At 58.0% G+C, this 44,706-nt stretch carries 36 protein-coding genes (1 of these 36 cut by a window edge); 21 read left to right on the top strand and 15 right to left on the bottom strand.

What is annotated here, in order from left to right:
• The 4 genes from pcaF to paaY all read left to right on the top strand — a co-directional run.
• Nucleotides 1-589 carry the end of a 3-oxoadipyl-CoA thiolase gene (gene pcaF / locus E0L16_RS17765; RefSeq protein WP_131637607.1) on the top strand. 617 nt of this gene lie to the left of the window's left edge, so the window shows 589 of its 1,206 coding nt (coding positions 618-1,206); its start codon lies off the left edge, out of view; it ends in the stop codon at nucleotides 587-589.
• A gap of 26 nt (nucleotides 590-615) precedes the next feature.
• Complete coding sequence (gene paaK, locus E0L16_RS17770; RefSeq protein WP_131637609.1) at nucleotides 616-1,932, top strand: phenylacetate--CoA ligase PaaK; 1,317 nt, start codon at nucleotides 616-618, stop codon at nucleotides 1,930-1,932.
• Between the two features lie 110 nt (nucleotides 1,933-2,042).
• Entirely contained in the window at nucleotides 2,043-2,978 is a 936-nt protein-coding gene (gene paaX / locus E0L16_RS17775; protein WP_131637611.1) for a phenylacetic acid degradation operon negative regulatory protein PaaX, read from the top strand.
• A gap of 9 nt (nucleotides 2,979-2,987) precedes the next feature.
• Nucleotides 2,988-3,593, top strand: a complete 606-nt coding sequence (gene paaY, locus E0L16_RS17780; RefSeq protein WP_107535296.1) for a phenylacetic acid degradation protein PaaY — start codon at nucleotides 2,988-2,990, stop codon at nucleotides 3,591-3,593.
• Nucleotides 3,594-3,633: 40 nt separating this feature from the next.
• Here paaY and E0L16_RS17785 read toward each other — a convergent pair whose 3' ends face one another.
• Complete coding sequence (locus E0L16_RS17785; protein ID WP_131637613.1) at nucleotides 3,634-4,269, bottom strand: helix-turn-helix domain-containing protein; 636 nt, start codon at nucleotides 4,267-4,269, stop codon at nucleotides 3,634-3,636.
• 201 nt (nucleotides 4,270-4,470) lie between these two features.
• Here E0L16_RS17785 and E0L16_RS17790 point away from each other — a divergent pair, with 201 nt between their 5' ends.
• Nucleotides 4,471-6,447: an alkyl/aryl-sulfatase gene (locus E0L16_RS17790; RefSeq protein ID WP_131637615.1), complete on the top strand. Its 1,977-nt coding sequence runs from the start codon at nucleotides 4,471-4,473 to the stop codon at nucleotides 6,445-6,447.
• Nucleotides 6,448-6,500: 53 nt separating this feature from the next.
• Here the strand turns inward: E0L16_RS17790 and E0L16_RS17795 are convergent, their stop codons facing one another.
• Entirely contained in the window at nucleotides 6,501-7,253 is a 753-nt protein-coding gene (locus E0L16_RS17795) for a hypothetical protein (RefSeq protein WP_063866783.1), read from the bottom strand.
• A 1-nt stretch (nucleotide 7,254) separates the two neighbouring features.
• Nucleotides 7,255-7,452, bottom strand: a complete 198-nt coding sequence (locus E0L16_RS17800; protein WP_022648035.1) for a hypothetical protein — start codon at nucleotides 7,450-7,452, stop codon at nucleotides 7,255-7,257.
• Nucleotides 7,453-7,710: 258 nt separating this feature from the next.
• Between E0L16_RS17800 and E0L16_RS17805 the strand changes: the two genes are divergently transcribed.
• The 8 genes from E0L16_RS17805 to E0L16_RS17840 are packed head-to-tail and all read left to right on the top strand — an operon-like array spanning nucleotide 7,711 to nucleotide 13,591.
• On the top strand, nucleotides 7,711-8,145 hold the full coding sequence (locus E0L16_RS17805; protein ID WP_063451410.1) for a nuclear transport factor 2 family protein: 435 nt from the start codon (nucleotides 7,711-7,713) through the stop codon (nucleotides 8,143-8,145).
• The gene (locus E0L16_RS17810; protein WP_131637617.1) at nucleotides 8,142-8,861 is read left to right on the top strand and encodes an SDR family NAD(P)-dependent oxidoreductase; all 720 of its coding nucleotides are present in this window, start codon (nucleotides 8,142-8,144) and stop codon (nucleotides 8,859-8,861) included. Before E0L16_RS17805 ends, E0L16_RS17810 begins: the two co-directional genes overlap by 4 nt.
• Nucleotides 8,858-10,117: an NAD(P)/FAD-dependent oxidoreductase gene (locus tag E0L16_RS17815; protein WP_131637619.1), complete on the top strand. Its 1,260-nt coding sequence runs from the start codon at nucleotides 8,858-8,860 to the stop codon at nucleotides 10,115-10,117. Before E0L16_RS17810 ends, E0L16_RS17815 begins: the two co-directional genes overlap by 4 nt.
• Nucleotide 10,118: 1 nt before the next feature.
• Nucleotides 10,119-10,841, top strand: coding sequence for a DUF1365 domain-containing protein (locus tag E0L16_RS17820; protein WP_131637621.1), 723 nt, complete (start codon nucleotides 10,119-10,121; stop codon nucleotides 10,839-10,841).
• Nucleotides 10,838-12,058 (top strand): SAM-dependent methyltransferase, encoded by a 1,221-nt coding sequence (locus E0L16_RS17825; protein ID WP_131637623.1) that lies wholly within the window; start codon nucleotides 10,838-10,840, stop codon nucleotides 12,056-12,058. Before E0L16_RS17820 ends, E0L16_RS17825 begins: the two co-directional genes overlap by 4 nt.
• On the top strand, nucleotides 12,055-12,540 hold the full coding sequence (locus E0L16_RS17830) for a DUF2878 domain-containing protein (protein ID WP_063866778.1): 486 nt from the start codon (nucleotides 12,055-12,057) through the stop codon (nucleotides 12,538-12,540). Before E0L16_RS17825 ends, E0L16_RS17830 begins: the two co-directional genes overlap by 4 nt.
• Complete coding sequence (locus E0L16_RS17835) at nucleotides 12,537-13,061, top strand: chalcone isomerase family protein (RefSeq protein WP_131637625.1); 525 nt, start codon at nucleotides 12,537-12,539, stop codon at nucleotides 13,059-13,061. Before E0L16_RS17830 ends, E0L16_RS17835 begins: the two co-directional genes overlap by 4 nt.
• A complete protein-coding gene (locus tag E0L16_RS17840; RefSeq protein WP_131637627.1) occupies nucleotides 13,058-13,591 on the top strand; it encodes a DUF3833 domain-containing protein in 534 nt (177 codons plus the stop codon). Before E0L16_RS17835 ends, E0L16_RS17840 begins: the two co-directional genes overlap by 4 nt.
• Here E0L16_RS17840 and E0L16_RS17845 read toward each other — a convergent pair.
• Together E0L16_RS17845 and E0L16_RS17850 are read right to left on the bottom strand one after the other, a co-directional pair.
• A complete protein-coding gene (locus E0L16_RS17845; protein WP_131637629.1) occupies nucleotides 13,588-14,046 on the bottom strand; it encodes a DMT family transporter in 459 nt (152 codons plus the stop codon). The two genes, E0L16_RS17840 and E0L16_RS17845, sit on opposite strands and share 4 nt — an antisense overlap.
• 4 nt (nucleotides 14,047-14,050) lie before the next feature.
• Nucleotides 14,051-14,485, bottom strand: a complete 435-nt coding sequence (locus E0L16_RS17850; protein ID WP_003857304.1) for a DMT family transporter — start codon at nucleotides 14,483-14,485, stop codon at nucleotides 14,051-14,053.
• Nucleotides 14,486-14,583: 98 nt separating this feature from the next.
• Between E0L16_RS17850 and E0L16_RS17855 the strand changes: the two genes are divergently transcribed.
• Complete coding sequence (locus E0L16_RS17855) at nucleotides 14,584-15,516, top strand: LysR family transcriptional regulator (protein ID WP_131637631.1); 933 nt, start codon at nucleotides 14,584-14,586, stop codon at nucleotides 15,514-15,516.
• Between the two features lie 3 nt (nucleotides 15,517-15,519).
• Here the strand turns inward: E0L16_RS17855 and E0L16_RS17860 are convergent, their stop codons facing one another.
• Complete coding sequence (locus E0L16_RS17860; RefSeq protein ID WP_063866773.1) at nucleotides 15,520-16,548, bottom strand: methionine synthase; 1,029 nt, start codon at nucleotides 16,546-16,548, stop codon at nucleotides 15,520-15,522.
• Between the two features lie 27 nt (nucleotides 16,549-16,575).
• Nucleotides 16,576-17,550 (bottom strand): DUF1852 domain-containing protein, encoded by a 975-nt coding sequence (locus E0L16_RS17865; RefSeq protein WP_131637633.1) that lies wholly within the window; start codon nucleotides 17,548-17,550, stop codon nucleotides 16,576-16,578.
• Between the two features lie 169 nt (nucleotides 17,551-17,719).
• On the opposite strand from E0L16_RS17865, the gene E0L16_RS17870 reads away from it, so the two are divergent.
• Nucleotides 17,720-18,259 carry a DUF2058 domain-containing protein gene (locus tag E0L16_RS17870; RefSeq protein ID WP_063451397.1) on the top strand — a complete coding sequence of 180 codons (540 nt, stop codon included), beginning with the start codon at nucleotides 17,720-17,722 and terminating at the stop codon, nucleotides 18,257-18,259.
• 7 nt (nucleotides 18,260-18,266) lie between these two features.
• Here E0L16_RS17870 and E0L16_RS17875 read toward each other — a convergent pair whose 3' ends face one another.
• Together E0L16_RS17875 and azoR are read right to left on the bottom strand one after the other, a co-directional pair.
• Nucleotides 18,267-18,953 (bottom strand): RluA family pseudouridine synthase, encoded by a 687-nt coding sequence (locus tag E0L16_RS17875; RefSeq protein WP_131637635.1) that lies wholly within the window; start codon nucleotides 18,951-18,953, stop codon nucleotides 18,267-18,269.
• A 90-nt stretch (nucleotides 18,954-19,043) separates the two neighbouring features.
• Complete coding sequence (azoR, locus tag E0L16_RS17880) at nucleotides 19,044-19,649, bottom strand: FMN-dependent NADH-azoreductase (protein ID WP_063451395.1); 606 nt, start codon at nucleotides 19,647-19,649, stop codon at nucleotides 19,044-19,046.
• A 204-nt stretch (nucleotides 19,650-19,853) separates the two neighbouring features.
• Here azoR and hrpA point away from each other — a divergent pair, with 204 nt between their 5' ends.
• Entirely contained in the window at nucleotides 19,854-23,756 is a 3,903-nt protein-coding gene (gene hrpA / locus E0L16_RS17885; protein ID WP_131637637.1) for an ATP-dependent RNA helicase HrpA, read from the top strand.
• Nucleotides 23,757-23,838: 82 nt separating this feature from the next.
• On the opposite strand, the gene E0L16_RS17890 is transcribed toward hrpA, so the two are convergent.
• The 4 genes from E0L16_RS17890 to E0L16_RS17905 form a co-directional block, all read right to left on the bottom strand.
• The gene (locus E0L16_RS17890; RefSeq protein ID WP_131637639.1) at nucleotides 23,839-24,498 is read right to left on the bottom strand and encodes an O-methyltransferase; all 660 of its coding nucleotides are present in this window, start codon (nucleotides 24,496-24,498) and stop codon (nucleotides 23,839-23,841) included.
• A gap of 73 nt (nucleotides 24,499-24,571) precedes the next feature.
• Entirely contained in the window at nucleotides 24,572-25,951 is a 1,380-nt protein-coding gene (locus tag E0L16_RS17895; protein WP_131637641.1) for an efflux transporter outer membrane subunit, read from the bottom strand.
• The gene (locus tag E0L16_RS17900) at nucleotides 25,948-27,030 is read right to left on the bottom strand and encodes an HlyD family secretion protein (protein ID WP_107535312.1); all 1,083 of its coding nucleotides are present in this window, start codon (nucleotides 27,028-27,030) and stop codon (nucleotides 25,948-25,950) included. The genes E0L16_RS17895 and E0L16_RS17900 overlap by 4 nt, the downstream gene beginning before the upstream one ends.
• A 19-nt stretch (nucleotides 27,031-27,049) precedes the next feature.
• Nucleotides 27,050-28,705, bottom strand: coding sequence for an MFS transporter (locus tag E0L16_RS17905; protein ID WP_165498421.1), 1,656 nt, complete (start codon nucleotides 28,703-28,705; stop codon nucleotides 27,050-27,052).
• A gap of 213 nt (nucleotides 28,706-28,918) precedes the next feature.
• Between E0L16_RS17905 and E0L16_RS17910 the strand changes: the two genes are divergently transcribed.
• The 3 genes from E0L16_RS17910 to cybB all read left to right on the top strand — a co-directional run bounded on the left by E0L16_RS17910 (nucleotide 28,919) and on the right by cybB (nucleotide 31,969).
• Nucleotides 28,919-29,713 (top strand): YdcF family protein, encoded by a 795-nt coding sequence (locus tag E0L16_RS17910; RefSeq protein ID WP_131637643.1) that lies wholly within the window; start codon nucleotides 28,919-28,921, stop codon nucleotides 29,711-29,713.
• A 198-nt stretch (nucleotides 29,714-29,911) separates the two neighbouring features.
• Nucleotides 29,912-31,351 (top strand): aldehyde dehydrogenase, encoded by a 1,440-nt coding sequence (gene aldA, locus E0L16_RS17915; protein ID WP_063866765.1) that lies wholly within the window; start codon nucleotides 29,912-29,914, stop codon nucleotides 31,349-31,351.
• 87 nt (nucleotides 31,352-31,438) lie between these two features.
• Entirely contained in the window at nucleotides 31,439-31,969 is a 531-nt protein-coding gene (gene cybB, locus E0L16_RS17920; RefSeq protein WP_131637645.1) for a cytochrome b561, read from the top strand.
• 45 nt (nucleotides 31,970-32,014) lie between these two features.
• On the opposite strand, the gene E0L16_RS17925 is transcribed toward cybB, so the two are convergent.
• Together E0L16_RS17925 and E0L16_RS17930 are read right to left on the bottom strand one after the other, a co-directional pair.
• Nucleotides 32,015-33,079: an oxidoreductase gene (locus tag E0L16_RS17925; protein ID WP_131637647.1), complete on the bottom strand. Its 1,065-nt coding sequence runs from the start codon at nucleotides 33,077-33,079 to the stop codon at nucleotides 32,015-32,017.
• 13 nt (nucleotides 33,080-33,092) lie between these two features.
• Complete coding sequence (locus E0L16_RS17930) at nucleotides 33,093-33,836, bottom strand: DeoR/GlpR family DNA-binding transcription regulator (protein ID WP_107535317.1); 744 nt, start codon at nucleotides 33,834-33,836, stop codon at nucleotides 33,093-33,095.
• 732 nt (nucleotides 33,837-34,568) lie between these two features.
• Between E0L16_RS17930 and E0L16_RS17935 the strand changes: the two genes are divergently transcribed.
• Together E0L16_RS17935 and E0L16_RS17940 are read left to right on the top strand one after the other, a co-directional pair.
• On the top strand, nucleotides 34,569-35,906 hold the full coding sequence (locus E0L16_RS17935) for a TolC family outer membrane protein (RefSeq protein WP_112792287.1): 1,338 nt from the start codon (nucleotides 34,569-34,571) through the stop codon (nucleotides 35,904-35,906).
• A gap of 121 nt (nucleotides 35,907-36,027) precedes the next feature.
• Nucleotides 36,028-44,706, top strand: an 8,679-nt coding sequence (locus tag E0L16_RS17940) for an Ig-like domain-containing protein (protein ID WP_131637649.1), incomplete at its 3' end; no start/stop codon positions are given.

A 44,706-nucleotide genomic window follows, 5' to 3' on the forward strand; every position in this document is an offset into this window, starting at 1 on the left:
TCCGGTACAGGTGGCGGGGAAAAAAGGAGCGGTGACGGAAGTGAGCGTGGATGAGCATCCGCGCGCCGAAACCACCCTTGAACAGCTTGCCGCGCTGAATACCCCGTTCCGTAAGAACGGGGTGGTGACGGCGGGGAACGCCTCCGGCGTGAACGACGGCGCGGCGGCGCTGATTATCGCCAGCGAGCCGATGGCGCTTGCCCAGGGGTTAACGCCGCGCACGCGCATTGTGGCAATGGCGACCGCGGGCGTCGAGCCGCGTCTGATGGGGTTAGGTCCGGTGCCCGCCACCCGCAAGGTGCTGGAGCGTGCCGGGCTGAGCATCACCGATATGGACGTCATTGAGCTGAACGAAGCCTTCGCCGCCCAGGCGCTGGGCGTGCTGCGCCAGCTGGGTTTGCCGGATGACGCCGGGCACGTTAACCCGAACGGCGGGGCGATCGCGCTAGGTCATCCGCTGGGCATGAGCGGTGCCAGACTGGCGCTGGCGGCAAGCAATGAATTGCACCGACGCGGCGGGCGCTACGCGCTGTGTACGATGTGCATCGGTGTGGGTCAGGGCATTGCCATGATCCTTGAGCGTGTTTGAGCGAACAATAATGTGAGTACCCTGCGATGATAAATACAACAAAGCTTGATCCGATCGAAACCGCGTCCGTTGATGAATTACAGGCGTTGCAGACCGCGCGCCTGAAGTGGACGCTGAACCACGCCTACCACAACGTTCCGATGTACAAACGCAAGTTTGACGCCGCGGGCGTTCACCCTGACGATTTTAACGAGCTTGCGGACCTGCAAAAATTCCCGTGCACCACCAAGCAGGATCTGCGCGACAACTACCCGTTCGATACCTTTGCGGTGCCGATGGAGCAGGTGGTGCGTATCCACGCCTCGTCGGGCACCACCGGGAAGCCGACCGTGGTGGGATATACCCAAAATGATATCGACAACTGGGCCAATATCGTCGCCCGTTCCCTGCGCGCCGCCGGAGGCAGCGCGAAGGATAAAATTCACGTGGCTTATGGCTACGGGCTGTTCACCGGCGGGCTGGGCGCGCACTACGGTGCCGAGCGTCTGGGGGCGACGGTGATCCCGATGTCCGGCGGCCAGACGGAGAAGCAGGCGCAGCTGATCCGCGATTTTCAGCCGGATATGATCATGGTGACGCCCTCCTACTGCCTGAACCTTATCGAAGAGCTGGAGCGTCAGATGGGCGGTGACGCCAGCGCCTGTTCCCTGCGCGTGGGCGTCTTCGGCGCCGAGCCGTGGACGCAGGCGATGCGCGGCGAAATCGAAAAACGGCTGGGCATTACTGCGCTGGATATCTATGGTCTTTCGGAAGTGATGGGGCCGGGCGTGGCGATGGAGTGTCTGGAAACCGCGGACGGCCCGACCATCTGGGAAGATCATTTCTTCCCGGAAATCGTTAACCCCAATGACGGCACGCCGCTGGCCGACGGGGAGCAGGGCGAACTGCTGTTCACCACCCTGACCAAAGAGGCGCTGCCGGTGATCCGCTACCGCACCCGCGACCTGACGCGCCTGCTGCCGGGCACCGCGCGCACCATGCGCCGGATGGATCGCATCAGCGGGCGCAGTGACGACATGCTGATCATTCGCGGCGTGAACGTCTTCCCGTCACAGCTGGAAGAGGAGATCGTCAAGTTCGAACACCTTTCGCCGCACTATCAGCTGGAGGTCAACCGTCGTGGACATCTTGATTCACTTTCGGTGAAGGTTGAACTAAAACAGAGCAGCTTAACGCTGACGCATGAACAGCGCTGTCAGGTCTGCCACCAGCTGCGGCACCGTATTAAATCGATGGTGGGGATCTCAACGGACGTGACGATCGTGAACTGCGGCAGCATTCCGCGTTCCGAAGGCAAAGCCTGTCGGGTGTTTGATCTCCGTAAGGTCGCGGCTAACGGGTGAAGGAACCTCACAACATGACGGCCCCCTCTCCCTTGAGGGAGAGGGCTGGGGTGAGGGGGGAAACCCAAATTCCTGTGCTATGATTCATCCAGAAAAAAAATAACAGCAGAATGAATCACATGAATAAACTTGACGCTTTTATCCAGCACGCGGTCAGCTCGGTTCCGGTGAGCGGAACGTCGCTTATCTCCTCGCTGTATGGCGACGCGCTTTCCCATCGCGGCGGAGAGATCTGGCTCGGCAGCCTGGCGGCCCTGCTGGAAGGGATGGGATTTGGCGAGCGCTTTGTGCGCACCGCGCTGTTTCGCCTCAACAAAGAGGGCTGGCTGGATGTGTCCCGAATTGGTCGCCGCAGCTTTTACCGTCTCAGCGACAAGGGGCTGCGTTTGACCCGTCGTGCGGAAAATAAAATCTACCGTGCGGAATTGCCGGCCTGGGACGGTAAATGGCTGCTGCTGCTCTCCGAGGGGCTGGATAAAACCACGCTCGCGGATGTAAAAAAACAGCTTATCTGGCAAGGGTTTGGCACGCTGGCGCCGAGCCTGATGGCCTCGCCGTCGCAGAACCTGGCGGATGTGCAGTCTCTGCTGCATGACGCGGGTGTAGCGGAAAACGTCATCTTCTTTGAGGCCCATTCACCGCTGGCCTTATCACGCGCGGCGTTACGAGCCCGCGTGGAAGAGTGCTGGCAGCTGACTGAACAAAATACGATGTACGAAACGTTTATCCATTCGTTTCGTCCGCTGCTGCCGCTTCTGAAGGAGGCGTCGCCGGAGGAGTTAACCCCGGAGCGCTGCTTCCAGATCCAGCTGTTACTCATTCATTTTTATCGTCGCGTGGTGCTGAAAGATCCGCTGTTGCCGGAGGAGTTACTCCCTGCGCACTGGGCGGGACAGAGCGCGCGGCAGCTGTGCATTAACATCTACCAGCGCGTGGCGTCGGGCGCCCTGGCGTTTGTCAGCGAGAAGGGCGAGACCTCCGTGGGCGAACTGCCCGCACCCGGCACCCTTTATCATCAGCGCTTTGGTGGTCTGAATATCACATAAGGAGAGGGTATGCCTGTTTATCAAATTGATGGTCTGACGCCGGTCGTGCCTGAAGAGAGCTATGTTCACCCGACGGCGGTGCTGATTGGTGACGTGATCCTCGGGAAAGGCGTTTACGTGGGTCCCAACGCCAGCCTGCGCGGTGATTTTGGCCGAATCGTAGTGAAAGACGGCGCGAACATTCAGGATAACTGCGTGATGCACGGTTTTCCGGAGCAGGACACCGTGGTGGAAGAGGACGGGCATATCGGCCATAGCGCAATCCTTCATGGCTGCGTCATCCGCCGTAACGCGCTGGTGGGGATGAATGCGGTGGTGATGGACGGGGCGACGATCGGCGAAAACAGCATCGTCGGGGCGGCGGCGTTTGTGAAGGCGAAAGCGGAGATGCCGGCGAATCATTTGATCCTTGGCAGTCCGGCAAAAGCGATTCGTGAGCTGAGCGCGCAGGAAATCGAGTGGAAAAAGCAGGGCACGCGGGAGTATCAGGTGCTGGTGGACCGCTGTAAGCAGACGCTGCATCAGGTGGAGCCGCTGCGCGAAGAAGAGCCCGGACGCAAGCGGCTGGTTTTCGATGAGAATTTGCGGCCAAAATCGGCTGGCCGGGATAATTAATCGCCGATTGTGCGCGTCTTTTAAATCCGTGAGGCTGAGCTTAATACGCTTCCGGCAACGGCCGGTCAATCGACACCAGCTTTCCGCGCTTCACGGTGATATACCCCCCGGCTTTCAGATCTGCCAGCACGCGAAAAACATGCGTTCGCGACAGGTTGGTGCGTTTGATGATAAACAGCGCCAGGCCTTCATTTTCGCCCGTGTGGGTTTCCTGCCGATAGAGATAGCGGTACAGCATGTGTTTGATGGTCTGGTAGCTCGTGACCTGTCCGCGCTCGTTGTGCAGATCGATAGTAAAAATCGACATGAAGGTCAGAATAGTGGTCAGCGCCTGCACGCGTTCTGGCCCGCCGTGCAAAAATAGCTGGTCGAAATCGGCGTAGGGAATTTTTACCAGTTTAACCTTCGCACTGCTGCGATATTCAAATTTCGCTAGCGGGCAATAGCGTTCCATTAGACCGATGGGCATATATTCAATGGTATTGCCAATATTCAACCCATCTTCAGGCATTAATATCGTCAGAGAACCTTCGGTGCAGAAATAAATATAGCCTGGCTCGACGGCTAACTTTTTATTTGCGGCAACGGTTAGCGCTTCTCCTGAAGACAGGATTTGTGGAAAAAAGCGCCCAATATTGAGCTGCTGATAATAGGTATGGATGTCCTGAAAATTCACGCTAGGCCTCGTCCCGCAACGTCTGTCGTCGCATCGAGTATAGCAGGAGTCTCGTCCTGATGACGAGACAACCTCATAGCAGTCCCATATGGGACTATGATGGGAAAGTATTCTGTTTAGAATGGTCCTCAATGAGTTCGCATTAAATTATCCGCCAGCAGTAAATATCCAGGCGGCGCAATTAATCTATGAGGCCATTTAATGAAATTAACGATAATCGCTAAGCAACTGGCGCTGGCCGGTGTGTTAACATCGCTTTCGCTTTCTGCATGGGCTGAAGTGCCGCCGCAGGATGCCACACCCACAACCCAGCAGGCTAATAACGCCCTGTATAATAAACTGCCCTTTGCCGATAAAACCGATTTTGAGAACGCCCATAAGGGCTTTATCGCTCCGTTGCCGCAGAACATGATCAAAGGCGAGCAAGGAAACGTTATCTGGAACCCGGCGAAGTATGACTTCGTGAAAGAGGGTGAAAAAGCCCCGGATACGGTGAACCCGAGCCTGTGGCGCCAGTCACAGCTGATCAACATTGGCGGACTGTTTAAGGTCACCGAGGGCGTGTATCAGATCCGTAATCTCGATCTCTCCAACATGACCATCATTGAGGGCGAGAAGGGCATTACCGTTATCGACCCGCTACTAAGCGCTGAACCGGCGAAAGAAGCGCTGGATCTCTACTATGCAAACCGCGGCAAGAAGCCGGTGGTGGCGGTGGTGATCACCCATAGCCACGTTGACCACTACGGCGGCCTGCGCGGCGTGGTTGACGAAGCCGACGTGAAGTCAGGCAAAGTGAAAATCTACGCGCCCGATGGCTTTATGAAAGAGGCGGTTTCGGAAAATATTATGGCCGGAAACGCGATGAGCCGCCGTGCCAGCTATATGTACGGCAACCTGCTGAAGCCGGACGCAAAAGGCCAGGTGGGTGCGGGCCTTGGCACCACCACCTCTGCGGGTACCGTCACCCTCATCCCGCCGACCAACTACATCACCCATACCGGTCAGGAAGAAATGATCGACGGTTTGACCTACGACTTTATGATGGCGCCGGGTTCAGAAGCCCCGTCGGAGATGCTGTGGTACGTCAAAGAGAAGAAAATGATCGAGGCCGCAGAGGACGTAACCCACACTCTGCACAACACCTACTCCCTGCGCGGCGCAAAAATTCGCGATCCGCTGGCCTGGTCTAAGTACATCAACGCCGCCATTGAACGCTGGGGCGCGGACGCGGAAGTGATTATTGCGCAGCACCACTGGCCGACCTGGGGTAACGAGAATATCGTCAAGCTGATGAAAGGTCAGCGCGATATGTACCGCTACATCAACGACCAGACCCTGCGTATGGCCAACAAGGGCCTGACCCGCGATGAAATTGCCGCAGAATTTAAGCTGCCGGAATCGCTGGAGAAGCAGTGGGCGAGCCGCGGCTACTACGGCTCCGTTAGCCACGACGTCAAAGCCACCTACGTGTTTTATCTCGGCTGGTTCGACGGCAACCCGGCAACCCTCGACGAGCTGCCGCCTGAACAGGCAGCGAAGAAGTTCGTGCAGTACATGGGCGGCGCTGATGCCATTATGCAGAAAGCCAAAGCGGATTATCAGCAGGGCAATTACCGCTGGGTTGCCCAGGTGGTGAGCAAAGTGGTCTTTGCCGATCCTAACAACCAGGCGGCACGTAATCTGGAAGCCGATGCGCTGGAGCAGTTAGGTTATCAGGCGGAAGCGGGCACCTGGCGTAACTTCTACCTGACCGGCGCGCAGGAGCTGCGAAATGGCGTGAAAAAGCTGCCGACGCCGAACACCGCCAGCCCGGATACCGTGCGTGCGATGACGCCAGAAATGTTCTTCGATTACCTGGGCGTGCACATCAACGGGGTGCGAGCCGGTAACGCCAAAGCGGTGTTTAACGTCGACCTCGGTAAGGATGGCGGTAAATACAAGCTGGAGCTGGAAAACGGCGTGCTGAACCATACCGCCAACGCGCAGGCGAAGGATGCCGATGCGACCATCGTGCTTGACCGTACCACACTTAACGACATCATCCTGAAGAAAGAGACGCTGAAGCAGGCAGTGGACAAGGGTGACGTGAAGGTGAGCGGAGACGGGGCGAAGCTGGAAGAGATGCTGAGCTACATGGATACGTTTGACTTCTGGTTCAATATCGTAACGCCGTAAGTTTAGGTTTCATCCTCATAATCCTGGCGCCTTAGAAATAAGGCGCCATTTTTTTATTCACGCATCGCCAGCGCGCTCGCGCTTGCGGGGTCGAATAGCGAAATACTCTCAATCTGGTCCAGCATGATCACCTTACGGAAATCCATGGCGCTTTTTGGCTCTGAGTCGAGCGTAACCTCATGCTCGGCGTACCATTTGCTGTAGTTGTGTTCAATGCACAGCTGCATGTTTTTCCCGTCACGATAGCCGCTCAGCATCGGAATAAGCACAATATTGGCGGTTTTTTCATACTCCAGCGTGGCGGTATGGATCATGCCAATATAAATCCGCCGCGATTTCAGCGTGACGTGCGCCAGCTCGCCTTCTTCCATGCACTGATAGAGCAGCTGTTCGATACCGCTCGACTGCGCCAGCCGCTTGTACAATTTTTTCCGGCCTTCGCCGTCGAGCCGCGCGCTGCCGGCCCAGTTCGAGCGGTAGAGACAGAACAGGATCGCAAAGGCCAGCATTACCACTACCGGGGCCTGAATACCCAGGAAGCTCCAGTTCATAAAATCAATTTGCCAGTCGGCATATTTCGCAGACGTGAAATGGAAAGTGTTATCGGCGGCGGAAAGGGCGAACAACAGCAGCCACAGCAGGCCGGTGGCGATCACCCCCTGAAGGACGAAAATACAGCCATACAGCGCCACGAGAAAATAGACGTCCCAGCCAAATGAACGCTTAATTTTGAATCGCGTTGACAGGTCGCGGCTGGTGTACCAGTACCCGCATACCATCAATACCATAAATATTGCCGTTCCCATCTCAGGCCCTCTTTAGCGCGTTGACATGGCGCAGAAAGTCCTGCCGTACCTCGTTGCTTTTGTAGTTAACCGAGGCGTTTCCATCCTGGTCGATAATGATGCGGTCGCCATCCTCTACGGCTTCGATAATTTCCTGGTGACTCATGACCTGCAACAAAGATTCCGGGCTGGAAAAGAGCGCCATCAGTAAATTTTTCATCGCGTGACATCCTTATGAATTAAAAGGATAAGTCTGGAAGATAAATGGCACTTTTGCCTTAAGGTTATCCCTAAAAAAGCGGGCTGCGGTGATTGAGTCTAACTTTTATCAAAAAATGGCGCTGCGCGGGCTGCATTTAACCTGTTGAAAATAAGTAATAATAAAAAATATATTCTCCTGAACTTGGACAAATAACGCTAATTGTGTAAGTTTTAATTATGCGATTTCGCTACGTTGTTTACAGCCAGGATGTGACCCATGAGCACGTTGCCGTCCGTCATCAGTCGGTTCGTTGATTACTACACCACGCTGGATACCCAGCCACCCTCGGCGCTGGCGGAGATTTATCGCGCCGATGCCACGCTTATCGATCCCTTTGGCGAACACAGCGGGCTGTTCGCGCTTCAGCGCTATTTCACCCATCTGCTGGCTAACGTTCAGCACTGTCGCTTTACCGTCGATGCACCGTTGCAGCAGGGCGAGCGCTTTGTTGTCACCTGGATTATGCATTGGTCGCACCCGCGTATTGCCCGGGGGGCAATGCGGCAACTACCGGGCTGCTCCGTGGTAGACATGTGCGACGATCGCATTGTTCGCCAGCGCGATTACTACGATGCCGGAGAGATGATTTATGAACACCTTCCGGTGCTCGGCTGGGCCGTACGCGGCGTTAAGCGGAGAGTGAAATCATGAAAACGGTTCTGATTACCGGCGCAAGCTCGGGGATAGGGGCAGGGCTGGCGACATCTTTCGCTGACGACGGCTACCGGGTGATTGCCTGCGGGCGCGATGCGCAACGCCTGGCGGACCTGCATCAGCACAGCCCCACTATTACGGTGCGCCTGTTCGATATGACGGACAGGGACGCCTGTCGCCAGGCGCTGGCGGACTGTGCTGCCGATACGGTGATCCTCTGCGCCGGAACCTGCGAGTATCTCGATCGCGGCGAGGTGGATGCCGCGCTGGTAGAGCGGGTGATGACCACAAACTTCATGGGCCCGGTAAACTGCCTTGCCGCGTTGCAGCCGCAGCTGGTATCCGGCAACCGCGTGGTGCTGGTCAGCTCGATGGCGCACTGGCTTCACTTCCCCCGGGCCGAAGCGTATGGCGCCTCCAAGGCGGCGTTAACCTGGTTTGCCGACACGCTACGCCTCGACTGGGAGCCGAAAGGGATTGCTGTCACGGTCGTTTCACCCGGTTTTGTCGACACGCCGCTGACCCGCAAAAACGATTTTCCGATGCCGGGCCGGGTTAGCGTGGAGCAGGCCGTCAGCGCTATTCGTCGCGGTCTGGCAAAAGGGAAAGATACTATCGCGTTTCCCGCCGGGTTCAGCCTGGCGCTGCGCCTGCTTTCCGGCCTGCCCAACGTACTTCAGCGCGCACTGCTGCGCAGGATGGTGCGGCCATGAAGATTGCAATTATCGGCAGCGGCATCGCCGGATTAACCTGTGGCTGGCGGCTCGCCGGACATCATCAGGTCACGCTGTTTGAAGCGCAGGCTACGCCGGGCGGCCATACCGCAACGGTAGATGTTGACACCCCGCAGGGAACGTATGCCATCGACACCGGTTTTATCGTCTATAACGACCGCACCTATCCGCGCTTTATGGGGCTGCTCAGCGAGCTGGGCATCAGCGGGCAAAAAACGCAGATGAGCTTTTCGGTGCACAACCCGCAGAGCGGGCTGGAGTACAACGGGCATACCCTGACGTCGCTGTTCGCCCAGCGTCGTAACCTGCTGAACCCCGGCTTCTGGACGCTGCTGAAGGAGATCGTGCGCTTTAACCGGCTGGCGAAACAGACGCTTGAGGGCGAGGTTAGCGAGTCCGCCACGCTGGAGACGTTCCTGCGCCAGCACCGCTTCACGCCTTTTTTTGCCCGTCACTACATCCTGCCGATGGGGGCGGCGATCTGGTCATCGTCGCTACAGGAGATGAAACGGTTCCCGCTGCCGCTCTTTTTACGCTTTTTCGACAACCACGGTTTGCTGGACATCACCCATCGTCCGCAGTGGTACGTGGTGCCGGGCGGCTCCCGGGAGTACATCCGCGCGCTGATGGACAAGCTTGGCGATCGCCTGACGCTGCACCTCAACGCGCCGGTTCAGAAGGTTGTTCGCCACGATCGCGGCGTCGACATTGAGCGGGAAGGCGTTACGCATACCTTCGATCAGGTGATCTTTGCCTGCCACTCGGCACAGGCGCTGGCGATGCTCGCCAGCCCGACGCAGGCCGAACGCGAGGTGCTGGGGGATATCGGCTGGCAGCGTAACGAGGTAGTACTTCACAGCGATCCGCGCTGGCTGCCGGTGCGCAAGCGCGCCTGGGCCAGCTGGAACTATCGCCTCAGCGAGCAGGATGATGCCAGCGCCTGCGTTACCTACAACATGAATATTTTGCAGGGGCTGCCCGCCGGCAGTCCGCTGTTTTGCGTCACCCTTAACCCGGCAACGCCGGTGGATGAGCGCTTTGTGCTGCGCCGCTTTGTCTATGAGCATCCGCTTTTTAACCCGAAGAGCTGGCATGCCCAGGCCCGGCGCGGCGAGATAAACGGTCGCCAGCGGAGCTGGTTCTGCGGCGCGTACTGGTACAACGGCTTTCACGAAGATGGTGTGCGCAGCGCGCTGGACGTGGTGAATGCTCTCGCGGCCGGGGAGGGCAACTGAGATGAACAGTTGCCTTTACCACGGCGCATTGCGCCATCGCCGTCTTACGCCGAAAGCACACCATTTTACCTATAGCGTGTTTATGGCGTGGCTCGATCTCGATGAGCTGGACAGGCTGCCCTCCGTCGGTGTGCGGCGAAACCGCTTTGCGCCCGCGGCCTTTTATGATGCGGATTACCCGCTGGGCACGCCGCTCAAAGAGCGCGTCCTTGAGCGTCTGGAAAAGCTGACCGGAGAGCGTCCGGCGGGGCGGATCATGCTCCTGACGCAGCTGCGATATTTCGGCTTTCATTTTAACCCGGTCAATTTTTACTACTGCTATGACGGCGAAGACACTCTGCGCTGGGTTCTTGCCGAAGTGCGTAACACGCCGTGGAATGAACGGCATTACTACGCCGTGGCGGGGCAGGACGCTCCGCCGACGGAGAAAGCATTTCATGTTTCGCCCTTCAATCCGATGGACATGGTCTACCACTGGCGCTTCAACAGCCCGGACAGCACGCTGCGCATGCATATTGAAAACCATCAGGAAACGAAGGTGTTTGATGCCACGCTGACGCTACGCCGGGCGCCGCTAACGCGTGGGGCGCTGCGGGCGATGCTGGTGCGGATCCCATTGATGACCCTTAAAACCGTTTTTGCCATTTACTGGCAGGCGCTCAGGCTGTGGCTCAAGCGCATGCCGCTGCATAACCATCCCCTCAGCAGGAGTGAACGATCATGACCGATCCCGTCTTTGCGCTTGAACCCGATATCCCGCGCAACGCTCGCGTCGCGCGCTGGTTGCTTTTTCGCCTGCTGAACGGCCTGCGCGGGGGCTCGCTGACGCTCCGTGAAGGGCCCCAGACGTTCCATTTCGGCGACGCGTCCGCCGCGCTTCACGCCGAAGTGCAGGTGCGATCTCCGGGCGTCTACTGGCGCATTTTAACGGGAGGCAGCCTTGCCGCGGCACAAGCGTGGATGGATGGCGACTGGGAGACGGCCCACCTGACGCCGCTGCTGGAGCTGATTGCGCGCAATAGCCAGATCCTCGGGCAGCTGGAAAAAGGGTTTCGCCTGCTCGCGAAGCCGGTGGAGCGGCTACGGCACTGGACGCGGCGCAACTCCCGCGCTCAGGCGCGTGAAAATATTGCCGCCCATTACGATCTCGGCAACACCTTTTACGCCCATTTCCTTGATGAGCAACTCCTGTACTCCAGCGCGCTTTTTACCGGGGAAGAGCAGGATCTGGCGGCGGCTCAGCAGGCAAAAATGGCGAGGCTGTGCGACCAGCTGGCGCTCACCGCAAACGACCATCTGCTGGAAATTGGCACCGGCTGGGGGGCGATGGCGGAGTACGCCGCCCGTCACTACGGCTGTCGGGTGACCACCACCACGCTGTCGCAGGAGCAGTACCACTGGGCCACCGCGCGGATCGCGCGGGCAGGCTTGCAGGATCGCGTTGAGGTGCTGCTCTGCGACTACCGCGATCTGACCGGGGTGTACGATAAGCTGGTGTCGGTTGAGATGATCGAAGCCGTCGGCCAACGCTACCTGCCAACGTTTTTCCGCACCTGTCAGGCGCGTCTGCGTCCAGGCGGGCGGATGGCGATTCAGGCCATCACCATTCAGGATCAGCGCTACCGCGACTACAGCAAAAGCGTTGATTTTATACAGCGCTACATCTTCCCCGGCGGCTTTTTGCCCAGCATCACCGCCATGAATGACCTGATGACACGCCACACGGATTTTGTGGTGCGTAACCTCTTTGACATGGGGCCGGATTACGCCCGCACGCTCGCCCACTGGCGGCAGCGCTTCATTCACGCCTGGCAGGAGATAGAAAAGCTCGGGTTTGATGAACGTTTCCGCCGGATGTGGCTGTACTACTTCGGCTATTGTGAAGCCGGGTTTAACGCCCGCACCATCAGCGTGGTGCAGCTCACTGCGGAACGCGTATGAAGCGCTACGGGCAGGTCTTTCTGTTGGCCATCGGGTTCGATCTCTACTGGACGCTGGTGGTGCTGTTTCGCGAGCAGGGTCTGGTCATCTGGATCGCGCTGGCGGTGCTTGCCTGGCTGCTGTTACCGCCTTCGCACCGGCTATACGCCATTGTGCTGGCTGCGTCGGGCGCGCTGCTTGACGCCCTCTGGGCGCTGACCGGGCTGATTGCCTTTACCGGTGCGTCGCTAATGCCGCTATGGATGGTCGCGCTGTGGCTGATGTTTGCCTGCGTCTGGACGCAGCTAACCCGCACGACAACGCTGCCGGGCTGGCTGCTGACGGCGCTGGCGACCGTGGGCGGGCCGGTGGCCTACCTGATCGGCGAGCGTCTGGGGGCCATAACGTTCCTGGAACCGACCTTTATCGTCGTCAGCTGGATGATCCCGGGCTGGCTGGTACTGATGCTGTTTTTCCACCTGCTGATGGGGAGACAACAATGAGAAATCTGTTATTCATGCTCGCGCTGACCCTATTCACCTGTAGCGCGCAGGCGGCTGACTGGCTGATCTGGCGCAAGGTGGGCGACGCCACGCTCACCTGGGGGCCGCTTACCGTCTATACCTCTCAGCTTCTCACGCCCGACGGGCGCTACGCGGGGATAGACAGCGATAACGCGCTGATTATTACCTACGCCCGCGACATTGCTGCCGAGGACCTGGTCGAGGCGACCCGCGAGCAGTGGCAGGCGCAGGGCATTTTGCAGCAGGAGCCGCAGAGTGAAGCCTGGCTACGCATGCTGTCCACGCTCTGGCCCGACGTCACGCCCGGCGCGCAGCTCGCGTTTGTGCTGAAGGACGGACAGGGGCAATTCTGGTATCGCCCTACAGCGTCGCAGAAAAACTTTACGCCACTCGGGCCACGCCAGTCGGCAGCGTTTAGCTCGCGCTTTCTGGCGATCTGGCTCGATCCCCGCACCGAGTATCCTGAACTGCGTCAGCAGTTAATCGGAGGACCAAAATGAAACGTTTCCTGTTAATGGCGCTTGCCCTGACGATGCTGGTGGCCGGATGCAGCACCGAGGTGACAGAGTATCGTCAGCAGCAGCCGACGCTGGATATTTTCACCTATTTCCAGGGGAAAACCGAGGCGTGGGGGATGGTTCAGGATCGCAGCGGTAAGCAGATCCGCCGTTTCCACGTCGAGATCGCCGGTGATGTTATCGGCGACACGCTGACCCTGAATGAGCATTTTGTCTACGACGACGGCGAGAAGCAGCAGCGCGTGTGGCACATCCGCCGCGTTGGTCAGAATCGCTACGAGGGCACGGCGGGTGATATTGAGGGTGTGGCGTCAGGCCAGGCGGCGGGCAACGCCCTTAACTGGCGCTACAGCATGAACGTGAAGGCGGACGGCAAAACCTGGCTGTTGCACTTCGATGACTGGATGTATTTGCAGGACGGCACCCATCTGTTCAATAAGACCGAGATGAAGAAATTTGGCGTCACCGTCGCCACGGTGACGCTGTTCTTTACCCGCAAAGAGGGCGGTTAACCCTCTTCGGGCTGAGGTTTACTGCTTGAGTAGATGAAGAAGAGCGCAATACTCAGGCAGACCACGGCCCCCAGACGGCTCATTGAAAACGGAATGGCTTCATTGTTCAGCCAGCCAAAGTTATCAATCAGCATGCTCATGGCCAGCTGGCCAAGGATCACCGCTACCGTGGCAACGGCGGTGCCGATGCGCTGCACCGCGAGCACCATAATCACGATATAAGGCACGCCGCACAGGGCGCCCAGAAGCTGCCATTTGGGCACATCCATCAGGCTGACCGCCTGTTTCGGCTCAAAGAAGAAGATGAGCAGGGCGGTCACCAGCGCGCCGACGGAAAACGTCAGAAACGCGCTTTTGAAAACCCCCACGCTGCTGCCTAACTGCCCGTTAATCGCAGCCTGAATGCTCAGCGTCGCGCCGCCAATCACGGCCAGAATAATCATAATTACTGTCATAACGTTACCCCTGTGCCACGAGAATGAGCGCCGCAATGATAAACCCCAGCGCAATAATGCGTTTTGTATCAATCCTGCGGTGCGGCGTACCCAGCAGGCCATAGTGGTCAATAATCAGGCTTTTAAATACCTGACCGGCCAGAATGCCAATCATCGTCATCGCGATGCCGATCGCCGGGGTGGCAATGGTGAGAATGATGACGTAAACCGGACCGAGCACGCCGCCCAGCAGGTGCCATGACGGTTGCGCAAAAAATGAGGGGCTGTTACGCGGGCTGAAAAACAGCATCAGCAGAAACGTCAGCCCCGTCCCCACGCTGAATATGCTGAACGCAGCCCACAGATCGCCTACCTCCGCGCCCAGCGGCCCCAGCAGCCCGGCTTCCACGGACAGCCCCATGCCGCCGGCAATCACCAGTAAAATTAAAATAATGTGCATAACGCTTTTTCTCCTTTTTCCAGGCGGAGAAGATTACGTCTGAACATCATTGAGAAAAATGCCATAATGCAGGAAACACCTGTGCAGGAAATGCATTAATGATGGATGCCGGACATATCAGCATTCGCGCGCTGCTGATCTTCATCGACGTATACGAAACGCAAAATTTTTCCGTGGTCGCGCGGCGGGAAGGGATCTCCGCGTCGCAGGTTTCACGCGTGATCCACCAGCTTGAGGACGCCATCGGGCAACAGCTGTTCTACCGCAACACGCGGGCGATTATGCCCACAGAGAGCGGACATCTTTTTGTTCGCTATGCGCGGGCGATGGCCGGGAACCTGGAGGATGCGCGACGCGAGCTGGATGAACGCGCCCGCGAGCCGTCGGGCACGCTGCGCATCAATGGCCCGGTCTTTTTCGGACAACGGCACATCGCGCCGGGCCTGCCTGGGCTTCTGGCGCGTTATCCCCGTCTCTCCGTTGAACTTACCCTCACCGACGATTTTATCGATCCTCACCGCGACGCCGCGGACGTTATCTTTCGCATCGGCGCGCTGACGGACTCCTCGTTTCACGCCCGGGTGTTTGGGCAGCAGTTCTACCATCTGGCGGCCTCGCCGGACTATCTGCGCAAACATGGCGCGCCTGAGGGGCCGGACGATCTTAGCCGTCACCGCTGTCTGGTGTACCGCGGATCGTCCGGGCCTAACCGCTGGCTGATCCGGTTGCCGGGCGAGGCGTGGGTTCACTATCCCGTCGTACCGTTGATGACCTCCAATAACGCGGAAACGCTCCTGATTTCGGCGCTGGGCGGCATGGGCATTGTGCTTTTCCCCGACTGGATGGTGAGCGAACGGCTGAAAAGCGGAGAGCTGGTGGCATTGCTGCCGGAGAGGGAGTGTTCAATCAATACGGAGCCGCTGACGATTGCGGCGATTTACCCGAACGCGCGTCATCCGCCCCTGAACGTCAGGGCGGTGATTGATTACTATATTGAACGGTTCGGTACGCCGCTGTACTGGCAAACCTGAGGTTTAACGGGCAAGCTCGCGGCGGAGGATCTCTGCCCCGGCGCTTAATGCCTTGAGCTTACCGTTGGCAACCTGGCGGGAAAGGGGAGCCATGCCGCAGTTGGTCGACGGATAAAGCTTGTCTGCATCCACAAACTGCAACGCCTTGCGCAGCGTATCGGCGACCTCTTCCGGCGTTTCGATGGTTTGAGTGGCGACGTCAATCGCCCCGACCATCACTTTTTTGCCGCGGATCAGCTCCAGCAGATCCATCGGCACGCGCGAGTTGTGGCACTCCAGCGAAATGATATCGATCTTCGAGGTCTGCAATTTAGGAAACGCCTCTTCATACTGGCGCCACTCGGAGCCGAGCGTCTTTTTCCAGTCCGTATTGGCTTTGATGCCGTAACCGTAGCAGATATGTACTGCGGTTTCGCACTTCAGCCCTTCAATGGCGCGCTCCAGCGCGGCGATACCCCAGTCGTTCACCTCGTCGAAAAAGACGTTAAAGGCCGGTTCATCGAACTGAATGATGTCAACGCCTGCCGCTTCCAGCTCGCGCGCTTCCTGATTGAGGATTTTAGCGAACTCCCAGGCCAGCTTTTCGCGGCTTTTATAGTGGGCATCGTAGAGCGTGTCGATCATGGTCATGGGGCCGGGCAGCGCCCACTTGATCGGCTTGTCCGTAAGCTGGCGCAGGTACTTCGCGTCGTCGACGAACACCGGTTTCTGGCGCGCTACTGCATCCACCACGGTCGGCACGCTCGCATCATAGCGATTACGGATGCGCACCGTCTGGCGGTTCTCAAAATCCACTCCGCTCAGGTGTTCAATAAAGGTGGTAACGAAATGCTGGCGGGTTTGTTCGCCATCGCTGACGATATCAATCCCGGCGCGGAGTTGCTCGTCCAGAGACAAACGCAGCGCATCCTGTTTCCCTGCCAGTAATTCGTCGTCCTGTAATTTCCACGGCGACCAGAGTGTTTCCGGCTGCGCAAGCCAGGTGGGTTTCGGCAGGCTGCCAGCCGTCGATGTCGGGAGCAATGTTTTCATAAGTAGAAACCTTTTATCCGTATTAAATTAAAGCGTGAAGTGCTGAGACCACTGCTCAAGAAGGGTTATATAGGGTTTGATGAACCGCTCTTCGGTATATTTCCCCTGCTCAATGGCCAGACGGCTGCGCTCTTCACGGTCATAAACGATTTTGGTTAATGAGTGATCCTGCTGATTCAGGTCGGGCTGATAGCACTGCCCCGCGGCGGAATTAGCATTATAAATTTCCGGGCGATAAATTTTCTGGAACGTCTCCATCGTGCTGATGGTGCCGATCAGCTCCAGATTGGTGTAATCACGCAGTAAATCGCCGGTGAAGAAGAAGGCAAAAGGCGCGACGCTGTTCTCAGGCATGAAGTAGCGAACCTTAAGGCCCATTTTGGCGAAATACTGCTCCGTCAGCGACTCGCCGTCCGGCTGGTACTCCAGGCCCAGCACCGGATGGTGGTTACCGGTGCGGCGGTAGGTATCTTTGCTGGAAACGCTCAGGCAGATCACCGGCGCTTTTTTGAAGTTCTCCCGATATTCCGCAGAATGCACAAAACACTTAAAAATATTGCCGTGCAGCTCACCGAAATTCTCGGGGAGAGTAAAACGGGATTGATCTTTATTGTGCTCCAGCAGCAGGACGCTGAAATCATAGTCACGGACATAGGATGAGAAGTTATTCCCGACGATGCCCTCAATGCGCTCGCCGGTCTTTTTATCCACGATCGTCGTTTGCAGAATTTCGATGGCCGGGAAGGTAAATTCCCCGCCAATATTCATATCGACCGATACAATCTCCAGCTCAACGGCGTAGCGGTCCGCCTTGGGGTTATCCCAGCTCGCCAGCGCGTTAAAGCGATTGTTGATCATCACCAGCGTATTGCGCAGGTTTTCCTGACGTTTTTCCCCACGGGCGAGGTTGGCGAAGTTGGTGGTCGTGCGCGTGTTTTCTGACGGGTTATAGTTTTCATCAAAGCAACTGCGCTTAAGGGTAAATGTGAAAGCCTGACTCATTTTCGTTATGCATCCTAAGTTCATGTTGCCGGGACGTTATCAATGCATAATTTATGCCTGAGCCACTGGCGCAGGGGAAGTGACTTAATTTCACTGCGTCATGAGGGTTCTTCATGAACTGCGCAATTCAGGTATAATCCCCCGACATTTCCAACCGGTTTAAACGATCATGACAAAACTCACCCTACAAGAGCAGATGCTGAAAGCGGGCTTAGTCAGCAGCAAAAAGATGGCGAAGGTCCAGCGCACGGCAAAAAAATCCCGCGTCCAGGCTCGCGAGGCGAGAGAAGCCGTTGAAGAGAATAAGAAAGCGCAGCTTGAGCGTGACAAGCAGCTGAGCGAACAGCAAAAACAGGCGGTGCTGGCCAAAGAGTTTAAGGCGCAGGTGAAGCAGCTGATTGAGATGAACCGCATCACCGTGGCGAGGGGCAACATCACCTTTAACTTTACCGACGGCAACCTGATCAAAAAAATCGATGTTGATAAGCAGACCCAAACCCAGCTGATTAACGGTCGTCTGGCCATTGCCCGTCTGGTGATCAACGCGAATGGCGACTGTGAATATGCGATTATTCCGGCGGTGGTAGCGGATAAAATTGCCCAGCGCGATGCGGACAGCATTGTGCTAAACAGCGCGCTGAGTCAGGAAGAGCAGGACGAAGACGATCCGTACGCAGACTTCAAAATCCCTGACGATTTAATGTGGTAAACCTCGTTCAGAATGGCGCGGCGTGACGGGCATTCATGGTCTCGCCGCTCAGCGGATGCATAAAACTCAGTTCGCTTGCATGCAGCATCAGCCGGGGCGTTTCTTCAGCGCCCGGCCATTCCAGGCCCCCATACAGATCGCACCCCAAAATAGGGTGGCCTAACTGCTGGCAATGAATGCGCAGCTGGTGGGTGCGCCCGGTCTCCGGGATAAGTTCCACGCGCGTCAACGGCATTTTCGTATCCTGGTATAGACGTTCCACCACCCGGTAGCGGGAGCGGGCGGGTTTACCGGTGAGTGAACAGATCGTCATCAGCGGAAACAGCGCCGGATCTTTGGCAATCGGCGCATCCACGGTCCCTTCATCCTCTTCCACATGTCCGCACAGCAGGGCGGTGTAAACCTTGCTGACGGCGCGCTGGCTGAACTGGTGACAAAGCGCGGCGTTAATCGCCTTGTTACGCGCAATGACCATCAGGCCCGAGGTGCCAAAATCAAGGCGATGCACCAGCGTGCAGCCAGGAAAGGTTTGCACCAGACGATGGTGAACGGAATCGCGGTTTTGCGGATTTTTCCCAGAGAGGCTAAGCAGGCCGGAAGGTTTGTTGATCAGCAGCAGATGTTCGTCCTGCCATAAGATCTCAATGTCGTCGTGACAGGGTGGTGCAATAAAAGTATCGATAATGACAGACATCAGGCCGCCCGGCTGGAGAGTGGGTGCGGATGATAACGAAATATGCAGGAAAAGAAAAACCCTCCCACCGGGCGGTGAGAGGGGGAGATCTTAGGCAGCGACCAGGCTGTCGATAGCGGCTTTCGCGTCGGACTGCGCTTTGGTAGCCACTTCCGGGCCGTAAGCGATACCTTCAGCGAACACGAAGTTCACGTCGGTAATGCCGATGAAGCCGAGGAACAGCGTCATGTACGGTGCCACCAGGTCGGTTGGGGTATCTTTGTGAATACCGCCGCGGCTGGTCAGGACGATAGCGCGTTTACCTTTTACCAGACCTTCCGGGCCGTTCTCGGTGTAACGGAAGGTTACGCCAGCGCGCGCCACCAGGTCGAAGTAGTTCTTCAGCTGGGTAGGAATGTTGAAGTTGTACATTGGGGCGTTGATCACGATAACGTCGTGCGCCTGCAATTCAGCAATCAGCTCGTCGGAGAGCGCCAGGGCTTCCTGCTGACGTGGGGACAAAGGCGCATCGCTCGGACGCAGCGCGCCAACCAGCTCGCCGTCCAGCACAGGAATCGGGTTTGCCGCCAGGTCGCGAACGGTGATTTCATCCGCAGTATGCTGTTCGCGCCACTGCTCAACGAAATAGTCGGACAGCTGACCAGACTGTGAGTACCCTGCCAGAATACTGGATTTCAACACTAATACTTTGCTCATGGGAAATTCCTGTTTTGTATTTGATTGAAGGGGGTTGCCCCGTTGCTTGTTGACACTTTATTCACAATCCTGCCACAGGGATAGCGCAATATATCGAAGTCTATGTTCGAATTTTTTGAATAAGGCGCGAAAAGCGTTGATGTGGTACTCTATAGCAATCATTAAAAAGAGATTTTATCCGGCAGTGCACTGCCCGTTAACGCTATGACAGAACAACAAAAATTGACCTTCCCGATGCTGATGCAGCAGCTTAATTCGCTGATGCTGCGCGATAAACAGCGGTTTGCGCGCCGCCTGCACGGCGTTAAGAAGGTTAAAAATCCTGATGCACAACAGGCCATTTACCAGGAGATGGCCAAAGAGATTGAACAGGCGGCAGGGAAGGTTGTGCTGCGCGAAGCCGCACGCCCGGAGATCACCTACCCGGAAAACCTGCCCGTCAGCCAGAAAAAACAGGACATTCTTGAGGCCGTACGCGACCACCAGGTGGTGATTGTCGCGGGCGAAACCGGTTCAGGTAAAACAACCCAGTTGCCGAAAATCTGCATGGAGCTGGGCCGCGGGGTGAAGGGGCTGATTGGCCATACCCAGCCGCGTCGTCTGGCGGCGCGCACCGTGGCGAACCGTATTGCCGAAGAGCTGCAAACGGAGCCGGGCGGCTGCATCGGCTACAAGGTGCGATTCAGCGATCGCGTCAGCGACAACACTATGGTTAAGTTGATGACCGACGGTATTCTGCTGGCGGAAATCCAGCAGGATCGTCTGCTGATGCAATACGACACCATCATCATCGATGAAGCGCACGAGCGCAGCCTGAATATCGACTTCCTGCTCGGCTACCTGAAAGAGCTGCTGCCGCGCCGTCCGGATCTGAAAATCATCATCACTTCCGCGACCATCGACCCGGAGCGCTTCTCAAAACATTTTAACAATGCGCCGATTATTGAAGTGTCGGGCCGCACCTATCCGGTGGAAGTGCGCTATCGCCCGATTGTTGAAGAGGCGGACGATACCGAGCGCGACCAGCTTCAGGCCATCTTTGATGCCGTCGACGAGCTGGGCAACGAGAGTTCGGGCGACATTCTGATCTTTATGAGCGGCGAGCGCGAAATCCGCGACACCGCCGATGCGCTCAGCAAGCGCGACCTGCGCCATACTGAGATCCTGCCGCTGTACGCGCGCCTGTCGAACAGCGAGCAGAACCGCGTGTTCCAGCCGCACGGCGGGCGCCGCATCGTGCTGGCGACCAACGTGGCCGAAACTTCGCTCACCGTGCCGGGCATCAAATACGTGATCGACCCTGGCACGGCGCGCATCAGCCGCTACAGCTACCGTACCAAGGTCCAGCGCCTGCCGATCGAGCCGGTATCGCAGGCATCGGCGAATCAGCGTAAGGGGCGCTGTGGCCGCGTGTCGGAAGGGATCTGTATTCGTCTCTATTCGGAAGACGATTTCCTGTCGCGCCCGGCGTTTACCGACCCCGAGATCCTGCGCACCAACCTGGCGTCCGTTATTCTGCAAATGACCGCGCTGGGGCTGGGCGATATCGCCGCCTTCCCGTTTGTGGAAGCGCCGGACAAGCGCAATATTCAGGACGGGGTGCGCCTGCTGGAAGAGCTGGGCGCCATCACCACCGACGAGCAGGCGACGGCCTACAAGCTAACGCCATTAGGCCGTCAGCTTAGCCAGCTCCCGGTCGATCCGCGTCTGGCGCGCATGGTGCTGGAAGCGCAAAAGCATGGCTGCGTGCGCGAGGCGATGATCATCACCTCGGCGCTCTCCATTCAGGATCCGCGCGAGCGCCCGATGGACAAACAGCAGGCGTCGGATGAAAAACACCGTCGCTTCCACGATAAAGAGTCTGATTTCCTGGCCTTTGTGAACCTGTGGAACTATCTCGGCGAGCAGCAAAAAGCGCTCTCTTCGAATCAGTTCCGCCGTCAGTGCCGGGTGGATTTCCTCAACTACCTGCGCGTGCGCGAGTGGCAGGATATCTATACCCAGCTGCGCCAGGTGGTAAAAGAGCTGGGCATCCCGGTGAACAGTGAACCGGCGGAGTACCGCGAAATTCATATCGCCTTGCTGACCGGCCTGCTGTCCCATATCGGGATGAAGGATGCCGATAAGCAGGAGTATACCGGGGCACGTAACGCGCGATTCTCGATCTTCCCGGGCTCGGGCTTGTTCAAAAAGCCGCCGAAGTGGACCATGGTTGCCGAGCTGGTGGAAACCAGCCGTCTGTGGGGGCGAATTGCCGCACGCATCGATCCGGAGTGGGTTGAACCGGTGGCGCAGCACCTGCTGAAACGCTCGTACAGCGAGCCGCACTGGGAGCGCGGGCAGGGCGCGGTGATGGCAACCGAAAAAGTCACCGTCTATGGCCTGCCGGTGGTCGCTGCGCGGAAGGTTAACTACAGCCAGATCGATCCGGCGTTAAGTCGCGAGCTGTTTATCCGCCATGCGCTGGTGGAGGGCGACTGGCAGACGCGCCACGCGTTCTTCCGCGAAAACCTGAAGCTTCGCGCCGAGGTGGAAGAGCTTGAGCACAAGTCCCGCCGCCGCGACATTCTGGTGGACGACGAGACGCTGTTTGAGTTTTACGACCAGCGCATCAGCCACGATGTGATCTCAGCGCGCCATTTCGACAGCTGGTGGAAGAAAGCCAGCAAAGAGACCCCGGACCTGCTCAACTTCGAAAAGAGCATGCTGATCAAAGAGGGCGCGGAGTCGGTCAGCAAGCTCGACTACCCGAACTTCTGGCATCAGGGGAACCTCAAGCTGCGGCTGACCTATCAGTTTGAGCCGGGCGCGGATGCCGATGGCGTGACGGTGCACATTCCGCTGCCGCTGTTAAACCAGGTGGAAGAGAGCGGGTTCGAGTGGCAAATTCCCGGCCTGCGCCGCGAGCTGGTGATTGCGCTGATTAAGTCGCTGCCAAAGCCGGTACGGCGCAATTTTGTGCCAGCACCGAACTACGCCGAAGCCTTTTTAGGCCGCGTCACGCCGCTGGAGCTGCCGCTGCTGGACGCGCTTGAGCGCGAGTTCCGCCGTATGACCGGGACCACCATTGACCGCGAGGACTGGAACTGGGATCAGGTGCCCGATCACCTGAAAATCACCTTCCGCGTGGTGGACGATAAAAACAAAAAGCTGCTTGAAGGCCGCTCGCTTTCGGAACTGAAGGACGCCCTGAAGGGCAAAGTGCAGGAAACCCTGTCTGCCGTGGCGGACGACGGTATCGAGCAGAGCGGGCTGCATATCTGGAGCTTTGGTCACCTTCCGGAAAGCTACGAGCAGAAGCGCGGGAACTACAAGGTGAAAGCCTGGCCTGCGCTGGTGGATGAGCGCGACAGCGTGGCGATTAAGCTCTTTGACAATCCGCAGGAGCAGCAGCAGATGATGTGGCGCGGGCTGCGTCGACTGCTGCTGCTCAACATCCCATCGCCAATTAAGTATCTGCACGAGAAGCTGCCGAACAAAGCCAAGCTGGGGCTGTACTTTAACCCGTACGGCAAAGTGCTGGATCTGATTGACGACTGCATCTCCTGCGGCGTGGACAAGCTGATCCACGAGGCGGGCGGTCCGGTCTGGACGGAAGAGGGCTTTGCTCAGCTTCATGAAAAGGTGCGCGCGGAGCTGAACGATACCGTGGTAGAGATTGCGAAACAGGTCGAGCAGATCCTCACCGCCGTGTTCAATATCAACAAGCGCCTGAAAGGGCGGGTGGATATGACCATGGCGCTGGGGCTGTCGGACGTGAAGGCGCAGATGGCCGGGCTGGTCTATCGCGGTTTTGTGACCGGCAACGGCTTTAAGCGGCTGGTCGATACGCTGCGTTATTTGCAGGCGATTGAAAAACGTCTGGAGAAAATGGCGATCGATCCGCATCGCGACCGGGCGCAGATGCTGAAAGTCGAAAACGTGCAGCAGGCATGGCAGCAGTGGCTGAACAAACTGCCGCCGGCGCGTCGGGAGGATGATGACGTGCAGGAGATCCGCTGGATGATCGAGGAGCTGCGCGTCAGCTTCTTCGCTCAGCAGCTTGGCACGCCGTACCCGATTTCGGACAAGCGTATCTTGCAGGCGATGGAGCAGATCTCCGGCTAAAACCTTTGCCCGGTGGCGCTGCGCTTACCGGGCCTACGGAAGAACATGTAGGCCGGGTAAGGCGTGGCTGCCACCCGGCTTTTTATCGTTCCACCATCGCCAGCGTAAACCCATCCCATCCCTTAACGCCCACCGTTTGCAGCGCGGTGGCGGTTAAGCGTGGGTTATCTCCAGTCATCTCGATAAACTTCCGTACCCCCTGCACGCGTGCATCGTCGCTTTGCCCGTTAACTACCTCGCCGTCGCGCACCACGTTATCGCCGATAATGACCGTGCCGGGACGGGAGTAGTGCAGCGCCCACTCCAGGTAGCCGGGGTTGTTTGGCTTATCGGCATCAATAAAGATCAGGTCAAAGGGCGGGACATCACCGAAATTCTCGAGCGACTTTAGCGCCGGGCCTTCAATCAGTTCTATGCGATCGCCGAGTCCCGCAAGATGAATATTTTGGCGTGCAACTGCGGAATGTGTCGGGTCCGCTTCTAGCGTAATCAGCTTTCCGTCCGGCGGCAGGGCACGCGCCATCCAGATTGAGCTATATGCACCAAGCGTACCGATCTCCAGAATGCGGCGGGCCTGCGTCATGCGGACAAACAGCGCCAGCAGTTGCCCCTGATTTGCGGCAACGTCGTGCTCGGGTAAACCGGCGCGTTTGTTGTTTTCAAGAACGTTCTGGAGAACCTCATCTTCAGGAATAAGCGACGAAATCATGTAATTATCTACTGAACACCACTGCTGTTGCATAGATTGACTCCTTGGGGGATCGCCAGATGCGAAGTGTAGGCCGGGTAAGGCGTAGCCGCCACCCGGCATGTTTTCACGCACTGGCCCAACCGCCGCCCAGCGCTTTATACAAATCAATTTGCGCCAGCAGCAGGTTATTTTTCACCTGAACCACGCTGGTCTGCACCGAGAATAAGGTGCGCTGCGCGTCGAGCACATCCAGATAGGAAGAGTACCCGTTGCGGTAGCGGTTTTGCGCAATCCGCAGCGTCTCCTGCGCGACCTGCTGCTGTGCCAGCAGCTCGGTAAGCTGTTCCTGATAGCGGGTGATGGCATCAAGGCTGTCATTCACCTCGACAAACGCGTTACGTACGGTTTTTTCGTAGCTGTATAGCGCCTGATTGCGCTGGGACTGAGAGATATCCACCTGTGCATTCAGCGCCTGACGGTTCAGCAGCGGCGCAAGAATGCTGCCGCCCACGCTCCAGAGCTGTAGGGGGTTATCCAGCAATCCCGACAGCGTGCGATCCTGCACCGATCCCGTGGCCGTGAGGTTGATGGACGGCAGCAGGCTGGCGCGCGATGACGCCAGCGTCGCGTCCGCCGCAACGAGCTGACGTTCCGCCTGGACGATATCCGGACGTCGGTTAAGTAACGTCGACGGCAGTTGTGAAGGCAGTTTCAGCGGCGTCAGGGCGTCGAAGCTTTCACCGCGCGGAACGTCACCCGGATTGCCGCCAAGCAGCAGTCTAAGCGCATTCTCCTGTTGCGCAATCTGGTGCTGAAGAAGTGGAACCTGCGCGCGGGTAGCGCGCAGCTCAGAATCCGATTGCATCAGCTCAAGGCGAGAGCTGTATCCCGTCTCAAACTGCCGTTTAGCAAGGTTAAATGCCTCTTCACGCGACTTCAGCGTGGAACGGGTCACGCGAAGCTGTTCATCCAGCGACAGCAGGGTGACGTACCCGGAGGCCACCGACGACGCGACGGTAAGATCTGCCGCCGCAGCCGCCGCTTTTTGTGCCTCCAGCGATGCTTCAGCGGCACGGGCGGTGCCGCGGTTTACGCCCCAGATATCCACGTCGTAGCTGGCGGTCAGGCTACCTTTATACAGCGTACCGTATACCGGAAGCCCGGTGGCGGCGGACTGCGAACGCCCGCGCGTTCCCGTCACGCCCGCATCTAGCGACGGAAACAGGCTGCCGTCGGCGGCGTACACCCGGGCCTGATACTCATTAATCCGCTCGCGGGCAATCAGCACGTCGCTGTTGTTCTTCAGCGCCTGATCCACATAGCGGTTCAGATGGCTGTCGTGAAAATTGCGCCACCAGAGCTGCTCTGCCGGGCTGGACGGCCCCGACGTGGCGCGCCACTGGGCCGGAATGTGCAGTGACGACGTGGCGGGCTCAACGTCTACCGACTGGCAACCCGCCAGGATAGCCATCATCAGCAGGCCAGCTATCGGGCGAAGCGTCATTGTTTCGCCTCCCGCGTGTCGATGGTGACCTGCACCGACATGCCAGGGCGCAGCAGCCGGTAGTCCTCCGCCTCACCGAGAACCTCAATGCGCACCGGGATGCGCTGGGCGATTTTGACAAAGTTGCCTGTGGCGTTATCCGGGGTGATAGCGCTGAACTCCACGCCAGTGGCCGGGGAAATGCTCTCTACGCGCCCCTGATAGGCTTTATCGTTCAACGCATCGACGGTGAATTTCACCGGCTGGCCGACGCGTATATTCGCCAGCTGCGTCTCTTTGATGTTGGCGATCACCCAGTGCTGCGGCGGAACCAGCGTGGTCAAGTGCGTTCCGGCAGTGACGTACGCCCCCAGACGCACCGCAACCTGCCCGAGCTGGCCGTCGCGCGGGGCGACAATTCGGGTGTTTTGCAGATCGATCTGCGCCAGTTCCAGTGCGGCTTTGGCATTTTCAACGTCCGCTTCCAGCGAACCGCGATTAACGATGACCGTTTGTAAATCCTGGCGCGACATCTCAAGCGTCGCTTTTGCCTGATCGATATCGGCGCTACCCTGCGCGGCACTCGCCAGCGCTGCATCGCGCTCGCGGATGGACAGGGAGCCGTCTGCGGTCAGATCCTTCACGCGCCTCAGATCCGCCTGGGTTTTCAGGCTTTGGGCACGGGCGTTTTTCAACGCCGCCTCGTTTCTGGCAATCACCGCTTCCGCACTTTTGCGCTGTTGCAGGTTGTTGTTCAGGGCAGCGATTTTCATTGCCAGCTGCGCCTCGGCCTGATGGACGCGCTGGCGATAGATCCGGTCGTCAATCTGCAACAGCAGGTCGCCTTTTTTGACCTGCACGAAATCCTGAACGTGTACCTCGGTAATGTAGCCGTTTACCTGTGGACTGATGAACGTTGTCTGGCCGCGCACGTAGGCGTTATCGGTGAACTGCGCGTGACGCGTGAACGGAGGCAACTGCCAGGCATAAAGGATCACCAGCACCCCGACAATACCGATGGCCGCGGCGGTGAAAATGGACACGACGCGCACGTTTTTACGGGTGTTGGCCTGCTCTTTGGCGGCATCCTGCTGACTCATAACCTCTCCTGAAAAGTAATCATGACTTATTGCCGGTGGCGTTCTTAAGGGCCATACGGGCCGTGATGCGCAGGCGCAGCAAGCGCCATAAAATCCAGACCAGCGTGGCAGTGGCAATGCTTGCCGTCAGTAAATAAGTATCGTTGTAAGCCAGAATATTTGCCTCAAGCGCCGTCACCGTCTGGAGCTGGGTAATGGCCTGGGTGCCCAGCAGGGAACTGTCGCCAATCAGGCTTTTATACATCTGGGTGTAAAGCTGAATACGTTCGTTCACCAGCGGGTTCAGGGTGGTGAGCTGGTCGGCCAGCAGGCTGGAATGGTACTTCTCGCGCCAGGTCTGGAAGGTGCCGAGGATCGCGGAACCCAGCAGGCCACCAAGGTTCTGACTCATGCCAAACATCACGGAAAAGCTGACCAGGTTGCGCGGGTCGGCGATCACCCCGCCAATGGCGGCCAGCATCGCAGGCGCGAGGAAGAAAGCGCTGCCGAAGCCCAGCAGGAACTGGCTTAACATCAGCTGATCCGGTCGGGTCAGGTTGTTGGACTGGCTGTCCAGCAGCGAGGCGATAATCATCAGCGCCAGCGAGGTGATAATCGGCCAGGCCAGTTTAGTGGGTTTAATCGTCAGGCAACTGGTGACGATACCGCAGACAATCCCGGCGAAAATAGCCCATGCCAGATGGGTCATCTGTTCATTCTGTAGGCCTACATATTGCAGCCAGCCGATGACGCCGGTGTTCTGCTCCGCCAGCACGATGCGGATCAGCAGCATAATCAGCCCCAGGCGTACGATGCTGCCGCTGGAGAGCCAACGCGTATTGAGCAGCGGGTTGCTGCGGTTATGCTCAAACACAATCGCTGAGACAATCAGCACCAGCGAGAGGGCCAGCGCCCAGCCGATCCACGGCGCTTCAAACCACCAGTCCAGACGCCCTAACGACAGAACCGCGCACAGCAGCGCCATGCCGGGTGCCAGCAAAAAGAAGGTGATGAAATCTTTCTTCTCGAAAACTTTGCGCCGATCGCCCGGGGGCAGCTTTAGCACCATCACGCAGGCCAGCGATATCAGGGCCAGCCCCAGTTCGAAGAAGTACAGTCCGCGCCACTCGTCAAGCTGTAACAGCTCGGTGGAGAACAGCCGCGCCAGCGGGATCGCCAGCGACGATCCGGTAATGCCGATGGTCAGCGCCTTCAGTCGATGCTTCGCGGGCCAGGCCTGTATCTGGTAATAAATGCCGAGCGAGCTGAGCGCGGCGGCGACCATCCCGTGCGCCGCACGCACCATCAGCGCCGAGCTGAGATCGTTCACAAACAGGTGGAAAAAGGTGACCAGCACATACAGCACCAGGAAGCCTTCCGTAAACGCGCGTAAACCGTACTGCTGGCGAAACTTCACCAGCAGCAGGTTTATGGAGACGTTGGTCATAACATAGACCGCGGGCAGCCAGGCGATTTCGGTTGACCAGGCGCCGAAGGTGCCTTGCAGATTTTGCAGATTGGCGGTGACGACCGCGTTACCCAGCGCCCCGGTCAAACACACCAACAGGCCGACCACGCCATAGGCGATCCGTTTTGGAGTGGGATGTTCCGGGGTGGAAGGGGAACCCAGCAGGGCGGGTTTCTCGTGTTGCTGCCACTCGCGAGGAGCATAAGGGTCGCGTTGGGGCAGGCGCATAACGGGGTTTACCTTTCAAAAAGTTGAATTGTGAGCGGGCTAATGATTCTACGGTTGCCGCAAATCATAATTCAAGTGAATACGATTTTCTCTTGTTAATCAAATGTGAGGGGCATTGAAAATGTCGTAGCCCGTTTTTTCAGCCTTCATGCCATAGCATGACGCGCTGAAAGGGGGATAATCGAAGGCTCTGTATGCTGTAAGGAGGTAACGATGACAATGGCACTTTTCCCCTGTCTGCCTGGCACAACCCTCGACGCCGTGAATACCGTCGGGGCGTGGCTTGCTCAGGATGACTATCAGGACAACCAGCCCGTTGATCTGGTGATTCTGGCGGGTAACGCGGTTATTCCCGCGATTGATGCTGCCTGTAAAATCGCGGCTGAACAGAGTGTTCCTCTGATCATCAGCGGCGGGATCGGTCACTCGACGACTTTCCTTTACGCCGCGATTGCGAAACACCCCCGCTACAACAGGATACCCACCACCGGGCGGGCCGAGGCGGCTATCCTGGCCGACATCGCCCGCGAGTTCTGGAATATTCCGGCTGAGAAACTGCACGTTGAGGACCAGTCCACCAACTGCGGGGAAAACGCCCGCTTCAGCTGGGCGTTGATGAAACAATCCGGGCTGAACGCCGCACGTGTGCTGGTGGTGCAGGACCCGACGATGCAGCGTCGCACAATGGCTACGTTTGCCCGCGTATGCCGCGACGAGAGCGTATCGCCCGCCTGGGTGAGTCACCCCGGCCTGACCCCGGTGCTGCAAAACAGCGACGACGGTCTGGTCTTTAGCGGCCCGGTTGAGGGGTTATGGCCGGTAGAGCGCTACCTGTCGCTGGTGCTGGGTGAACTTCCGCGATTAAGGGACGACATTAACGGCTACGGTCCGGCGGGGCGTGACTTTATTGCCCACGTCGACATCCCCGCCGAGGTGGAGTTGGCGTGGCAGACCTTGCGAAACGACGTCATTCTCACCGACGCGCTGGTGAGCCGTTCTCTGCTGTAGCGATCTGCCCGTTTGCGCCATCTTTTACGCAAACGGGCATCTCATGTTGCCGATTTGTAATTCCTGAAGCGTGCTGACCCGTTTCTTTTATGAGATATCTCACAAAAACAGGCTCATACAGTAGGCATTTGCCCCGGTAATTATAATTTTTAACAATAAGTTTACTTGTTGAATACAGTGTAATTACAGGAGCAGGTTATGACAGTACCCGTACAACATCCTATGTATATCGATGGACAGTTTGTTGCCTGGCAGGGTGATGCATGGATTGATGTGATCAATCCGGCCACGGAAGAGGTCATTTCCCGTATTCCCGACGGCGGTGCCGAGGATGCCCGCAAAGCCATTGATGCGGCAGAGCGCGCGCAGGCTGGATGGGAGGCGCTGCCTGCCATTGAACGCGCAGGCTGGCTGCGCAAAATATCCGCCGGGATCCGCGAGCGCGTCAGTGAAATCAGCGCGCTGATTGTGGCCGAAGGCGGCAAGATCCAGCAGCTGGCGGAAGTGGAAGTGAACTTTACCGCTGACTATATCGACTATATGGCCGAGTGGGCGCGCCGTTATGAAGGGGAAATCATTCAGAGCGACCGTCCGGGCGAGAATATTCTGGTGTTTAAACGCGCCCTCGGCGTGACCACCGGCATCCTGCCGTGGAACTTTCCCTTCTTCCTGATCGCCCGTAAGCTCGCTCCCGCGCTGATTACCGGCAACACTATCGTTATCAAGCCGAGCGAATTTACCCCAAACAACGCCATTGCGTTCGCCAAAATCGTCGACGAGATTGGCCTGCCGAAAGGCGTCTTTAACCTGGTGCTGGGCCGCGGTGAAACCGTTGGACAGGAGCTGGCCGGGAACCCGAAAGTGGCGATGGTAAGCATGACCGGCAGCGTCGGGGCGGGCGAGAAGATCATGGCAGCGGCTGCGAAAAACATCACCAAAGTGGGGCTGGAGCTGGGCGGTAAAGCACCGGCTATCGTGATGGACGATGCCGACCTCGAGCTGGCCGTGAAGGCCATTGTCGATTCACGCGTCATCAACACCGGACAGGTCTGTAACTGCGCTGAACGTGTTTACGTCCAGAAAGGGATCTACGACCGCTTTGTCAATCGTCTGGGCGAGGCCATGAAAGCCGTCCAGTTCGGTAATCCGGCGGAACGAACCGACATTGCCATGGGGCCGCTGATCAATGCCGCCGCGCTGGAGCGCGTGGAGCAGAAGGTGGCGCGCGCGGTACAGGAAGGGGCAAAAGTTGTCCTTGGCGGTAAAGCGGCAGAAGGTAAAGGGTATTTCTATCCCCCAACGCTGCTGCTGGACGTGCGTCAGGATATGACCATCATGCACGAAGAGACCTTTGGTCCGGTGCTGCCCGTGGTGGTTTTCGACACGCTGGAAGAGGCGCTGAAAATGGCCAACGACAGTGATTACGGTTTAACCTCGTCTGTTTATACGCAGGATCTGAACGTCGCCATGAAAGCCATTAAAGGGCTTAAGTTCGGTGAGACCTACATTAACCGCGAAAACTTTGAAGCGATGCAGGGCTTCCATGCGGGCTGGCGGAAATCCGGTATCGGCGGGGCGGACGGTAAACACGGTCTGAATGAGTATTTGCAGACGCAGGTGGTCTATTTGCAGTCGTAATCAAGAGCCCCCTCCGTGCGAGGGGGTTCACATTTTCAGGAAAGGTGGTTATGTTGGCGCGTTGGTTGTTATTTATCGGGAAACGACATGCGCACAAAATATACGGGTCTGCAAATCAGCATTCACTGGCTGGTTTTTCTGTTAGTTATTATGGCCTATTGCGCCATGGAGTTCAGGGGATGGTTCCCGCGAAGCGATCGTCCGCTCATTAATATGATCCACGTTTCCTGCGGGATCAGCATCCTGGTGCTGATGGTGGCGCGCCTGCTTATTCGCCTTAAATTCCCGGCTCCGCCTATTCAACCGAAGCCAAAAGCAATGATCACCGGGCTGTCTCATCTGGGGCACCTGGTTATCTACCTGCTGTTCATTGCGCTGCCGCTGATCGGCATCGTGATGATGTATAACCGGGGAAATGACTGGTTTGCCTTTGGCCTGACGATGCCGCATGCGGCGGAGGGGAATTTCGACCTGGTTGACATGTTAAAAGAGTGGCACGTGACCCTGGCGAATCTGGGCTATTTCGTCATTGGTTTGCACGCCTTTGCCGCGCTAATGCATCACTACTTCTGGAAGGACAACACGCTGCTGCGCATGATGCCGAAAAAGCGTCAGTAAACGATAATGCCCTGCCAGTCCGCAGGGCATTTTTTTCGCTGTTTATTAGAGCTGCGCGCGCTCCTGCGCCGTTAACTTCAGCGTCTGGGTTGAACCCGTATCCGACGATTTTACCGCCGCTTCCAGCACCGCCATCACCGCCAGCGCTTCCACCGGATGAACCGGATTATCAATCTTGCCGTTCAGGGCATCGCGCACGTTGATATAGTATTGTCGCTGATCGCCTTTTGGCGCAGGGATAGCGCTGGCTTCACCCTGAGCATTAAACAGCACCATATCGTCGCTGTCTTCACCCCAGCTTTCGCTGCCCGGAATGACGCCCGCCAGCAGCTGGGCTTCCTGCTGATCGATGCGCGCTTTCACCACGCTGGCTTTGTCGCCGTGGACCGTAAAGCGTGAAACGCCGCCCGCCACCAGCATGCTGCAATGGAGGATCACTTTGTGTTCAGGATAATTCAGCACCACGTGCGCCCAGTCGTTAATCTCTGCGCCGTCACGCAGCGTGGCGATGTTGCCCTGCACCGACTGTGGCAGTCCAAAAAGCTGTAGCGTCTGGTCAATCATGTGCGGGCCTAAGTCGAACCACAGGCCGCTGCCGGGAACGTTTTGCTCTCTCCAGCGCACGCGAACTTCCGGGCGGAAACGATCGATATGTGACTCAAGGTGTTTTACCTTGCCGATGCTGCCTTGCGCAATCACCTGCTTAATGCCGAGAAAATCGCTGTCCCAGCGGCGGTTATGGAAGACAGAGAGCAGCAGCTGTTTTTCTTCAGCCAGCGCAATCAGATCCCGCGCTTCCTGCATATCCAGCGTGAACGGCTTATCGACCACCACGTGCTTGCCGGCGTTCAGGGCCAGCGTAGCCAGCGGCGCATGGGTCGCGTTGGGGGAGGCGATCACCACCAGGTCGATATCCGGATGCTGAATGGCCTCTTCTGGCGTGGCGACAACGAGGACGTCGGGCAGATCGCGTTTGACCTTCTCTTCATCCCGGGATGAGACCACCGCCAGCTTCAGGCCATCGACGGACCGGATCAGCGGGGCATGAAACGTCTTACCTACAAAACCATACCCGATCAGCGCAATATTGATTGTCTTCACTTTATTCATGATCTACTCCACGTTAATGCGCGCAAACGGTAACCTGCAAGGCGCCAGGGTCCCCGAGCTCTGCCCAGGGACGATCTAAAAACAGTTGATGAATCTGGGATAACCCCGAAACCAGATACGGTTCGCACTGGTTGAGCTTCAGGTGATCGGCGACTACCCAGCGCGCCTGGCTTGCGGCCAGCATGGCTCGCTTAACCTCGGCATCCGCCTCCTGACTGGCGCTTAACCCGAGCTCGGCATGAATGGCGCATGCGCCAAGAATGGCGATATCTGCCCGGTAGCGAGAGAGCAGGGAAAGGGTGGCACTTCCGGCAAACAGGCGCTGTTTCTGATCCCACTTTCCACCGAGCAGGATCAGGTCAATATCCTCCCGAGCGCTAACCAGCTGGGCGATATCGAGAGAAGGGGTAATGATGGTCAGCGGCCCCTGAAGGAAAGAGGCAACGGCCAGTATTGTGCTTCCCGCGTCCAGAAAAAGCGTCGAGCCCGCAGGCACATGTTGCGCCACCTGTTTACCCAATTGCTGCTTAATTTCAGGAAGCAAGGTATTCCTGCTGACACGGGTCATCGTCGAGAGATTGAGTGCGATGGCTCCGCCATGGTTTTTTTGCGCAAGGCCCTGCTTTTCCAGGTCGGTCAAATCGCGACGGATGGTGTCAGCCGATACCTGTAGCCTTTCTGCCAGCTCGGTGATGCTGGCCTGGCCTTGTTCACTAATAATATCAAGCACATATTTCTGTCTGGCGGTTTTATGCATGAGGGCACTATCCTGCAAAATGTCGCAATATCTCGCAGTTTACAGCATTTTGCAGGAAAAGAAATGAGGCAGGCGTGCAATGTTATCTAAAAACAGTTTAATGAGGTTATTATTGATATCGCATTAATCATTCTTCAAAAACATGTATTTAACTTTTATCCAGGTTGTTATTGCTATGTTTTACATAGGGATTTGGGTTAAGTTGCCAGTTTGCAGACGGTAATTGGATTTTTTATCTAATTTATAATTAAAAAATAGTGCTTGTATCTATATAGGTTCAAGTGAATAGCATAATAGTTCAATTTTATCCGCCGAATTACTTAAGTTGACACTTCTTTGAAAATCTTTGTGTCTGATTCGAGATGAAATTAACGCAAAAATGTACATCAGGCCATTTCGGAATTTTCCTTTAATTACAGGGGTTTTATAAGTTTCATTTAAAACGCGTCTTATAGCGTTTTGTCCAGAAACCCCATCTTTTTTCTTGTTTGCAACACCACGTTAACATTGCGGGTGTGGTTGCACATATCACATTTTGTTATGCTGCAAATCAATTAATTTTTAAGTAAATTCTTAAAATAAAATAGACGTAGTACGGCTCTCATCTCAAATGAAATGGGTATGGGGAACTATTACCTGAATTTATCAAACAGGAGTGGGGGAATATTTGAAAAAATATTTATACCTCTTCATGGGTAATTATTTAGCCATTACCTGGAGTCGGAGGAGATAATGAAGATGAAATGCAATAACAGGTTGCTTAAATTATCTGCTTCACTGACCTTCATTTCGCTGGTGGTGACTGCGGCGCATGCAAATAACGGCCCGGTGGGAATATCGCCCGTTGCGGCAATGACAATGAAAGAAAGTATTCTTTTCGCACTGGACCGCGATCCGTCGGTGAGCCAGCAGGCGGCACAGCTGGGGATCGGCCAGGCGCAAATAGATGAAGCGCGCAGTGCCTGGATGCCACAAATTGCCCTGAACGGGAGCACCGGTCACAGCCAGACCACCGATTCGAGCGGCTCGTTGCGAAATTCCGCTGCCTGGGGCCTGAGCCTGACGCAGCTGGTGTACGATTTTGGCAAGACCAACAACAGCATCAGCCAGTCTTCAGCGCAGCGTGACAGCTATCGCTATCAGCTGATGGGCACGATATCTGCCGTCGCGGAAAAAACGGCCCTCAGCTATGTGGAGGTCAAGCGCTACAGCGATCTGTTGCAGGCGGCAACAGAGAACGTGCAGGCGCTTAAAAACGTTGAGCAACTGGCAAAACTCCGCGCCGATGCTGGCGTAAGCTCCACCTCTGACGAGCTTCAGACCCGTACCCGTATCGCCGGTATGCAGGCCACGGTAGAGCAGTACAATGCGTCCCTGAACAGCGCCCGCGCGCGGCTGGCGGTATTAACCGGCATACAGGCTGAACGCTATTCACCGGTACCTGGAAGTCTGGCCGTGGAGCCGGGTTCTCTCAATCGTATTGATTATTCACTGATTCCTGCGGTGATGGCCGCACAGAACATGGAGCGTTCCGCTCAGTATGGGGTCGAAACCGCGAAGTCTCAGCACTGGCCGACCTTGAGCCTGAAAGGGGGCCGGACCCGGTATGAGTCGGATAATCGCGCCTACTGGGATGACCAGATCCAGCTCAATATTGACGCACCGCTTTATCAGGGCGGCGCGGTCTCGGCGCGCGTGCGTCAGGCTGAAGGGGCAAGGGCGATGGCATCGACTCAGGTCGATCAGGCCCGTTTTGATGTCCTGCAAAAAGCCTCCGTCGCGCAGGCCGACTGGACCGGAGCGCGAGGACGAATGGAGGCCGGGAAACGACAGCTGGAAAATGCGCTGCGCGCCCGCGACGTCTACAAAAATGAATATACCCTGAGCAAGCGCAGCATTAACGATCTGCTCAGCGTGGAACAGGATGTCTGGGCTGCTACCTCAGCAAAAATAATGGCTGAATACGATGGCTGGAGTGCGGCGATTAATTACGCATCCGCAGTGGATAATCTCATGCCGCTTATCGGAATCGAGAAAAACGCTGCCGCGAAGCTACCTGATTTGAGTTAAAAAAAGGCGCGCCTTTCTGCGCGAAATAAGTAAGACAATAATGGGTGATTTTTCCCAGGGATAGCTACATCCATCTGGTGGACATATCCACAGGAATACGCGCACCTGCAAGGAGAAGAATATGAGTAACGCAAAAGTTGTTGATGTCATCATTCGAAAAACGGCAGAAAAAACAAAATTAACCGGTGAAGGAAATCTGTCTGTCTCTATTTCATCGCCGAGCGTAATTGAAATTCAGGGCTCTGCTCAGGACGTGGTGCGGTATGTCCGCCAGGGGAATGACCTCCTCATTTATATGAAAGATGGCAGCGTGATTCGCTGCAATAATTATTTTGTGGAAGATCCTGAGACGCAAAACCACTCAGAGCTGGTCTTCAACGATAATCAGGAACTGACGCACATTTCTTTCGCCGATGCCGGTGAAGCATCGGGCGTTGCCGCCACGGAATTAACCGCGCAGGCGACACCTATCAGCAGCATTGAGCCTTTCCTGGAGCAGGGAGGCGTCTTAAGCGATGCGCCGTGGGGCTGGATTGCCGGGGCGGCGTTAGGGGGCGGGGCCATTGGTGCGCTGCTTTCTCACGGCGGTGACGGCGAAACCAAAATAAAAGTTATTGATAATACTAAAGAAGTAGAGAGCGCGACGCCAACGTTTTTGCTGACGGATAAAGCGGGTGACAAGCAGGGTGTGCTGAGTGCAAAAGAGGTCACGGACGATAACACCCCAACCTTCAGCGGTACCGGGCAGCCTGGCGCGACCATTCAGATTAAGGACGGTAGCGGCAGCACCATCGCCAGCACCATGGTCGCGAAAGACGGCACCTGGACCGTAAAACTCCCGACCCAGGCGGACGGCGAGCATACCTGGTCTGTCGTGCAGATCGACGGCAGTAAAACGACCTCTGCGGGCAGCATCACCGTTACCGTATCCACGGCAGATGCCACCGTTACGCTTGCCACGACGGCGGGCGATAACGTGATCAACGCCAGCGAACAGTCTGCGGGCTTTACGCTCTCGGGTGCCAGCAAAAATCTGGCGCAGGGCACCGAACTGACCGTTACGCTGAACGGCAAATCCTATACAGCTGAAGTGGGCGCAAACGGCGCATGGAGCGTGAAGGTGCCTGCCGCAGATGCGCAGGCGCTGGGCGATGGCACCTGGACAGTGAACGTCAGCGGTAAGGATGCGGCGGGGAATACCGTGAGCGGCAGCCAGACCATTGGCGTTGATACCGCTGCGCCAGCGATCACTGTCGACACGATCGCGCAGGATAACGTCATCAATGCGGCTGAACACCATCAGCCCCTGACGCTGACCGGTAAAACGGATGCCGAAGCGGGGCAGATTGTCACCGTGACCCTGAACGGCAAAAATCATACCGCGACGGTGGGCAGCGACGGCTCATGGTCCGTCACGCTGCCGGCCAGCGAGGTACAGGCGCTGGCAAATGGCGAGCATACCCTGACGGTTAACGTCAGCGACAAAGCCGGAAACGGTTCATCCGCGACTGCCGATTTCACCGTGGATACCGCCGCGCCGGTTGTGACTATCAACACCGTTGCGGGCGACGATATCCTGAACACCAGCGAACAAGGTCAGGCGCAGATTGTTTCCGGCCATGCGAACGGCGCGGCAGCGGGTGATGTCGTCACCGTGACCCTCGGCGGCAAGACCTTTACCGGTGTTGTCCAGGCGGACGGCAGCTGGAGCGTAGGGATACCGGCCTCTGTTATCGGCACGTTGGGTGAGGGGAGCCATACTGTTTCTGTCTCCGTCACCGATGCGGCGGGCAATACCGGCAGCGCGACGCACGGTATTACGCTCAGCGGCAACCCGCCAGAATTCACGATTGACGCCATCAGCCAGGATAACGTCCTGAATGCGCAGGAGGCTATGCAGCCCCTGAGCCTCAGCGGAACCAGTAATCTGCCGAACGGCAGCGCCGTCACCGTGACCCTGAATAACGTGAGCTATCAGGCCACCGTTGAGAACGGCACCTGGTCCGTTCAGGTGCCGGTTTCCGACGTGCTGGGCCTGGCAAATACCCTTTACACCGTCAGCGTCAGCGGCACCGACAGCGTGGGTAACAGCGGCTCCGCCGAGGCGAATCTGCTGGTCGATACCGTGTTGCCGAAGGTGATCATCAACACCTTTGCGGGGGATAACCTGGTCAATAACGTCGAAGCGGCGGTGGACCAGACCCTTAGCGGACGCGTGACCGGCGCGGCGGCGGGCGATACCGTCGCAATCAGCGTGGGTGGCAAAAGCTACACCGCGACGGTTGGCGGCGATCTGACCTGGAGCGTGACGATCCCATCCGCAGACATTCAGGCGTTTGGCGACGGCGGGCTTACCTTCAGTGCCTCCGTCACCAATGCGCACGGCAATACCGGCACCGGCGAGCGTGATATCAACATCAACACCGGACTTCCGGGCCTGCGCGTCAATACCATCTCTGGCGATGACGTGATCAACGCCATCGAACAGCAGCAGGATCTGACCGTGACCGGCTCCAGTACCCATCTGGCTGCCGGCACGCCGATCGTCGTCACCATCAATAATATTGAGTACGCCGCCGTGATTACCGCCAGCGGCAGCTGGCAGATTGGCGTGCCCGCGTCTGACCTTAAGGCATGGACCGCGGGCGGCATGACCGTTAGCGTCAGTGCTGAAGACGCCTGGGGCAACACCGTTGTGGCTGAACACCCGATTGAGCTTGATCTGAACGCCGTGGCCGTCACCATCAATACGGTAACCGCTGACGATATGCTCAACGCTGCGGAAAAAGGAGCGGATTTAACGCTTTCCGGCCAGACGCAGGGCGTAGAGGCGGGCCAGACCGTGGTGGTGAAATTCGCGGATCGGACCTTTACCGCGCAGGTGCAGCAGGACGGCTCATGGAGCCTGACCGTCCCGGCGAACGCCATGGAAACGCTGATCGACGGGCGGGCGCAGGTGAGCGTCAGCGTGACCAACGTCAGCGGCAACAGCGCGGACGCCTCACGCGTGGTGACCGTCGATACGCAGCCGCCGGCCATTACGCTCGATAACCTGACCGACGACAACATCATCAATGCGGCAGAAGCGCAGCAGGATTTGGTGCTCAGCGGCAGTACCACCGCTGAAGCGGGTCAGACGGTCACCGTGACGCTGAACGGCAAAAACTATCAAACCACTGTACAGGCTGACGGCACGTGGACGCTGAACGTGCCTGCCGCCGACGTTGGCGCGCTAACCGATGGCCCGATCACCGTTACGGCTACCGTCAGCGACGTGGCGGGTAACAGCAGCAGCGCGGATCGCGTTGGGCTGGTGGATGCCACCGTGCCGCAGGTGACCATTAATGACTTTGTCACCGACACCAACACCGTTAACCAGCTGGCCCATTCTCAGGCGCAGATCCTGAGCGGCTCCGTCACCGGCGCGGCGGCGGGCGATTTGGTCACCATTACCATTAATAACGTGGACTATACCACTGCGGTGGACGCGGCGGGCAACTGGAGCCTCGGCCTGCCTGCATCCGTCGTTCAGGGGCTGACGGACGGCACCTGGACCATTAACGTCTCCGTGACCGATCGGTCCGGCAACACCGGCAGCAATTCTCTGGATGTGGTGGTGAATACCGTGACGCCTGTTATCGGTATTAACACGCTGGCCGTAGATGACGTGATCAATGCGGCAGAGAAGGGCGAAGATCTGCGGCTTTCCGGTACCAGCAATCAGCCGGAAGGGACCACCATCACCGTAAACCTGAACGGTATCAACTACACCGCCACCACCAACGCCAGCGGCGGCTGGAGCGTCACCGTGCCCGCCTCTGCGGTGAGCGCGCTGGGCGAAGCCAGTTACACCGTGACGGCGAGCGTGACCGACAATGTGGGTAACAGCGCCTCAACCTCGCACGATGTGCTGGTAGACAGCTCGCTGCCGGTAGTCACTATCAACACTTTCGCAACCGACAATATCGTCAACGCGGCGGAAGTGGCCGCAGGGCAAACCCTGACCGGGAAGGTCTCAAACGCGGCATCGGGCGATACCGTCACGATTATCCTCGGCGGGCAAACATACACGGCAACCGTGCAGGACGATCTCACCTGGAGCCTGCCGCTAACCCAGAGCCAGTTAACCGCGCTTGGCAACGGCGATCTGACCGTATCGGCCAGCGTCACTAACGCGCACGGCAATACCGGTTCGTCTTCTCTGGACGTCACCATCGACGCCCAGCTGCCCGGCCTGCGCATTGATATCGTCGCCGGTGACGACGTGATTAACGTCATCGAACACGCGCAGAACCTGGTTATCTCCGGCACCAGCACCGACCTGGCGGCGGGCAGCACCGTAACCGTCACCATTAACGGCAAGAATTATTCTGCCTCGGTACTGGCGGACGGTACCTGGCAGGCAGCGGTTCCGGCGGCAGACGTCTCCCAATGGGCGGACGGTTCGCTCACCATTAGCGCCAGCGCGCAGGATGCCTCCGGTAACCCGGTGAACATTGGCACCGTTGTGGATGTCGATCTCGCCCCGGTAGCGATTAGCATCAACAGCGTGACGGACGACAACGTGCTTAACGCGGCGGAAAAAGGCCAGGATCTGGTGCTTTCCGGCTCTTCCTCAAACGTTGAAGCGGGCCAGATCGTTACCGTCAGCGTCGCGGGTAAAACGTATACCACGACGGTCGATGCCAACGGCGACTGGCGCTACACCGTTCCGGCTGCCGATCTGAACGGCCTGAAGGACGGCGATGCCAGCGTGCAGGTCAGCGTGACCAATGTGAACGGCAATGCGGCCTCCTCTTCGCAGGTCTTTAGCGTCGACACCGCCGCGCCAGTGGTGACCATCAGTACCATCAGCGGCGACAACATGCTGAATGCGGCTGAGGCAGCGCAGGATCTGACCCTGAGCGGGACGTCCACTGCCGAAGCAGGCCAGACGGTTACCGTAACCTTCAACGGCAACCAGTACACCGCGCAGGTGCAGGCTGACGGCAGCTGGACGCTCGACGTGCCGGCTGCGGATCTGGCGGGCATCTCCGACGGTAACGCCACGGTCACGGCTTCCGTATCCGACAAAGCGGGCAACCCGGCCAGCGCGGATGCTGCCGTGCTGGTGGATACCACCGTGCCGCAGATTAGCTTCAACCTCGTCGCGGGCGACGACATTGTGAATATTGCCGAGCACGGCCAGGCGCTGATTGTTTCCGGCAAGGTGACGGGCGCACAGGCGGGCGACGTCATTACCGTAACCCTGAACGGCAAAGACTACACCGCGATGCTGGACGGTGCCGGAAGCTGGAGCGTGGGCGTTCCGGCGGCAGACGTGGGCGCGCTGGCTGGCGGGCATCAGACAATCTCCGCCACCCTCACCGATAAGGCGGGTAACAGCACCACGGCCACGCATGATCTTGACGTCTCCCTGACGGCACCGACGATTGCCATTGATACCCTGGCGGTTGACGACGTCATCAATGCCACCGAGAAAGGCCAGGATCTGCTGCTTTCCGGAACCAGCAACCAGCCGGAAGGCACAGCGATTACCGTGAACCTCAACGGCATCAACTACGCCGCGACCACCAACGCCAGCGGCGGCTGGAGCGTGACCGTTCCGGCGGCGAACGTCTCTGCGCTGGGTGAAGCGACCTATACCGTCACGGCAAGCGTGACCGATAGCGCAGGCAACGGCGCGAACGCCAGCCACAGCGTGCTGGTCGACAGCGCGCTGCCGCAGATCACCATCAACGCAATCGCCACCGATGACGTGATTAACGCAGCGGAAGTCGCTTCCGGACAAACCCTGAGCGGGAAGGTGAGCGGTGCCGCGAGTGGTGACACTGTCACAATTTCGGTGGGTGGCAATACCTATACGACAACCGTGCAGGACGATTTGAGCTGGTCGGTTAACGTCGCGTCTGACGTGTTAACCGCCATCGGCAACGGCGACCTGACCGTATCCGCCAGCGTGACTAACGGCCACGGTAATACCGGATCCGGCGAGCGCGACATCACGATTGATGCCAACCTGCCTGGCCTGCGGGTCGATAAGGTGGCGGGCGACGACGTGATCAACAGCATCGAACACGCTCAAAACCTGATTATCACCGGCTCCAGCGACGGTCTGGCAGCGGGTTCAGCACTGACGGTGACCGTTAACGGTAAAACTTACGCGGCCTCCGTACTGGCAGACGGGACCTGGACGGCCGCCGTTCCGGCAGCAGACGTCGGCGCGCTGAGCGCAGGCACCGTCACCGTGACCGTTGAAGGCCAGAGCGCAGCGGGCAACCCGGTTTCTATCAGCCACGACGTGAAGGTCGACCTGGCGACGGTTGCTATCAGCATTGACGCTATCGCTACCGACGACGTGATTAATGCGGCAGAAAAAGGCGCAGATCTGGTGCTGTCGGGTGCCACCAGCAACGTGGAAGAGAACCAGACGGTTTACATCACGTTCGGCGGCAAGTCCTACACGGCGAAAGTGGATGCCAGCGGCAACTGGACGGCGACCGTGCCGTCGGCGGATCTGGCTGGTCTGAAGGATGGCGACGCCAGCGTGCAGGTGAGCGTAACCAACGTGAACGGCAACAGCGCCTCGGCGGGACGCGAGTACGGCGTGGACGCCACCGCGCCGACGGTATCTGTCGAGATCGTCAGCGACAACAACATCATCAATGCCGCCGAAGCGCAGCAGGATCTGGTCGTCAACGGTACCTCTAACGCCGAAGCGGGCCAGACCGTGACCGTGACGCTGAACGACGTGGATTACACCACCACCGTGCAGGCAAACGGCAGCTGGAGCGTGACCGTGCCTTCTGCGGATGTCGGCGCGATTAACGACGGCAACTACACGATCACGGCAGCGGTATCCGATAAGGCCGGCAACCCGGCTTCGGCGGGTCGCGACGTGCTGGTCGATACCACCGTGCCACAGCTGACCATTGACGTCGTTTCCAATGACGACGTGATCAACAGCGCCGAGCACGGGCAGGCTCTGATCGTCACCGGCTCAGTGACCGGCGCGGCGGCGGGCGACGTGGTGACCGTTACCATCAATAACAAAGATTACACGGCGACGCTGGATGCTTCCGGCAACTGGAGCGTGGGCGTGCCTGCGGCGGACGTCGGTGCCCTGACCGCCGGGGATTACACTATCACCGCGGCGCTTACCGACAAAGCCGGAAACAACAACAGCGCGACGCGCGAGGTGGAAGTCAACCTGAGCGCGCCGGTGCTGACCATCGACACCGTCTCCGATGACGATGTGATCAACAGCAGCGAGAAAACGCAGGATCTGACCATCACCGGTACGGCTTCCGGACTGGCGACGGGCGCGGTGGTGACCGTGATGCTCAACGGCAAAGCCTACAGCGCCACGGTTGAGGCCAACGGCCAATGGTCCACGACCGTTCCGGCGAGCGAGGTAGGTCAACTGGGTGAGGCGCTTTACACCGTCACTGCCTCGGCAACGGACAGCGTCGGCAACAGCACCAGCACCTCGCACACCGTGAACGTGGAGTCCGTACTGCCTGGCGTCACGATCAACACCGTGGCAGGCGACGACGTCATCAACGCGGCAGAAGTGGCCGCAGGCCAGACCATCAGCGGCACCGTGGTGAATGCCGAAGCGGGCAATACCGTGACCGTGAAGATTGGCGGCAACAGCTACACCGCAACGGTGCAGAGCGATTTGACCTGGTCCGTCTCTGTACCGGAATCGGTCCTGACGGCGCTGGGCAACGGCGATCTGACTGTAACCGCCAGCGTCACGAACGGCGTGGGCAACAGCGGCAGCGGCGAGCGTGAGATCACCATCGACGCCAGCCTGCCGGGCCTGCGCGTGGACATCGTGGCCGGCGATGACGTGATCAACAGCATCGAACACGGACAGAATCTGATTATTACCGGTTCCAGCAATGGCCTGAGCGCAGGCACGGCGCTGACCGTTACCGTCAACGGCAAAACTTATCCCGCGACGGTACTGGCGGACGGTACATGGAGCGCGGCTCTCCCTTCTGCGGACGTAAGTGCCCTGGCAGCGGGCACCGTCACCGTGACCGTTGAGGGCCAGAGCAGCGCGGGCAATCCGGTTTCCATCAGCCACAATGTGACGGTGGATCTGGCGAACGTCGCTATCAGCATCGACGCCATTGCCACCGACGACGTGATTAACGCGGCTGAGAAGGGCGTGGATCTGGTGCTTTCCGGCACCACCTCAAACGTGGAGGAAAATCAGACCGTCACCATCACCTTTGGCGGCAAGCACTACACCGCCACGGTGGACGCGGCGGGTAAGTGGACCGCCACGGTGCCGGCTGCGGATCTGGCGGGCCTCAAGGACGGCGCCGCCAGCGTGCAGGTGAGCGTCACCAACGTCAACGGCAACAGCGCTTCGGCTGGCCGCGAGTACAGCGTGGATGCCACCGCGCCGTCCGTCACCATCAACACGATTGCGACTGACGACATCCTGAACGCCACGGAAGCGCAGTCTGACCTGACAGTTTCCGGCACCAGCACCGCCGAGGCGGGCCAGACGGTCACCGTGTCGCTGAACGGCAAGGACTACACCACAACCGTCGGTACGAACGGCAACTGGACGCTGAACGTTCCGGCGGCGGATCTGGCGGCGCTCAGCGACGGCAGCGTGACCGTAACCGCGAGCGTGAGTGACAAGGCGGGCAACCCGGCGTCGGCAAACCATAACCTGACGGTGGATATGACCGTTCCGGCGGTCACCATCCACGCTATTGCAGATGACGACGTGATTAACGTCGCCGAGCACGGTCAGGCGCAGATTATCAGCGGCACA

The organism is Enterobacter quasihormaechei (assembly GCF_004331385.1).
Lineage (GTDB): Bacteria > Pseudomonadota > Gammaproteobacteria > Enterobacterales > Enterobacteriaceae > Enterobacter > Enterobacter quasihormaechei.

What these genes read in the sequence shown, in the direction of transcription:
- paaK (WP_131637609.1), top strand. Translation starts at nt 616, where the DNA reads ATGATAAATACAACAAAGCTTGATCCGATCGAAACCGCGTCCGTTGAT.
- paaX (WP_131637611.1), top strand. Translation starts at nt 2,043, where the DNA reads ATGAATCACATGAATAAACTTGACGCTTTTATCCAGCACGCGGTCAGC.
- paaY (WP_107535296.1), top strand. Translation starts at nt 2,988, where the DNA reads ATGCCTGTTTATCAAATTGATGGTCTGACGCCGGTCGTGCCTGAAGAG.
- E0L16_RS17790 (WP_131637615.1), top strand. Translation starts at nt 4,471, where the DNA reads ATGAAATTAACGATAATCGCTAAGCAACTGGCGCTGGCCGGTGTGTTA.
- E0L16_RS17795 (WP_063866783.1), bottom strand. Translation starts at nt 7,253, where the DNA reads ATGGGAACGGCAATATTTATGGTATTGATGGTATGCGGGTACTGGTAC.
- E0L16_RS17800 (WP_022648035.1), bottom strand. Translation starts at nt 7,452, where the DNA reads ATGAAAAATTTACTGATGGCGCTCTTTTCCAGCCCGGAATCTTTGTTG.
- E0L16_RS17805 (WP_063451410.1), top strand. Translation starts at nt 7,711, where the DNA reads ATGAGCACGTTGCCGTCCGTCATCAGTCGGTTCGTTGATTACTACACC.
- E0L16_RS17810 (WP_131637617.1), top strand. Translation starts at nt 8,142, where the DNA reads ATGAAAACGGTTCTGATTACCGGCGCAAGCTCGGGGATAGGGGCAGGG.
- E0L16_RS17815 (WP_131637619.1), top strand. Translation starts at nt 8,858, where the DNA reads ATGAAGATTGCAATTATCGGCAGCGGCATCGCCGGATTAACCTGTGGC.
- E0L16_RS17820 (WP_131637621.1), top strand. Translation starts at nt 10,119, where the DNA reads ATGAACAGTTGCCTTTACCACGGCGCATTGCGCCATCGCCGTCTTACG.
- E0L16_RS17825 (WP_131637623.1), top strand. Translation starts at nt 10,838, where the DNA reads ATGACCGATCCCGTCTTTGCGCTTGAACCCGATATCCCGCGCAACGCT.
- E0L16_RS17830 (WP_063866778.1), top strand. Translation starts at nt 12,055, where the DNA reads ATGAAGCGCTACGGGCAGGTCTTTCTGTTGGCCATCGGGTTCGATCTC.
- E0L16_RS17835 (WP_131637625.1), top strand. Translation starts at nt 12,537, where the DNA reads ATGAGAAATCTGTTATTCATGCTCGCGCTGACCCTATTCACCTGTAGC.
- E0L16_RS17840 (WP_131637627.1), top strand. Translation starts at nt 13,058, where the DNA reads ATGAAACGTTTCCTGTTAATGGCGCTTGCCCTGACGATGCTGGTGGCC.
- E0L16_RS17845 (WP_131637629.1), bottom strand. Translation starts at nt 14,046, where the DNA reads ATGACAGTAATTATGATTATTCTGGCCGTGATTGGCGGCGCGACGCTG.
- E0L16_RS17850 (WP_003857304.1), bottom strand. Translation starts at nt 14,485, where the DNA reads ATGCACATTATTTTAATTTTACTGGTGATTGCCGGCGGCATGGGGCTG.
- E0L16_RS17855 (WP_131637631.1), top strand. Translation starts at nt 14,584, where the DNA reads ATGATGGATGCCGGACATATCAGCATTCGCGCGCTGCTGATCTTCATC.
- E0L16_RS17860 (WP_063866773.1), bottom strand. Translation starts at nt 16,548, where the DNA reads ATGAAAACATTGCTCCCGACATCGACGGCTGGCAGCCTGCCGAAACCC.
- E0L16_RS17865 (WP_131637633.1), bottom strand. Translation starts at nt 17,550, where the DNA reads ATGAGTCAGGCTTTCACATTTACCCTTAAGCGCAGTTGCTTTGATGAA.
- E0L16_RS17870 (WP_063451397.1), top strand. Translation starts at nt 17,720, where the DNA reads ATGACAAAACTCACCCTACAAGAGCAGATGCTGAAAGCGGGCTTAGTC.
- E0L16_RS17875 (WP_131637635.1), bottom strand. Translation starts at nt 18,953, where the DNA reads ATGTCTGTCATTATCGATACTTTTATTGCACCACCCTGTCACGACGAC.
- azoR (WP_063451395.1), bottom strand. Translation starts at nt 19,649, where the DNA reads ATGAGCAAAGTATTAGTGTTGAAATCCAGTATTCTGGCAGGGTACTCA.
- hrpA (WP_131637637.1), top strand. Translation starts at nt 19,854, where the DNA reads ATGACAGAACAACAAAAATTGACCTTCCCGATGCTGATGCAGCAGCTT.
- E0L16_RS17890 (WP_131637639.1), bottom strand. Translation starts at nt 24,498, where the DNA reads ATGCAACAGCAGTGGTGTTCAGTAGATAATTACATGATTTCGTCGCTT.
- E0L16_RS17895 (WP_131637641.1), bottom strand. Translation starts at nt 25,951, where the DNA reads ATGACGCTTCGCCCGATAGCTGGCCTGCTGATGATGGCTATCCTGGCG.
- E0L16_RS17900 (WP_107535312.1), bottom strand. Translation starts at nt 27,030, where the DNA reads ATGAGTCAGCAGGATGCCGCCAAAGAGCAGGCCAACACCCGTAAAAAC.
- E0L16_RS17905 (WP_165498421.1), bottom strand. Translation starts at nt 28,705, where the DNA reads ATGCGCCTGCCCCAACGCGACCCTTATGCTCCTCGCGAGTGGCAGCAA.
- E0L16_RS17910 (WP_131637643.1), top strand. Translation starts at nt 28,919, where the DNA reads ATGACAATGGCACTTTTCCCCTGTCTGCCTGGCACAACCCTCGACGCC.
- aldA (WP_063866765.1), top strand. Translation starts at nt 29,912, where the DNA reads ATGACAGTACCCGTACAACATCCTATGTATATCGATGGACAGTTTGTT.
- cybB (WP_131637645.1), top strand. Translation starts at nt 31,439, where the DNA reads ATGCGCACAAAATATACGGGTCTGCAAATCAGCATTCACTGGCTGGTT.
- E0L16_RS17925 (WP_131637647.1), bottom strand. Translation starts at nt 33,079, where the DNA reads ATGAATAAAGTGAAGACAATCAATATTGCGCTGATCGGGTATGGTTTT.
- E0L16_RS17930 (WP_107535317.1), bottom strand. Translation starts at nt 33,836, where the DNA reads ATGCATAAAACCGCCAGACAGAAATATGTGCTTGATATTATTAGTGAA.
- E0L16_RS17935 (WP_112792287.1), top strand. Translation starts at nt 34,569, where the DNA reads ATGAAGATGAAATGCAATAACAGGTTGCTTAAATTATCTGCTTCACTG.